Source organism: Micromonospora sp. NPDC048986 (assembly GCF_040649335.1).
GTDB classification, from domain to species: Bacteria; Actinomycetota; Actinomycetes; order Mycobacteriales; family Micromonosporaceae; genus Micromonospora; species Micromonospora alfalfae.
In genome coordinates this window covers 1-56,293 of sequence record NZ_JBEZFJ010000009.1, presented here as the reverse complement: position 1 = coordinate 56,293, position 56,293 = coordinate 1, and the positions used below count along the sequence as shown (strand labels likewise).

The following is a 56,293-nucleotide window of genomic DNA, read 5'->3' as shown; positions in this document are numbered from 1 at the left end:
GAGAGCGCGTGCGGGGCGATGTCCCAGAGCGCACCGTGCTCCCGACGCCACAACGAGCCGCCGTACGGGCTGCCGTCCTGGAAGATCGAGGCGAACGCCGTGGTCCGACCGTGCTGCCAGCCCCCGGCGGCGGCGGTGGCGGCGAGGAACGCTGTCACGTTCGGCTGGAACCGCTGGGTGAAGAAGACGACCGAGGCGACCCCGGACTCGTCGGCGGCGGCCACGACGCTGTCGGCGTCGGCCACGCTGAGCGCCAGCGGCTTGTCCAGCAGCAGGTGCCGGCCGGCGCGGGCGGCCCGGACCGCGATGTCGGCCTGGATGTCCGGCGGCAGGGCGACGGCGATCGCCTCGCACTGCTCGATCAGCGCGTCGACGTCGGCGTAGGCGGGCACCCCGTACCGCTCGGCGAGCGCGGAGGCCCGCTCCGGGTTGCGGCCCCACACCCCGACCAGTTCCGCGTCGGGATGTGCGTGCAGCGCCTTCCCGTGCGTCTCAATCGCCCAGTGACCGGTGCCGAACAAGCCGAACCGCAGCACGTGTACCTCCGCTGTCTCCCCGCACCGCGACAACGCCACGGACGTGATCCACGCTAGTCGCCCGGGCCGCCATGACGGCGGCGGGTTCGACCAATCGAAGCAGCTCACCTTCATTTCCGGGGTCGGTGGTCGAGCTGACCGCCCGGCCGTCGGCGCATCGGTCCGCCCGTGGTCTGCCGGCCCCGCCAGCGCGCCGCTGTCGGCAACGTCAGGTCCGATCTCCGCCAGACCCGGCAGCCGCGGCGAGGCAGTCTCGACGGCATGCAGAGCACCGATCCAGCGATCACCAGCGGTGTCGTGACATTTGAACACTGGTACGACTTCACCCAGGGTGGCCCCGTGCACCGCGCGCTGCTGCCGTTTCCGTCGACGGCGCCCGCCCCGTTCGAGGTCGCTCGCTGGTCGGTGGCCCCGAACACCTCCAACGACCTCGACGTCCACCGGTCCCGCGAGGTGTGGATCATCGTGTCCGGGGCCGGCACCTTGACGTTCGCCAACCAGACGAGGGTCGTGCGGGCCGGAGACGTCGCGGCGTTCGACAGCAGAGTGCCGCACCAGATCACGAACGACGGCCCGGATGCGCTCCTGGCCGTCTCCGTCTACTGGCTGCAAGCAGGCGACTGACGCCCGGCGGGCACCGGGAACTGCGGGCACCTCGACCTGCCCGTCACACGTGCAGAGGCAGCGCGGCCCTTTACTACGACGGTTAGTAGGCTGGGCCGGTGACCGAGGCAACGACCGGGTGGTCCCGGTGACCAGCGTGGGCGCCGATTCGCCGGTGGACGGGATCGTCGCGACAGTGCCGATCGTGCTGTCACTGCTCGTTGCGGCGTGGGCGCTGGTGGCGGCGGTACGCCACCGACCGCCGGACCGGATGCAGTTCGTCGGCCTGGCCGTACTCGAAGTGGCGTTGTTGGTGTTGGGCGTGCTGGCGCTCGTCGCGGTCGGCGGCGGGGATCGGCCCGGCGAGCCCGGCGCCTTCTTCGGCTACCTGGTCACGCTGGTGTGCCTGCCGCCACTGGCCTGGGTGCTGGCCCGGATGGAACCGACCCGCTGGGGCTCGGCGATCGTGTGCGCGGTCTGCCTGGTGACCCCGGTGGTGGTGGTCCGCCTGCAGCAGACCTGGGAGGTGCTCGGTGGTTGAGACAGGACCGGCTCGGCAGCGCACGAACTCCGGCCCGGGTCGGCTGCTGATCGCTGTCTACCTGCTGTTCGCCATCGCGGCGACGAGTCGGGCGGGTTTGCAGATCGCCACCAAGTTCGACGAGGCGCCGGTGGCGTACCTGCTCTCCGGGGTGGCCGCGCTCATCTACATCGTGGCGGCGGTGGGGTTGGCCCGCGCCGGGCACACCGGCCGTCGGGTCGCGCTGGCGTGCTGCTCGGTGGAGCTGGTCGGGGTGGTCGCGGTCGGCATTCTGAGCCTGGTCGACAAGGACCTCTTCCCGGACGAGACGGTCTGGTCGCAGTTCGGCAGCGGGTACGGCTACATCCCACTGGTGCTGCCGGTGCTCGGCCTGATCTGGCTCTGGCGCACCCGTCGCGCACCCGCCTGACCTGCCGCACCCGCTGACCCGCCGCGCGCCGCCCGACCGGGCGCAGACCCGGCGACGAGGGCGCCGGCTCACCTGCCGGAGCGCCCTCGTCGGGAGTACGGGTCAGTCCCGTGGGCCGCCCGCGACGTAGATGACCTGACCGGAGACGAAGCCGGCGCCCTCGCTCGCCAGGAACGAGATGGTGTGCGCGACGTCCTCCGGCCGGCCCGGGCGACGGACCGGGATCTCGGCGGCGGCGTGCTTCTGGAAGTCGTCGAAGTCGACCTTCATCCGGGCGGCGGTGGCCGCTGTCATGTCGGTGACGATGAAGCCGGGTGCGACAGCGTTCACTGTCACTCCGAACGGACCCAGCTCGATGGCGAGCGTCTTGGTGAAGCCCTGCAGACCGGCCTTGGCGGCTGCGTAGTTCGCCTGGCCCCGGTTGCCCAGCGCGGAGGTGCTGGAGAGGTTGACGATCCGCCCCCACTTCCGGTCCACCATGTGCTTCTGGGCGGCCTGGCTGAACAGGAACGCCCCGCGCAGGTGCACCCCCATGACCGTGTCCCAGTCGGCGTTGGTCATCTTGAACAGCAGGTTGTCGCGGAGCACACCGGCGTTGTTGACCAGCACGGTGGGCGCGCCCAACTCGGCGGCGATCCGGGTCACCGCCGCCTCGACCTGGTCCCGGTCGGACACGTCCGCGCCCACTCCGAGCGCCCGGCCACCGGCACCGGCGATGGCGTCCACCGTCTCCTTGGTGGCCGCCTCCTCGATGTCGACCACGGCGACGGCCAGTCCGTCGGCGGCCAGCCGTCGGGCGGTGGCCGCGCCGATGCCGCGTGCGGCTCCGGTGACGATGGCGACGCGGGACTCCTCCGACATGATTACCTCCCGGTAACTTGGGGTCGATCGGAGGAGCTTAACCTCAACAGGCCGACCCTCGGCATAGGCGAATCCACCGGTATCCGTGGCCGGACACCTTGACCGCGCCGAGCTTGCCCAACTCTCCGTAGCCACGATCGGCGAGCACGTCGATCGGCAGGTCGGCCTCCGGCTCAAGGCTGCTGAGATCCACCTCGACGTCGTCGGTGCTGAGGTTGTGCACGAAGACCATCGTCCCGGTCGGCCCGTCGGCCCGGTGCGCGAGCACTCCGGCCGGCATCGCCACGTCGATGTGGGTCGTCGAGCCGGAGCCGATCTCCGGAGCCTCCCGCAGCGTACGGATCATGCGCTCGAACCAGGCGAGCAGCGACTTGGCGTCGCTGCGCTGGGCGGTGACGTTGACGTTCTGGTAGCCGAACTCACCCTTGTCGATCACCGGGCGGACCAGCTTCTCCGGGTCCGCCGTGGAGAAGCCGGCATTCGGCTGGTACGACCACTGCATGGGGGTACGGATCGCCTCCCGACCGGGCAGCGACAGGTCCTCGCCCATCCCGATCTCCTCGCCGTAGCGCAGCACCGGCGTGCCGCGCATCGAGAACTGGAGGGCGTACGCCAGCTCGATGTGCCGCCGGTCGTTGCCGAGCATCGGAGCGAGCCGGCGACGGATGCCCCGGTCGTAGATGCGCATGTTCTCGTCCGGGCCGAACTTCGCGTACACCTGGTTGCGCTGTTCGGTGGTCAGCCGGGACAGGTCGATCTCGTCGTGGTTGCGCAGGAAGGTGGCCCACTGCCCGCCGACCGGCAGCTTCGGGGTGTCGCGGAGCGCCTCGATCAGCGACTCCGGGTCCTCCCTGGCCAGGGCGAGCATGAGTCGACCGTTGAGCATGAAGTCGAAGAGCATGTGGATCCGGTTGCCGGAGCCGCTGGCGTCGCCGAAGAACGTCGGTAGCTGGTCCGGCTCGACGTTCGCCTCGGCCAGCAGGACGGCATCGCCGCGGCGCCACTGGACGTGCTGGCGCATCTCGGTGAGGAACTCGAAGTCCTTCGGGGAGTTCGGGTTGCCCGGTTCGGTCAGCTCGATGATGAACGGCACCGCGTCCATCCGGAAACCGGAGACACCGAGCTGGAGCCAGAACGACATGATCTTCTTGATTTCGTCCCGGACCTGCGGATTGGCGAAGTTGAGGTCCGGCTGGAACTTGTAGAACCGGTGGTAGAACCACGCCTTGGCGGTGCGGTCGTAGCTCCAGGTCTCGTTCTGCTCGCCGGGGAAGACCATGCCCTGGTGCCTGTCGTCCGGCTCGGTGTCGGACCAGACGAACCAGTCCCGGTACGGCGAGTCCGGCGACGAGCGGGCGGACTGGAACCACGGGTGCTCGTCGGAGGTGTGGTTGACCACCAGGTCGATGATCACCCGGATGCCCCGGTTCTGCGCCTGGTGCAGCAGCTCGGCGAAGTCGCCCAGGGTGCCGAAGCGCGGGTCCACGTTGTAGAAGTCGGTGGCGTCGTAGCCGTCGTCACGGTTGGGCGACGGGTGGATCGGGTGCAGCCACAGGCAGGTCACCCCGAGCCGGGCCAGGTAGTCCAGCCTCCCGATCAGCCCACGGATGTCACCGACCCCGTCGCCGTCGGAGTCGGCGTACGTGTCGATGTCGAGGCAGTAGACGACGGCTTCGGAATACCAACGGTCACCCATGCCGAAGGAACATCTCCGTTCGATCACCGCGGCAAACCCCGTCCGGCGGGCGGCGCACGGCGGGCACGGGGCGGCGTTGGTTACCGTGCCGTCATGGAGAACGACCTCGTACCGCCGAGCGAACTGTTGGACTGGTCCCGGGGCAGTTGGCTGCACCCGCCGGTACGCGTCGAGGAGGGCCCGGCCGGCGAGTTGGTCGTCGAGCCGGCGGCGGACAGCGACTTCTGGCGGCGGACCAGTTACGGCTTCGTCCACGACAACGGCCCGGCCCTGCTGGCGCCGCTGCCGGTGGGCACCGCCATGGAGGTGAGCTTCCGGCTCGACTTCTCGGCGCAGTTCGACCAGGCCGGGGTCTTCGTCCGCGTGGACGAACGGACCTGGACCAAGGCCGGTGTCGAGGTGAGCGACGGCGAGGCGCAGCTCGGCGCGGTGGTGACCCGGGAGTTCTCCGACTGGTCGGTGGGGCCGGTGCCGGACTGGACGGGCCGGGAGGTGACCGTCCGGGTCAGCCGGGCCGGTGACGCGCTGACTGTCCGCGCCCGGGTCGACGACGAACCGTGGCGACTGGTCCGGCTCGCCCCGCTGGACCCGACGGCCGAGGCTGTCGCCGGCCCGTTCTGCTGTTCGCCGTCCCGCGCCGGTCTGACAGTGGTGTTCACCGGTTGGCGGCAGGGGCCGGCGGACACGGCCCTGCACCCGGAGCACTGAGCGCAGGTGTAGTTCGCGCCCCGGTGGGTATGACCCTCCGATCCCCGACCGCCGACCGGAAGGACGACCATGGCGTACGCCCAGGCTGGCGACCCGTCCGAGTTCACCGGGTTGACCGGCTGGGTGGCCTCGGTGATCGAGGTGATGGGCCCGGTCGGAGTGGCGCTGCTGGTGGCGCTGGAGAGCATCGTTCCGCCGATCCCCAGTGAGATCGTGCTGGCGCTCGCCGGTTTCCTGGCGCACGAGGGCGAGTTCAACGTCTTCCTCGTGGTGCTGGCCGCGACGGTCGGCTCACTCGTCGGCGCGTTGGTGCTGTACTGGCTGGGCGCGGCGCTGGGCGAGGAACGGCTCAAGCGCTGGTTGGACCACATCCCGTTGGTGGACACCGACGACCTGGAGAAGGCCGACAAGTGGTTCGAGCGGCACGGTCGGTGGGCGGTGCTGATCGGCCGGGTGGTGCCGGTGGTCCGCAGCCTGGTTTCCGTGCCGGCCGGGGCCAACCGGATGCCGTTGGGTGAGTTCATCCTGCTCACCACGATCGGCAGCGGGGTGTGGAACGGTCTCATCGTGGGGGCCGGTTACGCGCTCGGGAGCCGTTGGCAGGATGTCGAGCGCTACAGCGACTGGTTCAACTACGCGATCGTCGCGGTCTTCGTGGTGATGGTGGTCAGCTGGGTGATCCGTAAGGTCCGCAAGCGTCGGGACCGCGACGACCGGCGGTCGGTGACCGCCGGTCGCTGATCCGCGTCACCGCCTACCGCCGGCGTCCTGACCGGACGCCGGCGAGCGCGGTCAGGGCAGGGTGTCCAGGTGCGGGCCCACAGTGTTGGCGAAGCCGTTGCCGTTGCTGACGTCCCAGTTCACCGACCAGGTCATCGCGCCCCGGATGCCGGGGTAGGTGCGCGGCGGGCGGAAGCTGCCGCAGTTGGTGCCCCGGGCCAGGCAGTCCAGGGCGGCGTTGACCACGCTGGGCGCGACGATGCCCCCGCCGGCCGCCCCAGCTCCGGCGGGCAGGCCGAGGCCGACCTGATCGGGGCGGAGCCCGGCCTCCAACTGGATGCAGGCCAACGCGACGATGAAGTTCACAGTGCCCTGGCCGTACGCGGCGTTCTGGTCGCAACCGAGCATCGCGCCGGAGTTGTAGTACTGGGTGTTGACGACGGTGAGGATGTCCTTGATGTCGAGCGCCAGCTTGAAGTAGCCGCCGGCCGGGTTCTGCATGTCGATGGTCTGCGGCGCCATCGCGATGATCAGACCCGACCCGATCTTGGCTCGTAGCGCGCGCAGCGCCTGCGCCATGTACGTCGGGTTGAGCCCGTTCTCCAGGTCGATGTCGATCCCGTCGAAGCCGTACCGGGCGATCAGCGCGGCGGCAGTGTCGGCGAACGCGGCGGCCGAGGCGGCGTTGTTCACTGTGACCCGGCCGGTCTCACCGCCGACGGAGAGGATCACCCGCTTGCCCCGGCTGTGCAGGGTGCGGACGTCGGCGGTGAAGTCCGCGTCGGTGTAGCCGCCGAGCGCAGCGGCCAACCCGCTGTCGATGCCGAAGGTGAGCGCGCCGGGCGTGGTGGTGGCCTCGGCGAAGGCGACGGCCACCAGGTCGTACTCGGCGGGGACGTCGCGCAGCCGCAGCTCGACGGCCGGGTTGTCGAAGTTGTGCCAGTACCCGGTGAGCAGGTGTTTCGGCAGCCCACCGGTGGGCGGGTCGGTCGGCGGCGGGGTGGTCGGCGGGGGCGTCGTCGGTGGCGGCGTGGTGGGTGGCGGCGTGGTGGGTGGGGTGCCGCCGCCGCAGGACGCGCCGTTGAGCTGGCAGCCGCTCGGCGAGCCGGGGCCGCTGGCCAGGAAGCCGAAGGAGACCGACGCGCCCGGTGCGATGGTGCCGTTCCAGGACCGGTTGGTGAAGGTGTGCCGCTGGCCGGATGAGCTGAGCAACGCGTCCCAGTAGCTGCCGAGGGTGGTGCCGGACGACAGGTCGAAGGCGAGGCTCCAGCCGTTGATGGTCGAGCTGCCGCCGTTGGTGACTGTGTACTTCCCCTCCCAACCCGAGCCCCACTCGGCGGTCTTGACGAAGCTGGCGGTGGCGCCTGCGGCGTACGCGGGCAGCGCCACCCAGGCCGCGCCGAGTGTCGCAGCGAGGGCGGCGACGAGGGACAGGACGAGGGATCTGGAGCGTTTCATGCGACCCTCCGGGCCCGGACGGGCATTTATGGACGTCAACGTTGCTGCCAATTATTAAGACAGTTAACTGTTTCTGTCCAGAGGGTGCGACGGAACCGCCTGCGGACGGCGGAGCACCGCCTGCTCAACTGCCGACCACACGCTCGTGGTCACCAGGTAGATCACCGCGGCGAGCGGCAGCACCAGCGCCACCAGCACCGTCGTGAACGGCAGCAGGGGCAGCAGCCGACCGAGCGTGGCCGCCCCCGGCCCCTCGGTCGGCGTGCCCGCCACCGTGCCCACCGCCGCCGCCGCCCGCCGAGCTCGCCGCGACGACCACCAGGCCACCGCCAGCAACACCACAAGCAGCACGCCGAACAGCGGTCCGGCCGCACCGGCCAGCCCGTCGCTGAGATGGTGACCCAGTGGCACGCCGGCCAACCGCTCGTCCAACAACCCGGTGCCGCCCTCACTGGTGCTGAACAACCGGTACAGCACCAGCAGGAACGGCGCCTGGATGAGCAGCGGCAGGCAGCCGGCGATCGGGTTCGCGCCGGCCTCCCGGTACAACGTGAACACCTCGCGCTGAAGCGTCGCCGGGTCGTCCGCGTACCGCTGCTGGAGCTCACGCACCTGTGGGGCGAGCGCCGCGCGGCGCCGCTCGCCGCGGACCTGCGCGACGGTCAGCGGCGAGATCAGCAGGCGGACGGCGATGGTGAAGAGCACGATGGCGGCGGCGGTCGCCCCGCCGCCGGCCAGTGGTTCGAGCAGCTCGGTGAGCCAGGACAGCGCGCTGCCGGCAGCGGCGACAGCGTCGTGCAGTGGTGCGAAGGCAAGCATGGGAAACCCCTCGGTCCGATTCCGGTGAGGCCCTCCCCCGGGCGTTGTCCGCTCAGCAAGGGGGGCCGGTGACGGCGGGATCGGCCGCGCGGCGGCGGGGCGCTACGCGGCCGAGGGGTGCCCCGGAGCACGGGGACGAGGACGACCGGCCGCATCCGGGTCGATCTGGCGAGGCATTCGGCGACTTCGGGAACGGGCCCGCAGGCCGGCCCACCGCGGCCCGGCACCGGGCCCGCCCGCCCGGTCGTGCACCCGGGCCGCCAGCACCACCGCGAGCAGCACCAGGGCGGTCAGCGCGGCGCCCGCCAGCAGGTCGACCGGTCGACCCGCGAGCACTGTGAGCTGGGCGAACGCGGACATCCACGCGACCCCGACATAGCCCAGCAGCACCGGCACGGGCCCAGCATAGGACCCGCTGTCACGTCACCCGGCCGAATCCGGCGGTCCGCCCCGAGTACGAGCGCCGCCGCCACGTTTCCCGGCATCGCCACGTTGGGTAACCAACGATGGACCAACGCGGACGGACCGCGAACGGTAGGAACGGACGGGTGATGTCGATGACCGGTCAGGTGGCAGAGGCGCCCAGCGACATGGCTGCGGCGACCGGGTTGCTCACCGTGGGTGTCGAGGAGGAGTTCCTGCTCGTCGACCCGCACACCGGGGCCGCGGTTCCGGCCGTGGACCTGGTCATGGAGCAGGTGCCGGCCGAACTTCGCGGGCAGGTGGAGCGGGAGTTCCAGACCAGTCAGATCGAGATCGGCAGCCCGCCCGGCCTGGAGCTCTCCTCGATCCGGCACTCCCTCGGCGTCCTGCGTCGGGCACTCTCCGACGCCGCCGAGCGGGCCGGCGTACGCCTGCTCGCCATCGGCACCGGCCCGGTGGACGGCCCGGTGCCGCCGGTGGTGGACAAGCCCCGCTTCGACCGGATGATCGAACGGTTCCGGCTGCTCGTCCCCGGCCCCGGCAACAACGGCATGCACGTACACGTCGGGGTGCCCGACCCGGACACCGGCGTGCAGGTGCTCAACCACGTACGGCCGTGGCTGCCGATGCTGCACGCGGTGACCACCAACTCGCCGTTCTCCCGGGGCGAGGACACCGGCTACGCCAGTTGGCGCTCGGTGGAATGGGAGCGCTGGCCGTCGGTGGCGCCGACGCCGTTCCTGGAGTCGCACGAGCACTACCAGCGGCTGATCCGCCAGTTGATCTCCAGCGGCGTGATGCTCGACGAGGGGATGCTCTACTGGTACGCACGCCTGTCGGCGAAGTACCCGACGGTGGAGCTGCGGATCGGCGACGTCTGCCCGTCGGTGGACGACGCGGTGCTGGTCGCCGCGCTGGTCCGGGCACTCGTGGCCACCGCCATGGCGGAGGTCGAGGCCGGCCGGCCGGCGTTGCAGACCGACCACCACCTGCTGGTCGGCGCGCACTGGCGGGCCGCCCACGACGGGTTGGAAGGCGAAGCCGTCGACGTCACAACCGGTGAGCTGCGCCCGACCTGGGAGCTGTTGGACCGGTTCGTCGAGCGGATGCGGCCGGCGCTGGAGCAGCACGGCGACTGGGCCGAGGTGACCGACCTGCTGGGTGGGTTGCGCCGGCACGGCAGCGGCGCGGCGCGGCAGCGCGCGGTGTTCGAGCGCACCGGACGACTCACCGACGTGGTGCAGGACGTCGCGCGGCAGACCCGCGGCTGATCACGGCGTGACAGGATGAACCCGTGGCCCAACGGCTGATCGTCATCGGCGGGGACGCCGCCGGAATGTCGGCGGCGTCCCAGGCCCGACGCCGCCGTGACAGTGGCGACCTGGAGATCGTGGTCTTCGAACGGGGCAACTTCACCTCCTACTCGGCGTGCGGCATCCCGTACTGGATCAGCGGCCTGGTGCCCGGCCCCGAGGCGTTGATCGCCAGGACCCCGGAGACGTTCCGCACCGAGTACGCGATGGACGTCCGGATGCGCCACGAGGTCACGAGCATCGACCTGGACCGCCGCGAGGTGGTGGCCCGGGACCTGGAGGGCGGCGGCGAGGTCCGCGAACGCTTCGACGACCTGGTGTACGCGACCGGCGCGGTGCCGGTGAAACCGTCGTGGGCGATCACCGACGCGGGCGGCGTGTTCGGCATGCAGACCCTCGACGACGGTGCGGCGTTACGCGACTGGCTGGACGCCGACCCGCAGCCGCGCCGGGCCGTGGTGGTCGGCGGCGGGTACATCGGCGTCGAGATCGCCGAAGCCCTGATCCAACGCGGCCTCTCGGTGACCCTGGTGGAGGCCGGCGAGCAACCCATGGCCACCGTCGACGCCGAGATGGCCGAACTGGTCGCCGACGCCATGCGCGGTCTCGGTGTCACAATCCGCACCAGCCTGCCGGTGACCGGCATTGAGGAGCGGGACGGCCGGGTGTCCGCCGTGGTCACCGCCGAGGGGCCGATCCCGACCGACGTCGTGGTCATGGGTCTCGGCGTACGCCCCAACACCGCTCTCGCGGAGGCGGCCGGGCTGCCCCTCGGGCCGACCGGCGCGATCCGGGTCGACCGTCGGATGCGGGTGCCAGGGCTCCCCCGGGTCTGGGCGGCCGGTGACTGCGTGGAGACCCTGCACCGGGTCAGCGGGCTGCCGGTGCACGTGCCACTCGGCACGCACGCCAACAAGCAGGGCCGGGTCGCCGGGATCAACATCGGCGGCGGGTACGCCACCTTCGCGGGGGTGATCGGCACCGCGGTGACCAAGGTCTGCGACCTGGAGGTGGGTCGGACGGGTCTACGGGAGCGGGAAGCCACGGCTGCCGGCTTCGAGTTCGTCTCGGTGATCGCCGAGTCGACCAACCGGGCCGGTTACTACCCCGGTGCCCGGCCGATGACTGTCAAGCTGATCGCCGAGCGCCCCAGCGGCCGGTTGCTCGGCGCGCAGATCGTCGGCTGGTCCGAGGCGGCCAAACGGATCGACACGCTGGCCGTGGCGCTGTGGAACGGCATGACGGTGGACGATATGACGGCGCTGGACCTGGGCTACGCTCCGCCGTACGCGCCGGTCTGGGATCCGGTGCTCATCGCCGCCCGAAAAGCGGTCGACGCGCTCGCCGCCCTCGACCGCTGACCCGCGCCCGCCGTGGAGGACCACCCCGTGACCCAGACCCCGACCCGGCCGACAGTACGTCGGCGTCCCACGATGGTCGACGTGGCCCGGCGGGCCGACGTCAGCCTGAAGACGGTCTCCCGGGTCGTCAACGACGAGCCGGTGGGGCAGGAGTTGGTCGGCCGGGTGCTGGCCGCGATCGCCGAGCTGGGCTTCCGGCGCAACGACATCGCTCGTAACCTGCGCTCCCGGCAGCTCAACGCCACCGTCGGGCTGCTGATCGAGGAGATCGCCAACCCGTTCTACGCGACAATCGCCAGCGTCGCCGCCGAGATCGCCGCCGCCCACGGCACCATGCTGATCACCGCGTCGTCGGAGGAGGACCCGGAGCGGGAACGCGCCCTGCTCCAGGACTTCACCCAGCGTCGGGTCGACGGCCTGCTGGTGGTGCCGGCGGGCCTCGACCACTCGTTCCTGCGTCGCGAGGTCGAGCTGGGCATGCCAGTGGTGTTCCTGGACCGGCCACCGCAGGGGCTGCAAGCCGACGCCGTGCTGTTGGACAACCGGGGTGGCAGCCACGCCGGGGTGAGCGCACTGCTCGCACAGGGGCACCGACGGGTGGGGCTGCTGCTCGGCGCGCCGAGCGTGCCCACGATGCGGGAGCGGCTGGCCGGGGCACGGGCGGCGCTGGACGCCGCCGGGGTCGAGCCGGACGAGTCGCTGATCCGCGAGCGCCTCATCGCTCCCGAGGAGGCCGGCCGAGCGGTGGCCGCGCTGCTCGACCTGCCGGAGCCGCCCACCGCGTTCTTCTGCGCCAACAACCGGCTCACCGTCGGCGCGCTCCAGGAGCTGCACCGGCGGGGCAGCGACGCCGCGCTGGTCGGGTTCGACGACTTCGAGCTGGCCCACCTGATGCCTCGACCGCTGACAGTCGTCGCGTACGACACGAGGGAGTTGGCAAGGGTCGCCACGGAGCGCCTCTTCCAAAGAGTCGCCGGAGACGACACTCCCCCGTCCACCACGGTCCTCCCCACCAAACTGCTACCCCGAGGCCTGCCCTAACCCACCCCACGCACCCCTCGCGCCCACGCTCCCGCGCACCCCACGCGCCCACGCGCCCACGCGCCCACGCGCCCACGCGCCCGCGCGCCCGCGCGCCCGCGATCTTGCACTTTCGGTTGTCTATTTGCGACAGATAGCCCGATTTGCCGGGACAGAAAGTGCAAGATCGCGGGGCCAGGCCAGGCCAGGCCAGGGCGGGGCGGGCCAGGCCAGGCCAGGCCAGGGCGGGGTGCGGGCGCGGGGCGGGGCGGGGCGCGGGTGGGGTGGGGTGGGGTTAGGTTGCGGGATTTAGGAGGGCTTCGACCTCTGCGCGGGTGGGTGGGTTGGCGCCGCGGCGGGCGCAGGTCAACGCGGCCACGGTGGCGGCCTGTCGGAGCACCGCACCCCACTGCGGACCGGTCACCGCGGCGAGCCGGTCGGCCGGCCGGTCACCGAGCGCGTCGAGGTCGGCCAGCGCGGCCAGCAGGCCACCGGTGAACGAGTCGCCGGCGCCGACGGTGTCGACCACTGTGGTGCGGACCGCCGGCTCCTCGTGCAGTGAGCCGTCGGGCGCGAGCAGCCAGGCGCCGTCCCCGCCCCGGGTCACCACGGCGCAGGACACGCCGGCCGTACGCCATTCGGTCATCACGTCGGCCACCGAACGGTCCGGGTGGAGCCAGGCCAGGTCCTCGTCGCTGGCTTTGACCAGGTGTGCGAGGTGAATCTGGCGGCGTACCCGCTCCTGCTCCGCCGCCCGATCGGTGACGATGCTGGGGCGCAGGTTGAGGTCGATGGAGACGGTGAGCCCGTCGCGTTGGCGTTCCCGGGCGAGCAGGCCCTCCAGCGCGTCGGCACCGGGTGCCAGCGCGAGTGCGAGGGACCCGGTGTGCAGCGCGATCGCCGGTGTCCCGGCCAGCTCGGGCAGCTCCTGCGGCGTCCACTGCCAGTCGGCGGCACCGGCCAGCCGGAACTCGTAACTGGCCTGCCCGGCGGCGTTCAGGGTGGCCACCGCCACCGAGGTGGGCTCCTCGGCGCGTACCGCCCACTCCAGGTCCACCCGGTTGGCGCTCAGATGCTCGACGAGTTGTCGACCGTACGCGTCGCCGCCGAGTCGGGCCAGCAGCCGTACCGGTTGGTCGAGCCGGGCCAGGGTGACAGCGACGTTCGCCGGGGAGCCGCCGGGCACGGCCCGCTGCCCCTCGGCGGTGACGACAAGGTCGATCAGCGCCTCGCCCGCGACGACGATCACGCGGTCACCTCCCCCGGTGCGAGCGGGCCGGGGCCGCCGAGCCCGTCGGCCGCGCGGGACAGCAGTACCGCCTGGTAGGCGTGGTAGACGTCCGGTCGGCCGTGCCAGACCGTGTCGGCGGGCAGGTTCTGCGCGTCCAACTCGTGCCGCCATCCGGTCTGGTCGATGAGACTGCGTCGGGCGTACGCCCAGAAGACCCGGTACCAGTCGAGGTAGACGGTGTCGCCAGTGCGGCGGTGCAGGGTGATCGCCGCACCGATGGCCTCGGCGAGAACCCAGTGCATCCGGGAGCGCACCACCGGCCGATCGTCCCAGTCGATGGTGTAGACGAAGCCGTCAGTGCCGTCGACCGCCCAGCCGCGACGCACAGCCGCAGCGAACAGGGCACTGGCGTCGGCGAGCAGCCAGCGGGGCGGCTGTGGCAGCACCGCCTCCAATTCCAGCAGCAGCCGGGCCCACTCCAGCCAGTGCCCGATGGTGGAGCCGTACGGCCGGAACGGGTCGGCGGGCTGGTCCCGGTTGTAGTCGGGCAGCGGCGTCCAGTCGGTGGTGAAGTGCTCGGGCAGCCGCCAGTCGTGTCGGGCCGCCTCACCGTGCACCAGGTGGGTGGCGATCCGCAGGGCCCGGTCGGCCCAGCTCGCGTCGCCGGTGGCGGCGGCAGCGGCGAGGTACGCCTCGACCATGTGCATGCTGCTGTTGGCGCCCCGGTAGTCCTCGGTGACCGTCCAGTCCCGGTTCCACGATTCGCGGACCGCGCCGGCGTCGTCGTCCCAGAACCGGTCCCGCACGACGGTCAGCGCGTCGGCGAGCAGCCGGTCCGCGCCGGGCCGTCCGGCGCGCGCGGCGCTGGAGGCGGCGAGCAGGACGAACGCGTGGTCGTAGCCGGCCTTGCGGTCGTTGACGGGCACTCCCTGCTGGTCCACCGCGCCGTACCAGCCGCCGTACCGGTCGTCGTGCAGCAGCGTGCTGAGCGCGGCGATCCCGTGGTCCACCAGGGCGGCGGCGTCCGGGTCGCCACCCCGGTGGGCGAGGGCGGCCACGTGGGTCATCCGGCAGGTGATCCAGGTGTGGATCGGTTCGCCGCGGTCCGGGGTGCGGTCGTCGCTGAGCCACCAGAAGCCGCCAGCGGACCGGACCGAGCGGCGGGCGGTGTCGAGCAGCGTCCGGGTCTGGGCGACGAGGAACTCGTCCAGATCGGGCAGGTCTGGTGACCTCGCCGGAGCAGGGGTCGTTGCGGCGTCGGATCGGGGCACGTCGGTCATTTCAGCTGGTCACCGTCGGGTAGGAAAGGGACATACGGCCAGGATCGGCGACGGACCGGGTCCGCGCCGCAAAACCGCCAACGGTACGCCACGAATCGACTGGTCAGGGTCGACCCGCGACGGGAGGCTTTTCCTCCCATTTGCCCGTTGACATCGTTGTCACCGTTCAACCCTGCTCCGGCAGCCGGCCGACTGTCAATTCCGGCTGCGTCACACCGCCCCGGGGAAGCTCGGGTCAGTAGTAGTCGTCGATCGGCCGACGTGCCTCGTCGAACAGCGCCGGCCCCTCGTAGCGGACCGGGGGCAGCGGCGGAGTGGCCGGCTTGACCTCCTCGAACTGCTCGGAGGAGAGCGCGTACACCACCCGCCCGAGGCCGGACCGGTCGATAGCGGTCGCGCACATCGGGCACGGCTGACAACTGGTGAACATGGTGGTGCCGGCGGCCACCTCCGGGGAGAGTTCCCGAGCCGCCCAGCGGGCCAGCTTCAACTCAGGGTGGGCGCTGATGTCCGAGTCGGAGACCACCGTGTTGTGGTCCTCGATCAGGACGACACCGGCCGCGTCGACCAGCAACGAGCCGAACGGCCGTTCGCCGGAAGCCCCCGCCCGCCTGGCGATTTCCACGGCGTGGCGGAGAAACTTCTCGTCGTCGGGGGTCATCGGTCCTCCTGGGTTGCGTGATGTGCGGCCACTGCCGCAAGGGTCCGCCAGGCGCGTTCGGGCTGGCGGATTTCGGTCAGGTCGCCGTTGAACGGGTCCAGTACCACCGTCTCCGCACCGAGCGCACGAAGCTTGTCCAGGTCGGCGACAATCTGATCGATGGTGCCGACACCAACGAGCCGGTCCGGGTCGGAGATCGGTTCTCGGGTCTCCTGAAGCGCGATCCGCGGCACCAACGCGGGCACCGGACGACCCAGCTCGTCGGCGATGTCGGTCAGTCGTCCGACCGCCTCGGTCAGCCGGGCCGGCGTGACCCGCAGCGGGTGCCAGGCGTCGCCGAGCAGCACCGCGCGGCGCATGCCGGCCTCGCTGTTGCCACCGACCCAGATCGGGATCGCCGCCGCGTCGTAGTCGTCGGTGTCCTGCCAGGCCGCCCGCATGGTGTGCAGGTACTCGTCGGTCAGCGCGCCGCGCCGCCGGAACGGCACGCCGAGCGCCTCGAACTCCTGCCGGGCCCAGCCGACACCGACACCGAGGACGAGCCGGCCGCCGCTGAGCCGGTTGAGGTTCGCCGCCATCCGGGCGGTGAGCAGCGGGTGCCGGTACGGGACGATGAGCACAGTGGTGCCCAACCGAACCCGGCTGGTCACCCCGGCCAACCAGGACAACGTGGTGAACGGCTCGTAGAACGGCGCCGGGTACTGCTCGGCCACGTCCGGGGTCACCACGATGTGATCGGAGACCATCAACAGGTCGAAGCCGAGACCCTCCACCGTCTGCGCCCACCGACGCAGCACGTCGGGGTCGGTGCCCGGGGCGAAGTTCGGTACGTTCACGCCAATCTGCACCCGCCCACGCTAGCCACTGTGGACCGGTGTGTGAACGCCGTGGCCCGACTGAATCACCTGGCAGCCGGATCGCGGTACGACTGAGGAGGGCCGGATGGATCTGCCCGAGGGACTCGACTGGGTACGCGGAACACCCGCCGGTCGCGCCTGGTTGGCCGCACTCCCGACGTGGCTGACGGAATGCGCCGAGCGCTGGTCGCTGCGGGTCGGCCCACCCTTCCGGCAGGCGTACGCGTCACTGGCGCTTCCCGCCCGGCTGCCCGACGGCACCGCGGCGGTGCTGAAGCTCCAGTACCCCGACGAGGAGAGCCGGTACGAGGCCGACGCGTTGGCCCACTGGGACGGTGCAGGGGCGATCCGTCTGCTCGCCCACGACCCCGGGCGGCGTGCCCTGCTGCTCGAACACTGCCAGCCCGGCACTCCCCTGCACGACCTGCCGCCGGACCGAGCGCTGGACGTGGTGATCGGACTGCTTCCCCGGCTCTGGCTACCGGCCGGCGCGCCGTTCAGCCCACTGGCGCAGGAGGCCGCCGGTTGGATCGACCGGATGCCCCGGGCCTGGGAGCGGGCCGGCCGGCCGTACGAGCGGCGGCTGCTCGACGCGGCGCTCGACCTGATCTCCGGCCTGGCGTCGAGCCAGGGCGGGCAGGTGCTGGTCAACCAGGACCTGCACGCCGGCAATATCCTCGCCGCCGACGCGCTCGCCGTCGACCGAGGGCCGTGGCTGGCGATCGACCCGAAGCCGCTGACCGGGGAACGGGAATTCTCGGTCGTACCGATGGTGCGCGGCCCCGAGTTGGGCCACTCGCCGGCCGCCGTCCGGCATCGACTGCACCGGCTCAGCACCGAACTGGGGCTCGACCGGGAACGGGTCAGGGGTTGGACGATCGGGCACACGCTGTCCTGGAGCGTCGCCGACGACCTCGTCTTCCCCGAGAAGATCGAGGTGGTCCGCTGGCTGCTCGACGGCGGCTGAGCTCCGGCTCGGCGCTCACGGCCCGACCCGGTCCCGCGATCTTGCACTTTCTGTCCCGACCTACTGCGCATATCCACCCATCTCCACAACAGAAACTGCAAGATCGGCGCGAGGTGGGGGGTGGGGGGTGCGGGGTGCGGGGTGGGGCCGGGGTGGGGCTGGGTTAGGTGGTCTGGCAGGTGCGGCACCAGTACAGGTTGCGGCCGGCCAGTTCGCCGCGACTGACCTCGGTGCCGCAGACGTGGCAGGGTGCTCCCGGGCGACGGTAGACGTACACCTCGCCGCCGTGCCGGTCCACCCGCGCCGGCCGGCCCATCGCCTCCGGCAGGTGCACGTCGCGGACCGTGTCGATCCGGCCGTGCTCGACCGCGAGTTGCATCAAGCCGACCAGGTCGGCCCAGAGCGCATCCCAGCCGGCCCTGGTCAACTGTCTGCCCGGCATCGTCGGCGGCAGTCCCGCCCGGAACAGCGCCTCGGTCACGAAGATCAGACCGGTGCCGGCCACCACCGACTGGTCCAGCAGCAACGCGGCCAGGGCGGTGGGGCTGCGGGCGATCCGGGCGTACGCCCGCTGCGGGTCGGCGTCGGCGCGCAACGGATCCGGCCCAAGGCGGTCCCGCAGCGCGGCCACCTCGGGTGGGGTGAGCAGCTCACAGGCGGTGGGCCCGCGCAGGTCGAGCCAGTGCCGGTCGCTGGCCAGCCGCAGCCGCACCTGACCGATCGGCTCCGGCGGCTCCCCCGGCCCGTCGGTGAACTTGCCGTACAACCCGAGGTGTACGTGCAACGTCAGCTCGTCGGCGTAGTGGTGCAGCAGGTGCTTCCCGTACGCCTCGGTGCCCTCCAGCACGGTCCCGGAGAGCCGGGCGGCACCCTCGGCGAAGCGGCCCTGCGGGCTGGCGGCGTGCAGCTTGTCCCCGGCAAACAGCTCGGCGTGCCGGGCCGCCAGGCGATGGATCGTGTGTCCCTCTGGCACAGGTGCCAAGGATAGCCAGCCCCGCCCTACCGGGCCGCACGCCGACCGCCCCGCGCGCCGACCGGGCCACACGCCGACCGGACCCCACGCCGCCCCACCCGGCCGCACGCCGACCGGGCCGCACGCCGACCGGACCCCACGCCACCCCACCCGGCCGCACGCCGACCGGGCCACACGCCGAACGGGCCGCCCGGCCGCACCGACCGCCCCCTCGGCATGTCGATCGACTCGACGCCACCGCTCTTGATCGACTCGGGTTTCAGGAAACCGGGGTGTTGCGATGAGCAGGACGCCCCGATTTCCAGGAAGGCGAGTCGATCGAGGCGGGCCGGCGCGGGTGCTGGCTTGTCAGCCCTGGCACCGCCGCGTGACGCCGCTGACGAACGCGGCCCAGGTGGCCGGGGCGAAGGTCAGCGCCGGGCCGGTCGGGTCCTTGCTGTCCCGTACGCCCACGACGCCGGGCAGGTTGTCGGCCACCTCGACGCAGTTGCCGCCACTCCCGCCACTGCGGGTGCTCTTGCGCCAGGTGGCACCGGCCAGGTCAGTCATGATGCTCCTCGATGATCGAAGTGATCATTTTCTCTGATTCTGCCTCACCTGACGCGAGCGCTTCCAGGTCTGACCAGACATGTTCGTAGGCGGCCACCTCGGCAGGCTTGTCCAGATACAGCGCTCCGGTGATGTTCTCGACGTAGACGGTGGTCGGCTCGGTCGACGCCCTCCCGAACGCCTGCGGGAAGTCCAGCAGAACGAAGGTGCCGCTCTCGCTGGCCAACGGCGGACCGGCGGCGAGCGGCAACACCCGCAGGCTCACGTTGCGCAGCGCGGCCACGTCGAGCAGGTGTCGTAACTGCTGAGCCATCGCCCGACGATCGGGGATCGTGCGCCGCAGCACTGCCTCACTCAGCACGACCCGCAGGGTGGGCGCGGTGGGCAGCCGGCGAACGAGGATGCCCTGCCGTTGCAGCCGCACCTCGACCAACTTTTGCCGATCCTCAGTGCGCATCGTCGGATTCTTCCGGCGGAACAGCTCGCTGGCGTACTCGCGGGTTTGCAGAAGCCCGGGGATCAGCTCTGCGTCATATTGACGCAGAGCTGATGCGGACGATTCCAGGCCGACGTACAGCGAGAACCACGACGGGACCACATCGCCGTACGAATGCCACCAACCCCTGGCGCGAGTCTCTTTCGCGAGGCTGGCAACGATCTCCCTCATGTCATCGGTGACCCGATAGAGCACGCACATGGCGCGGGCGTCCACCACGCGCACCGGAACCAACCCCTTCTCGATGCGCCACACTTTCTGCCGTGAGCAGTCCAGTGCTTCGGCCGCAGCGTCCAGCGTCACCGAAGCATCCTCGCGGAGCTGCGTGAGCAGCCGTCCGAGCTGCCGCCGAGGGACCGTGGACCCGCTTGTTTCATCCGCCATGCAACATCACCGCTCTCCTCCTGCAACACCGAATGTTTCGCCCCGTACGCATTTCCTCACCATTCCTCGCGCATCAATATGGGCTGAGGTTAGGGCGGGTGTGGGCGTTGCACAAGGTGGCCAGCGTGGAACATGCTGTCACGCGTCAGAGAATCCCATAAATTGCGCCGACAATAGCGCTCTGCCTCATCCCACGAATCCTTAGGCGGGCCGGTGTGGCGCTATTCCTCGGGAAGGGCGTCACGATGCGCGTCTCGTACAACGAATATCTTCTGGTCACCGCGCTGACCCTCGCCCGACGGCACCGCCCGGTCTGGAGCTGGACGCGCTGGCGCACTGTGTGCCGGTGCGGCGCGGACCTGCCCTGCCGGGCCCACCACCGCATCCCGATCAACCGCGGGCACTGGCCGACGTGACCGAACTGAAGCCCGGCGACCTGCTGATGATCGGCGAGGCGTGCTCGGTGCAGTTCGCCGGTGACCGGGCGCTGCGCCTTCGACTGGTGAGTGTGGACCCGCTCCCTACCTACCACGGGTGGGTCTGGCTGACGGGTTACGTACTGAACGACAAGGGCATGGCCGTCGACAAGCGGGAGGTGTTCGTGCAACAGGCCGGCGTGCGGCTGCTCCGCGCCGCGCCCGTACTCAATCCGGCACCTCGCACCCGCGCCTCCCGCCGCAAGCCCGCACCCGCACCCGCACCCGCACCCGCACCCGCACCCGGCAAGTCGCCCACGCCCACCCCCGCCAAGAGCGGGCGGGTCAGCGCGCCCACGCCAGGCACGTCGACCCGATCCGTGCCTGATCGACTCGGGTCCAAGGGAACCGGGGCGTCCAAGTAGGCGGGACACCGCGCATTGCAGGAAACCGAGTCGATCAAGGCCCAGGGCAGGACCGGGCGAGGCGGCCAAGGCCGGTCTCGGCGGCCGTACCCAGGATTGGTGTCAGGAAACGCCCAGGTGGGTATTTGGGGGCCGACACCGCGTGGGTGCCACCCTTTCCGTCGGCCACCACGCATTCAACAGGAGGTGTGTAGTGGTCAGGATTCCTTCGCTGTCCCGCCGGTCCGAGCCGGCACCGACGCGGGACGAGAACCTCGACGGCCGCGTGGACGGCCGCGACACCCCGGTCACCGAGACCGGCCAGTCCGACGACAGCGCCGGCCGGCCGGTGGTCACCGACCGGGACGCCAACCAGACGGCGTACGGCAGCGCCGGCGCGACCGGTGGCCAGACCAGCGAGGCCGAGCGGCGGGCCAACGAGCGTGCGGCGGTGGCCCGAGCCGCCACCGCGCGACCGGTGGAGACCGATTCCCGGGGCAGCGCCCGCCCGGTCGCGCCCGAGCCGGTGAACGGCACCACCCGCCCCGTCGCGCCCGAGCCGGTGAACGGCACGACCAGCCCGGTCGCACCCGAGCCCCGCACCGACCACAAGGTGGGGACCGAGTCCCGGGCCACCGTCGCCCCGACCACGGCGCACACCGCCGAAGTCGACAGCCCCACCCGCCGGCCCGGCAGCACCGACCGGGTCACCACCGACCGCCCGGTTGACCCGACCACCGGCGTCAGCACGCCCGAGCCGCCGGTGACGCGTGCCCCGAAGCCGCGGGCCAGCCTGCTGGCCACCCTCGGCCTGATCGTCTCGGTCGTCGGCGCGATGTTCGTGCTGACCGGAACCCTGGCCGGGTACGGCATCGGGCTCGGCGCGTTTGGTGCGGTGCTCGCGGTGCTCGGCCTGATGGCCACCCGTCGCCGGCACGTCGCCGGCAAGACCGACGCGCTCTTCGGCGTGCTGATCGGGCTGGCCGCGGTCGTGATCGGGGTGCTCGCGATGACCGGTCAGTTCGACTGGCCGACCACCGACGGCGACTGGGTGCAGCGCCTCCGCGAGTGGCTTGACTCACAGTTTGTGGATCGTTTCTAGCGGGCACTGTTCCGCTCGCCGGTGATGCACCGGCGAACAGCCGGCGGTTCGCCGGCAGCCCGATCAGTCCGGTGGTTCACCGGCCGGGCGACACCCTTTCAGGGGCGGCGGTTCGCCGCCCCTGAAGTGTTTCCAGGGCCAGGCCGGAAACACGAACCCCGCCCCAGGTGGGCTCCAACGCAACGATTCACAGTTCGAGAGTGCCCAGACGCAACGAATCTTCGGTCTGCGCAACCCTCAGTGGTGGATCCTGCCGCTGACGCCGCATACCGTTGAGCAACGGCGCCAGCCCGTGGGCCACGGTGGCCGGGCGCGCCCGACCCCTGGGAGCAGGACAATGACGATGGACGCCACCAGCCAGCGCCTGTTGATGTGCCGGCCGACGTACTTCGCCGTCGATTACGCGATCAACCCCTGGATGGACCCGAGCGCGCCGGTCGACGCCGCGCTGGCCATCCGGCAGTGGGAGCAGTTGCGCCAGACGTACCTTGACCTGGGCCACACCGTCGAGGAGATCACTCCGGTGCCCGGCCTGCCCGACATGGTCTTCGCCGCCAACGGCGGCACCGTGATCGACGGCAAGGCGATGGCAGTGCAGTTCCGGGACCCGCAGCGCGCCGACGAGGCGCCGGCGTACCGGGCCTGGTTCGAGGCCGCCGGCTTCGAGATGTACGACCCGAAGCACGTCAACGAGGGCGAGGGCGACGTCCTGCTGGCCGGTGACCACCTGCTGGCCGGCACCGGCTTCCGCACGGCACACGCCGCGCACGCCCAGTTGCAGGAGGTCTTCGGCTACCCGGTGATCACCATGCAACTTGTCGACCCGCGTTTCTACCACCTGGACACCGCACTGACGGTGCTCGACGAGCGGACCGTGGCGTACCTGCCGGAGGCGTTCTCAGCGGGCAGCCAGGCCGTTCTGCGCCGGCTCTTCCCCGACGCTGTGCACGCCACGATGGCCGACGCGGAGGTGCTGGGGCTGAACGCGGTCAGCGACGGGCGGCACGTGGTGCTGCCCGCGCAGGCCACCGACCTGGCCGCCAAGCTGCGCGACCGGGGCTACGAAACCATCGGGGTCGACCTGTCCGAGCTACGTAAGGCCGGCGGCGGACCGAAGTGCTGCACGCTGCGACTCCGTCAGGGAAAGGCAAGCAAGTGATAGTGGATGACAAGCTGCGTACGCCGGGAGCGGTCCGGGACGCCGAGCGCTGGACAGCGCACAACTACCACCCGCTGCCGGTGGTGATCTCGTCCGCCGAGGGCGCCTGGCTCACCGATGTGGACGGCCGCCGCTACCTGGACTGCCTGGCCGGATACTCCGCGCTGAACTTCGGTCACCGGCACCCGCAGTTGATCGCCGCAGCGCACGCCCAACTGGACCGGCTGACGCTGACCAGCCGCGCGTTCATCCACGACCAGTTCGCCGACTTCTGCCGGGAGCTGGCCGAGCTGTGCGGCAAGGACCTCGTGCTGCCGATGAACACCGGCGCCGAGGCGGTGGAGACCGGGATCAAGGTGGCCCGCAAGTGGGGCTACCAGGTCAAGGGCGTGGCCGCCGGGCAGGCCAACATCGTGGTCGCCGAGGGCAACTTCCACGGGCGGACCACCACCATCGTGAGCTTCTCCACCGACGAGGACGCCCGCGCCGACTTCGGGCCGTACACCCCCGGGTTCACCGTCGTGCCGTACGGCGACCTGGCGGCGCTGACCGCCGCGATCGACGAGAACACAGTGGCGGTGCTGCTGGAGCCGATCCAGGGTGAGCAGGGTGTGGTGGTGCCGCCGGAGGGTTACCTGCCGGGCGTACGCCAGGTCTGCACCGAACGCAACGTGCTGTTCATCGCCGACGAGATCCAGTCGGGTCTGGGGCGTACCGGCGCGACCTTCGCCTGTGACCACGAGGGCGTCGTGCCCGACATGTACCTGCTCGGCAAGGCGCTCGGCGGCGGCATCGTGCCGGTCTCCGCGGTGGCCGCGAACGCCGACGTGCTCGGGGTGCTCAAGCCCGGCCAGCACGGCTCCACCTTCGGCGGCAACCCGCTCGCCTGCGCGGTGGCGATCGAGGTGGTCCGGCTGCTGGCCACCGGCGAGTTCCAGCGCCGCTCGGCCGAGCTGGGTGAGCGCCTGCGGGCCGGCCTGGAAGGGCTGGTCGGCAAGGGCCTCGTCGGGGTACGCGTCCGTGGCCTGTGGGCCGGCCTGGACATCGACCCCGCGCTGATGAGCGGTCGGGAGGCGTGCGAGCGCCTGATGGAGCGCGGCGTGCTGGCCAAGGACACCCACGGCTCCACCATCCGGCTCGCCCCGCCCCTGGTGATCACCGAGGAGGAGATCGACCTGGCGGTCACCGCGCTGGCCGAGGTGCTGGCCGGCTGAACCAGGAACGTGGGAAGGCGGGCGTCGGGGTTCCGGCGCCCGCCTTCCGCGTCACTGCCCCTCCCGGCGGTGATCATGAAGTTATTGCCCGGCGCCGCGGCGTGTCGTGCCAATAACCTCATGATCACCGGGGGTGGGGTTAGGGGCGGGGTAGGCGCATGGCCATTGTGGGGGCCTCGGCCATCACCGAGGTGGGGGTGAACGGGGCACCCGTCGGCAGTTCCTCGGCGCGACCGATCTGCACGCCGGGGTACAGCTCGATCATGTCGTTCTCGCCCAGCACCCGGGACTGCTGAGGGGCCAGCGGGATCCGGTCGGACTCGGTCATCGAACCGGCCGGGCGGATGCCGGAGCCGTTGGTGCTGACGTCGGTCACGATGACCTCGCCGACCCGCAGCTCGAAGCGGACATGACCACGGCTGATCCAGCGCCGGGCCTCGTCGTTGAGCCACTGCCCGAGCATGATCCCGCCGTCCTGCTCGGGAGCACGACCGGCCACGATCGGCTGCTCCTCGCTGAGCACGAACCGCCGCCGGACCAGGCCGCCGACGCGCACCGCGAGCACCTCGGTACGCGGACGCGGGCCGCCGTCACCGAGCCGCGCGCCGTGTCGGGGGCAGGTCGGCACGCCGTTGCGCAGCGCGGGCGGCGGCTGCGCCGCGGGGCTGCGGTCGGCACCCCCGGCCAGGTCGGCGAACGCGCCACCCCCACCACCGCCACCGAACAGCGCGCAGCCCGACTCCGGGCAGCGCCACTGGCGGGCCAGCAGCTTGACACCGGTCGGCGAGCGCTTGCCGGCCACCGGCGAGTGCCCACCACCGACGTGCGCGATGAACACCGGCCCGCCGGCGCCCGGCACCGGCGCGACCACCCGACCGGGCTGCTCGACCAGCCACGGGAACCGACCGCGCAACCCGTCGAAGCGGACCCGGCTGAGCACCGGCAGACCGAGCAGGTCGGCGACCTCCAACATCCGGTCACCCGGGTTGTCGAGCACCTCGACGAGGCCGTCGTCGGCCCAGCGGCGGACGACCATCCGCTCGTTCGAGGTGAGGTCGGCGTCGGAGAGCAACGCCCGGTGCACCACCGCGTAGACCTGGACGCTGTCCTCCTCCAGCTCACGGGAGAGCGCGTCGATGACCATGCCGAGGCGGAGCAGGCTGGCCGGCCGACCACCGTCGATGTCCTGGTAGCGGATCACCTCGGCCAGGTCGATGACGGCTCGCGCCAGTGACGGGTCCGTGCAGACGCGACCCTCGATGGCGTCCAACACCTTGCTGATCTCAAATCTCATGCCGCACTCCGGACGATGTCGTCAATTCGCCGGGCCAGCTCGAAGTCCCGGTGGGTGACCCCACCGGCCGAGTGCGTGACACAGCGGAAGGTCAGGGTCCGCCATCGGATGTCGATGTCGGGATGGTGGTCGAGCTCCTCGGCCACCGTCGCCACCCGGTCCACCACCGCGATGGCCGCCGGGAAACTGCCGAGCTGGGCGGTACGACCGATGCCGGTCGGGTCACCCGACCAGTCGGGCAACCGGCTCAGCCCTTCTCGCACCGCGTCCGCGGTGAGCAGGTCTGCCATGGGCCGACCCTACCGGGGACGACGCCCGGCGTGGACCAGCGGTAGCGGGGTGTTGATCGGCCCGATACGCGCAGGCGGGGCGGTGCCGTCTGGCACCGCCCCGCCTTCCCCCTGGTGTGTTCAGCCGCGCAGCGGCCGCCCCACCTCGTGCAGGTGACCGAGCGCCTGCCGGTACGACTCGACCAGCCCGGTCTCCGCGTACGGGATGCCCTGCTCGACGCAGTAGGCGCGAACGATCGGCTGGGCCCGGCGCAGGTTGGCGCGGGGCATGTTCGGAAAGAGGTGGTGCTCGATCTGGTAGTTGAGACCGCCGAGCGTGGTGTCCACCAGTCGGCTGCCGCGCACGTTGCGGGAGGTCAGCACCTGCTTACGCAGGAAGTCCAACTCGTCCTCGGCGGTCGGCATCGGCATGCCCTTGTGGTTCGGGGCGAACGCGCAGCCCATGTAGAGACCCCACAGCGCCTGGTGCACGACGGCGAAGAGCAGCGCCTTGACCGGGGACATGACCGCCAACAGCAGCGCCACGTACGCGGCGGTGTGCGCGACGAGCAACGCCGCCTCGACCGCCCGGTGCCGCATCGGGACGGCGTACCTGCCGTCCTCCCGGCCGACGATCGCCCGGATGCTCGCCACGTGCAGGCTCAGACCCTCAAGCAGCAGCATCGGGAAGAAGAAGTACGCCTGCCGCTGAGCCATCCAACGGCCGAACCCACGGGTCTCCAACGCCTGCTCGGGCGTCCACACCAGGGCCCCCGCGCCGACGTCCGGGTCCTCGTCCTCGTGGTTCGGGTTGGCGTGGTGCCGGTTGTGCTTGTCGACCCACCAGCCGTAGCTGAGCCCGACCGCCGCGTTGCCGGCGAGCAGCCCCACCAACTCGCTGGGACCACGCCGACGGAACATCTGGCGGTGCCCGGCGTCGTGACCGAGGAACGCGACCTGGGTCGTGGCCACGGCCATCAGGGCGGCGAGCGGAAGCTGCCACCAGGAGTCGCCGAGCAGGAACACTGCGACCCAGCCGGCCACGAAGGCACCGAGGGTGAGCACGATGCGGGTGACATACCAGCCGGGGCGCCGCTCCAGCAGGCCCGCCTGGCTGATCCGTCGGGACAACTGTGCGTAGTCACTACCTCGCCGTCGTACCGGCGGTTCCGCCACCGCTCCGAGCGTCATCGCTGCTCCCGTTTCACTTGCGCCCGTACCGGGGTGGTTCGGGCTTAATGTCAAGTCTCCCGATCGCGGTAGCGGTGAGTAACCCCGACAACCCCCGAATGGGGGGTAGGGCAGGCCCTACCCCTACTGGTTCGACTCAGCTCAGTCGGCCGACCGCGGCGCGCAGTCGAGCCAGGTCACGTCGACGCCGCTCGTAGGTGGCGGCGAGCCCGACCAGCGCCAGCCCGCCGATGCCCAGGTAGATCCACCGGGGCAGCAGATCCCATCCCCGGGCCAACTCGTGCAGCGCCAGCAGCGTCAGCACCCCGCCGCCGAGCAGCACCGGCGCCTGCCACCGGCGGGTCGCGCCGGCCAGCACCGCGCCCGTCGCCGCCACGCCGAGGAGCAGTCGCCGCCACGGCTGCGGGTCCGCCCCGGCCAGCACCGACACGAGGCTGGGCAGCAACGCCGCGACCAGCCCCGGACCGAGGGCCGGCCAGCTGGTCAGCCCTGGCCGGGTGCGCAGCGCCAACAGGCCCGCTCCGACAGCGAGCGCCGCCGCCGGCACTGTGTACGCCTCCGGCACTGTCACCCCGCCGGCGGCCAGTAGCACCCAGGCCCCGAGCAGCTCGCTGCCGGCGGCGATCCCGGCAAACGCCCACCGCCGACCGGCCGGTTCACCCCGGCGCAGCAGCCGCAGCGCGACGGCGACGCCCCAGAGCACGCAGATGGTGGCGAGGTGCCGCGCCGCCTCGACGGCGAGCACCGCCGCCACCAGCGCGACGGCCTGCGCGGCGGCGTCCAGCACCCGTCCCAGCCGGATCCGCGCCGGTGTGACAGCCGCGGCGACCAGCACCAACGCGGCCACCGCCAGCAGTGGGTACGCGGCCGCCCGCAAGGGCAGCCCACCGGCGAGCGGGGCGGTCACCGCCAACGCGGACGCCGCACCCACGGCGGCGAGACAGCCGGCGACCCGTACCTCGAACCGGCGCGCCCCGGCGGCGACCGCGACCGCCGCCACCAGCAGCGCCCCCTCGGCGGCAAGCGTCCCGGCCCGGGTGGCCAGCAGACCGAGCACACCGGAGGCCACCAGCACCACGCCCACCGGCACGGCGACCGGTGTGAGCGCCGGGCGGGCGGCGGCCAGCGCGGTGAACAGCAGCGCCGCCAGGCCGGCGAGCAGAACGGCGGCCGGCAGCACCGGCCACGGCGCGCCGATCGCGACGAGCAGCACCGGCAGCGCCGCCGCGACGAACGGCAGCGCTGACGGCACCGGCAGGCCGACCCGCCGACCGGCCAGCGCGCCGGCCAGCGCCAGCAGCACCAGCGCGAACCCGACCGGGAGCACAGTCGGGTCGGCGACGACAGTGGGCACCCCCGACCACAGCCGGTTCCAGCCGCCGTAGGGCGACCCGAGCGCGGTCAGCATGGTCGGCAGGGCCGCCAGGACGGCGACCACCGCAAGCGTTGCGCCGGCCGCCAGCAGCAACGCCGACCGAGCAGACTCGCGCCCGTCGGCCGCCGGCCGGTCCCCGGGGGCCGCCTGGTCGGAGGCGCTCGCCGACGGCAGCCAGCAGGCGACGAACGCGACACCCAGCGCGGCCAGCGCCGCGTACGGCGCGAGCGGCTCGGCACCCGCCCCGATCAGCGGCGCGAGGCCGGGCACTGTCACCGCCGCGACGGCGCCGGTCACCGCGTACCCGACCAGCTCCACCCGGTGGCGGCGGGCCACGAGCGCCACGACCAGCGACAACCCGCCGGCCGCCAGCGCGAGCCGGGCCTGCCACCAGGGCGGCCCGCCCGCGGCGAACGTCGCCACCGCCGCGATCCCGGGCAGCGCGAGCTGCCCGACCAGCAGACCCGCACCGGCCACCTCCCGATACGCGCCGGCCCCCCGCCGGACGGCCAGTACCGACCCGACCACGGCGAGCACGCCGAGCGCCACCAGGACACCGGTCGGGGCGGCCAGGGCGACCAGCAGCCCGTGCCCGAGCAGAACGGCACCGCCGAACGCACGCAAGCGCAGCACGACCGGTGGGGCGCTCGGGCGGGCCAGCACGGCGAGCAGCAGCGCGACCCCACCCACGAGGTCGATGGCCACCACCTGAGGCCAGGACGCCGTCCAGCCGGCCGGCACGGCGAACAGCACCGCCACCGCGCCGGCCGTGGCGAGCACCGCCCGTGTGCTGCGAGGGAGCAGCAGCACAGTGGCGCCGATCGCCATCGCCACCGCGGGCGCCAGCTGCCAACCCCAGCTCAGGTCCGGCCCCGCCCCAGCCCCGCCCCAGGGCGGCAGCGACCGGCCGACGGCGGCGACCGCCAGCCCGATGGTGATCAAGACGGTGACCTGCGCCGTGCCCGCCGCGACGAACAGCGCGCCGGCCCGCGGACCGGTCCGCCAACCGCCGCCACCGTCAGTCGCCGCCACCGTCGGCAGGAGTCGCACCGCGGCGACCATCCCCAGTGCCACCGTCGCCGTCGCGAGTAGCAGCAGCGACGGGCGCAGCTCCGCCACCGGGCGCAGCACTGCGCCGGCGAGCACCGGCACCAGCAGCCCGGCCGCCACCGCCCGCAGTGCCCGCCCCCCGACGAGCCGGGCCGCGCCGAACCCGGTCAGCGCGACCAGCACCAGCGGCACCCCGGCCAGCAGTGGCGAGCCCCCCGCCCGCCCGCCGACCAGCGGCACCATCGCGCACGCCGAGGCGCCCACCAGCGCGGCGACGTGACCGGCGCCGGCCAACACCCGGCCGACGAGCTGCGCGGCCCCTCCCCGGCCACGCAGCGCGGCCAGCACCGCCAGGTTCAGCGACGCCACCCCGAGCAGGACCACCGCCCACCCCGCCGCACCCAGCCCGGCCTCGGCGGCGAACAACGGCAACGCCGGCTGGGCGGCCACCAGGGCGGCGAACCAGGGCCCCGTCAACCCGCTCCACCGGCCGTACGCCACGGCGACCGCCGCGCTGGCCCCCCCGACCAGCGCGGCGTACCGGCTGCCCGGCCAGCCGGTCACACCGGCCAGGTCCACCGACCAGGCCGCGTAACCGTCCAGCACCACCAGCAGCAACCCCACCGCGGCGAACGTCTCCGCCGTACCGCGCAGCCCCCGGCGAACCGCCAGCAGCGGCACGCCCAGCGCGAGCGCGGTGAACGCCACCAGGATCAACGCCCGCCCGGCGACCCCCACCGCCGCCCAGGCGACAGCTGTGAACACCACAGCCGCAGTGCCGAGCAGGAGTCCACCGAGGACGAAGAGCAGACCCTGGACCGTCCGGGTCGAGGTCTCCGCCGCACCCGGCCGCGAACCCGTCGCAATCCCGGGGCCCGGGCCGATGAACGGCGTCGGGCCGACGACCGGCGCCGGGCGCGCCACGACCGAGGCCGCCAACCCCGCGCGGACGACCGCCGCCAGTTCGGCCCGCCGCCCGGACGCTGTCGACAGCCGTCCGGCCAGCTCGGTGTACGCGCGGCGAGCCCGCTCCACCTGCGGCTCAAGCTCGGCGACCTCCCGACTCAGCCGAACCACCTCGGCGGCGATCGGGTCGGGCGCACGCCGGCAGCCGGAGCAACCGGCGCTCAGGTCGGCCGGCGCACCGCAGGCGGGGCAGGGGTAACGGGTGTCGTCCACCCGGTCATCATCGACAACCGGCCGTGGTGCGACCCAGAGTGCGCGTACTCAGGATCGGGTGTGCTCGTACACCCAGGTGGCGTAGTCGGGGTTGCCGCTCTCCACCCTGGACACCAAGATCTCCGGCACCTCGTACGGGTGGCTGACCCGGATCTGGTCCAGCAAGGCGGTGAGCCGATCCGGTGCGGTCTTGAACTGCACCGACCACTCGGTGCTCGTCTCCATCCCGGACCGCCACCAGTAGGTGCTGTCCACCTGACCACCCACCTGGGCGCAGGCGGCGAGCCTGCCGGCGACGGCCGCAGCCGCCAGCACGTCGGCGACCGAACGCGCATCCACCACCGTTGTCACCACGCAGATCTCGTCCACGCCCGCACCCTACGCGGACATTTACCGATTAGCGGCGATCCAGGCATCAATCTGCGCCCACCAATCGAAGAGCCAGTCGATGCGTTCCTGCCGTCCGGTCGGCACGTCCTCCGGCGGCACGGACCAGAACCGCATCACGATCCGTTTGTCCATCGGCAGTTCCCGCCACACGTCGGCGACGGTGAGCATCCGGTCCAGACCGGTGTGGGCGACGAAGATGACACCGGCGTCCGGTGCGGCGTCCAGCGCGGCGAGCATCCCACCGGGCTGCGGGGCGAGCACGTGGCGCATCCGCTCGGCGCGCAGTGCCATCCTCTCCAGGCCCAGGGAGCGCAGCCGGGCAATGGCGCGCAGCCGTCGCCCGGGGGTGAAGTTGCCGCCCTCCGGGAAGATCACGAAGGCGTCGTTGTCGTCCAGGCCGGTGGCGAGGTGCCCGACCTGGCGTAGCGTCTCCTCGCCGCGCTCCGGGGTCGGCGCGATGAACCGGTTGGGCAGCCGATTGAGCAGCACGTCGATCGCCGGATCCCACTGGAGGCTGTCCTTCAGGACGATCCGGGGTTCCCGGTGGAACCAGTTGACCAGCCCGTGGATCAGGATGAACGAGTCACCCGGCCCGGCGTGGCGACAGAGCACCAGCTCGGGTCGGCCGGGCAGCGCAGTGTCCGGGTCGGTGCCGACCACGTCGATGCGCAACCGCAGTGTCCAATGTGCCTGCCAGAACAGCACCCGCAGGAACCAGCCGGCCAGCACGTAGTGCGCGCGCTGGAAGGCCGGCGACCGGGTCCGCCAGCCGAAGCCGGAGACGACCCAGAGCAGGAAGAGCGCGAGCAGCGCGGCGGCGTCCCAGACCAGGTAGAAGCAGCCGATCCAGAGCAGTCGCAGCGGGCGCAACCGGCCCGGGACCAGCGGCGACGCGGCCGCCGCGAGCAGCGCCCAGATCGGCAAGGTGGTGACCACGAGAAAGGCGAGCAGCACGACGGCGGGCGCGAGCAACAGCCGACGCAACCACCGGGGAGGCAGCGGCATCAACGCTCCAGGTGGGTGGCGAGGTAGCGCCGGGAGGCGGTGTACGCGCGGCTGATCCGCCGTCCCACCGCCGCCATGTCCCGGTACGCCCACGGCGTGTCGTCGCGCGGGTTGAGCCCGCCGGTCGGCAGGACGTGCACCTCCACCCCCTCCGGCAGCGCCGCCATCTCGCGGAAGAAGCGGTGCCGGCGGGAGATCTCGAACGCGACCTGCGCGATCTCCCATGGCCGGCGGGGCGGAGTCAGCTCCCGTTCGATCCGACCCACCTGGAGGACGTAGATCCGGCGGGCGCCGACGGCCACCGCCTCGCCGATGGGGATGGAGTTGACGATCCCGCCGTCCACGTAGTGCGCGCCGTCGATCTCCATCGGCGGAAGCAGGCCCGGCACCGAGGCCGACGCCATCACCGCCGGCACCACCGGACCGCTGTCGAACCAGTGCTCGGCGGCCCGCTCGATGTGGGCGGCGCAGCACCGGAACGGCACCCGCAGGTCGGCGAAGGTGGTGTCCACCCCCAGCTCGGTCTCCAACAGGCGGCGCAGCGGCCGGGGCGAGTGCAGGTGGGTGCGGGCGGCGAAGCGGCGCAGCTGCCGGGCGACCGAGTCGCCGTACACCTCGCTCGCCTCCGGTGAGGCCCAGAGCCGGACCAGCCGGTCGGTGACCGCCTCGGACGGGTCGGCGGCGACCAGCGCGCCGTTGACCGCGCCGATCGAGGTGCCGAGCACCATGTCCGGTTGGATGCCGGCCCGGAACAGGGCGCGCAACATGCCGACCTCGACCGCGCCGAGCACTCCCCCGCCGCCGAGCACGAACGCCACCGGTCCCCCCGCCATGTCGTCCATCCTGGCACGGGCCCGCCGCCCACCGGCGGGCCGCCGTCGACCGGCGGTCGGCGCACGGCAGGCACCGTCCGTCGCTGGTCGGCGGCAACGGCGTTGACAGGCAGGACGCATTCGCGCAACCTGATACCGCTCCCACCCCTGAGGCAGGTGCGATCCGTGAAGGCAGCGCTGCATCCGGGCCGATTGCTGGCTCGCAGATACCGACTTCTGGACCAGATCGGCGCCGGTGGCATGTCGGTCATCTGGCGTGCCCGGGACGAGGTACTGGACCGGGTGGTCGCGCTCAAGGTGCTCGCCCCGTCACTCGCCGCGGACGCGCGGTTCCGGGGGATGGTGCGCGAGGAGGCACGGGCTGCCGCCCAGTTGGTGCACCCGCACCTGACCTCCGTGCACGACTACGGCGAGACTGTCGACCCGGACGGCTCGATCACCTCGTTCGTGGTGATGGAGTTGCTCAGCGGCGAGGAGTTGAAGCTTCGGCTCACCGAGGGGCCGCTGCCGTGGACCGAGGCGGTCCAGGTGGGGGCGCAGGTCGCGGACGCGCTGGCCGCCGCGCACCGGCTCGGCATCGTGCACCGGGACATCACCCCGGCCAACGTGATGATGACCGGGACGGGCGTCAAGGTGCTCGACTTCGGCATCGCCACCCGGATCGGCGCGCCCGACGAGGACGAGGACGGCGAGACCTTCGGCACCCCGGCGTACGTCGCCCCGGAGCGTCTCGACGGCGCGCCGGCCCAACCGTCCACCGACGTCTACTCGCTCGGTGTGCTGCTGCACGAGGCGCTCACCGGCCGGGTCCCGTACCCGGCGGACACCTGGGAGCAGCTCAGCGCCGCGCTGGCCAGTGGTCCGCCGCCGACGCTGGCCGACCTACCGGACCTGCCCGCACCAGTGGCCCAGATCTGCCTGCGCAGCCTCGCCCGCAACCCGGCCGATCGGCCGACCGCCCGGCAGGTCGCCACAGCGCTCCGCGACCACGCGCTGCCCGCCGAGCCCCCGACGGCGACCGTCCGGGTGCCCACCCAGCCCCTGCCGGCACAGTCCCCCGCTGTCGCGACGGCCAGCGTCCCGGCGGCGGCACTACCGGATGGAGACACCTCGGACGGCGGGGGTGAGCCGGCGACCGGGTCGGGCTGGTCGCGGCGGCGGCTGGTGTTGCTGCTGGTGCTGGCCGTCGGCGTGACGGTGGCCGGGGTGGCCCTGCTGCCCGAACAGCAGCCGATCCGTCGGGCGCAGCCAACCGCCGGGCCGGTGACGACCCCGTCGAGCGACCCGCCGGCGCCCGAACCGTCCGCGCCGATCACGTCCACCCCGCCGACCCCGGCGCCCTCGACGAAGCCGACCACCGGGGCGCCCACCTCGAACCCGGGCACCCTGACCGAGGTCGCGAACCGGGTCGACGGGTTGATCGGCGCCGGGCTGAGCGTCGGCGAGATCCGCGACGACGTGGCCCTCGACCTGCGCAACGAGCTGCGCAACCTGAGGGTCGCGGTCAGCTCCGGCCGCGAAGAGCTGGCACCGCCGGTGGCCCGGCTGCGCGCCAAGGTCGCCGTCCGACTCGGTGAGGGCGGCATCAGCCCGGCGTACGCCTCTCAGCTCGACGCCGCCATCGCCGAGCTGGGCGCGACCGGGGCCTGACCCGGCGGTGCCGATGGGTCATCGCACCGGCACCCGGGCCGGTTCACGGACGTCGTGCCGGCCGAGGGCGAAGCGCCGATAGACCTCGGCGTAGCCGCTCGCCATCCGCTCGACCGAGAAGTTCCGGGCGACGTGCGCCACGCAGTCCTCCGGGTCGAGTCGCTCCGCCGCGAGCAACGCCGCGGGCAGCTCCTCCGACCGCTCGACGACGAGCCCGGTCAGCCCCGGCCGCACCAGCTCCGGCACCGCACCCCGGTTGAGCGCCACCACCGGCGTGCCGGTGGCCATCGCCTCCAGCATCACCATGCCGAACGGCTCGTCCCACTGGATCGGCATGATCAGGCAGCGGGCCTCGACAAGCATCCGCAGCGTCGTCGCGCGGTCCGCGTTGAGCACTACTGTCACGTCCTCGTCGACCATCGGCGCGACGACCTGCTCGTAGTAGCGGCGCTCGGCCGGCTCGTTGCACTTGCCGGCCAGCAGCAGGGGCAACCCGGCCGCCCGGCACTCCCGGATGGCGGTGTCCGGGCCCTTGTCCGGGCTGAACCGGGCCAACCACAGCACCGGCCCCGCGCCGGGGGTGTGCTTGCGCGGGAAGCCGCGGATGTCGAGCGCGTTGTGCACGGTGCCGGCCCAGGGCAGGTTCGGGTTCAGCCGGCGCTGGGCGTGCGAGATGGCCACCAGCGCGACCCCCGCGTCGATGTCGCTCAGCACGTCGCCGTACTCCCCCACGGGGTTGCCGTGCACTGTCGCCACAGTCGGCACGGCCCGGCGACCGGCGACCAGCGGACCGATGGTGGTGTGGTCGTGGATCACGTCGAAGTCGGCCGGGCTGATCAGCCGATTCACCCGGGCCAGGTGTGCCAGCTCGGGCAGTGACTCGCCGAGCCGCTCATATTGGACCTCGGCCACTGTGGAGACGAAGCCGTCGGCGGCCGTGCCGTGGTCACCCCCGGCACCGAACAGGGTCACCGCGTGCCCCTGTTGGCAGAGCGCGTCCACCAGGGCGGCGACTACCTGTTCAAGGCCGCCGTAGCCGGGCGGCGGTACGGACAACCACGGCGGAACCACCATCGCGATGCGCAGCGACCGCTCCTCTGGGCGGCCCGCAGGCGGGTGGTTCACGGCCACGAGTCCTCCCCGTTGCTCCCCGGTGCGGCGGCACCGCCGGTCGGCGGCGGTTTCCCGGTGGCGTCCCGGGTAAACCGGACATGGCGGACGATCACCCGCCCACCAGGAGTTGGTCGTGGACCACCCGCACCCCGGGCGCGGACCACGCCACCCGCTCGACCTGGTCGCGTTCCCACCAGGAACGGACCACGCCGGCGAGGACCAGCGTGTCGCCGTCCACCTCGACGGTCACCCGCTCGCCGCCGAGCGTGCGCCGCAACGCCCGCTGGACGTCCCGACGCAGTTGCTCGCCGGCCGGTGGCGCCGGAGGTCGTACCTCGATCAGGTTGGTGATCCCCCGTACGCCGTCGAGTCGACGCACCTCGCCCTCCGCGGCCCGCCGCTGCCACCCGAACTCGACCTCGCCGCGCAGCATCAACCAGCCGTTGGCAACTGTCACGTCCAGCCGCTCGTCGGGCACGAAGCTGTCCCACTCCAGGGCACGGGTGGCGGCGATGGCGACCTCGGCGTCGGTACGCCCCGGAGTGCCCGGCAGCCGCACCTCCATCTCGTCGGCCACCGCCCGTACGCCGCGAACCCGCTGGGCGGATCGGGTCGCGGCCCAGCCACGGGCGGCACCGTCCACGAATCCGGTCAGGGTGACCACGCCCTGGTCGACGGTCACCCCGATCTCGTTCGGTTGCAGCTGGGCGTCCCACGCCAGCTCGGCCAGAACGTCGCGTTGGATCCGCTGGTCGTCGCGGACATCCACCACCTCGGTCACGGCACCCCACCCCCGGTTCCGGTCGTCGCCCTGCAAACCTGCCGGGCGGACGGGTGACGGCGGTTCACCCGATCCGGGTGAACCGCCGTCGGGCGGAAAGAAGCGGCGGGTGACGGAGCCGACCCCCTCGGCCCCGCCACCCGCCGCCGGAGGGTGGAAGCAGGTTCAGACAGCTGGTCAGGACGTCTCGGCGAGCGTCACGGTCGCCGACTTCTCGACACCGTTGCGTTTGAACTGCACCTCGACCCGGTCGCCGACCTTGCCGGCCTGCACCGCGCCGACCAGGTCGTCAGAGTCGTTTACCGGCTTGTCGCCGAACCGGGTGACGACGTCGCCGCGCTGGAAGCCGGCCTTCTCCGCCGGGCTGCCCGGGGTGACCGACGCGACGAGCGCGCCGCCGCCCTCGGCCGGGTTGACGCCGACTCCGAGCGACGGGTGGCTGACCTTCTCGCCACGCTGGAGTTTGCCCGCGACGTCCTTGGCCTTGTTGCTGGGGATGGCGAACCCGACACCGATGTTGCCGGTGCTCTGCCCGGAGGTCGCGATGGCGGTGTTGACGCCGATCACCTCACCGCGGGTGTTGACCAGCGCGCCACCGGAGTTACCGGGGTTGATCGGCGCGTCCGTCTGGAGCAGGCCGGAGATCGAGCTGACCGGCTGGCTCTGCTGGGTCGGGTCCTGCTGCTGGCCCTCGCCGGCCCGGATGGTGCGGTCCCGGGCGCTGAGGATGCCCGAGGTCACCGAACCCTGCAGACCGAGCGGGCTGCCCAGGGCGAGCACCTGGTCGCCGACCTGCATGGCGTCGCTGTCGCCGAACTTGGCCGGCTTGAGGTCGCTCACCCCGTTTGCCTTCACCACGGCCAGGTCGGTCTTCGGGTCGGTGCCGATGATCTTCGCGTCGGCGGTCGTGCCGTCGGCGAAGACCACCCGTACGGCGTCGCCGGCGGCTGACGCGACCACGTGGTTGTTGGTCAGCACGTACCCGTCGGCGCTGAGCACCACGCCGGAGCCCTCACCGCTGCCGGTGGTGATCGAGACGACGCTGTCCTGCACCGACGCGGCGATCTTCGGCAGGTCGGCGCCATTGATCACGGGCGCCGCGGAGTAGGTGCGGGTGATACCGCCGCCGTCGCCGTCGAGGGCGAGCGCGAGTGCCCCGCCGGCCACGCCGGAACCGAGCATCAGGGCGAACACCGCGACGCCGGCGCCGGCGAACTTCGCGATCCGACCCGGCCGGGGGCCGCTGCCGGGCGGCGCGACCTGCGGGCCCCACGGTGGGACCGGCTGGCCCGGGTGCTGCGGGTGCTGCGGGTGCTGTCCGGGGTGCTGGGCGTGCTGCCCGGGGTGCTGCTGGTGCTGGGCGTACGGCATGCCCGGCTGGCCCCCGCCGGCCCAGCCGGACTGCTGGCCCTGGTACCAGGGGGCACCTGGGTAGTGGCCGGCGGCCGGCTGCGGGTAGCCGGGCTGGCCGGGCGCCGGGTGACCGGAAACCGGGTACGGCGGAGCTGACGCAGTGGCGGCCGGGCGCTCGTAGCCGGTCGACGGCTCGTACCCGGTCGGCGCGGCGGCGGCCGGCGGCCCGGCGGAACCGGGATACCCGGCCGGGGTGGCGGCGGTCGTCTCCGCGTCACCGGTGGTGGAGGCGACAGTCGGGTCGCCGCCGGTCGAGACGACCGGTACGGGAGTGGTCGGGGAGTCGGACTGCACGCGCTCGTCGCGCGGCAGCTCGGCGGTGGGGTGCGACGGCTCGGCGTCGGTGGGGGCCGGCCGGCGCTGCGGGTCGGACTCGAACTCGGTCATGGCACTACCTTCTCCCTCCGCACTGCAATCAACCTGGAACCGTCCTGGAAGTTGGCTGAAAGTCACTCGCCCGCTCCGTCGATCTGCGCCAGCAGCGGCAGCCGAACCCGGAAGGTGGCCCCGCCGCCGGGCGTCTCGGCCACCTCGACCGAGCCGTGGTGGGCGGCGACCAGCGCCGCCACGATGGCCAGGCCGAGGCCGGTGCCGGTGTTGCCGTCGGCCCGCCGGGTACGGGCCGCGTCGGCCCGGTAGAACCGCTCGAAGACGCGTTCGGCCTGCTCGGCCGAGAGGCCGGGGCCGGTGTCGGCGACCTCCACGACGGCGAAGCCACCGGGTTCGGCGCGCAGCCGCACGAGGACCTCGGCCTCCGCCGGGGTGTGGGTGAGCGCGTTGGTGACCAGGTTGCCGATCACCTGCCGCAGCCGCGCGTCGTCGGCGGAGACGACGAGCGGGCCGGATTCGGGCCTGATCTCCAGCTCGATCCGCCGGTCCGGTGCCATCGCCCGCGCGGCCTGCACCGCGTCGGAGGCGAGCACCGGCAGCTCCACCGGGGTCAGCGAGAGCGGCCGTTCCATGTCCAACCGGGCGAGCAGCAGCAGGTCCTCGACCAGCAGCCCCATCCGGGCCGCCTCGTCCTCGATCCGGCGCAGCAGCCCGGCGGTCTGTTCCGGCGCACGGGCCGCACCCTGCCGGTACAGCTCGGCGAAGCCACGGATCGTGGTGAGCGGAGTCCGTAGTTCGTGCGAGGCGTCGGCGACGAACTGCCGCATCCGCTCCTCGGAGCGAATGGCCCGCGCCTCGGACGCCTGAGCTGCGGCGGCGGCGTCCCGGGCGGCGCTCTCCGCCCATCGGGCCGAGGTCTCCGACGCGGCTCGGGCGGTGAACGCCGCCTCGATCTGGGTGAGCATCGCGTTGAGCGCACGGGAGAGCCGGCCCAGCTCCGAGGTCGGCTCGGCCTGGCCCTCCTCCGGGTCGGGCACCCGGCGGGTCAGGTCACCGCCGGCAATCGCGGCGGCGGTCTGTTCGATCTCGACGAGGGGCTTGAGGCTGGTCCGGACAATCGCCGCGCCGACCGAGGCCAGCATGATCAGCACTGCACCACCGACCAGCAGGTCTATCCAGACGAGCTGCTTCACCGCCCGGTCCACCTCGGTCAGCGGCTGACCCACTGCCAGCACCGAGCCGTCCGGTTGAGCCGCGTAGTAGACCCGCCACCGGGTGAGGCGATCGTGTGAGATGACAGTCCGCGGCTCGCCCTCCGCCGCCTCGAAGTCCTTGCGGCTGGCGGGAAAGGTGGGCAGCTGTTCGGGGTCGAAGTTGCGCTTGTCGTACAGGGGGTCGTACACCCGCCGCTCGTCGGCCACGATCACGACGTAGTCGCTGGGCAGCAACGCGCCGACCTCACCGCTGCGCAGCTTCAGAAGCACCTGGCCGAGGCCCTGGGCGGTCGACCGTACCTGCCCGTCGACCTGGCCCTCCAGGTAGTTGCGAAGGAAGTACGCGGTCAGCGAGCTGATCACCAGAAGCGCGACGGCGACCAGCGCGAGCACCGAGGTGACCAGCTTCACCCTCAGCGGAACGCTGCGCACCCGCCCCTTCGCCTGCTGGACCGCGTTCACGCCGCCGGCTTGCGCAGGACGTACCCGACGCCGCGAAGAGTGTGGATCAGCCGGGGTTGGGTGGTGTCGACCTTGCGCCGCAGGTACGAGATGTAGGACTCGACGATGTTGTCGTCGCCCCGGAAGTCGTAGTTCCAGACGTGGTCGAGGATCTGCGCCTTGGACAGCACCCGGTTGGCGTTGAGCATCAGGTACCGCAGCAACTTGAACTCGGTCGGCGAGAGCTGCACCCGCTGGCCGGCACGGTGCACCTCGTGGGTCTCCTCGTCCAACTCCAGGTCGGCGAAGGTGAGCCGGGAGGGAGCCTGCTCGCCGGTGGTGGTGCGGCGCAGCACGGCGCGGATCCGGGCGGTCAACTCCTCCAGGCTGAACGGCTTCGTGACGTAGTCGTCGCCGCCCAGGGTCAGCCCACGGATCTTGTCGTCGGTGGCGTCCCGGGCGGTCAGGAACACCACAGGAGTACGCGTGCCGCCCTCGCGGAGCATCCGGATGACCTCGAAGCCGTCCAGGTCGGGCAGCATCACGTCGAGTACCACCAGGTCGGGCCGGTGGTCCTTGGCGGCGTTGAGCGCCGCGCTTCCACTTGTCGCGGTGGCCACGTCGAAGCCCGCGAACCGCAGGCTCGCGGAGAGCAGTTCGAGGATGTTGGGGTCGTCCTCGACGACAAGCAGTCGCGCCTCGGTCTGGGTAGCGGGCATGCGCCCATCATCGGTGACGTCACTGCGCCAGCGCTGGACGCTTCCTGCAAAAAGGCTGTGAGTCGCCGACCGTCCGGCGACGCCGGTCAGCGCAGTAGGCGACGCAACCCGTCCAGGGCGCCGTCGAGCAGCCGGATCGCGGTGCGCAGCTGGATGTCGCTGAACTGTCGGGCGCGCATCAGCCGGCCCACCTCGACGGTGAACGCGGCCAGCCGCTTGTCGAGTTCGTCGAGCAGCTCGGCCTGCGGCCCGGCGGTCGATGCCGGCCTGGGCTGTGGTTCGGGTGCGGGCGCCTCCCACCGGGCCCGCCTGGTCTGCCGGGTGGCCTCGCTCAACTCGCGCTTGAGGTCGCGTGCCGAGCCGCGTACCTCGCTGCGGATCTCGCCGGCCAGGCTGGAGAGATCCGCCACGGAGGCCGCGATGTCCGTTTCCAACGCTGTCAACTCACCGGCCCGCTGGCGCAGCTCCGCCCGGCCGGCGTCGGTGATGTCGTACGTCTTGCGGCCGCCGGCTGCGGTGTGGCTGACCAGACCCTCGACCTCCAGCCGTTGCAGGCGGGGGTAGATGGTGCCGGCGCTGGGCGCGTACAGCCCGAGGAAGCGGTCCTCCAGCAGACGGATCAGCTCGTAGCCGTGCTTCGGGCCGTCGTCGAGGAGCTTGAGCAGGTAGAGCCGGAGCCGCCCGTGGCTGAACACGGCGGTCACGGCAGCTCCTCCTCATCGTCGTCGACGGCTCGGGCGAGCAGGGCGATGCTCCCCGAGGTCGCGGAAGCCCAGAGCTTACCGTCGCCGGCGCCGAGCACCCCCTCGCTGCTGGGCAGGGGGAACGTCGAGGTGCGCAGCTGCGGAAAGCCGCTGGTGATCCGGCCGGAGGCGGTGCTCAGCTGGACGGCGAGGTCGCTGTCCGCGCGGACCCGGACGGTGATGCTGCCCGAGATGGTGCTCAACCGGATCTCGCTGCGCCGCGGATTGTCCAAATCACAGGTGATCGGACCTGAGACGGTCTGCGCCCGGACCCGGTCGGCGGCGCTGTCGGCGAGGATCACCTCCCCGGAGACCGTCTCCACAGTGAGGTCGCCGCGGACGCCGAGCGCCTCCACCGGCCCCGAGGTGAGCTTCGCGGAGGTGCTGCCGCGCAATCCCATCAGGGTGATCTGGCCGGCGACGACGTTGGCGATGGTCTGCCGGCGCAGGCCGGAGGCGACCAGGGAGCCCGCGACCAGGCCCAGATCGGCGAGGACGTCGGCGGGCACCGCGATGGAGACGTCCACCCGGGGATAGCGGTGGATCATCCGGAACCAGCGCAAAACGTCCGACCAGCCCCGACCGCGCTCCTGGCGGATGCTGAGCCGACCGTCGGTGTGGTCGATCAGGACCGGCCGACGGCCGACCTGGGTCACGTCGATCCGGGTCGGCCCGTCGGTGGCGACCACGTTGAGCCGCCCACTGATCAGTCGAACGTCCAGCCGGACGACCGGAGCGTCCAGTGTGAGCCGTTGCGGGCTCTCGACCGTCCAGCCGGCCATGGCGTCCCCCTCTCGACGACGCGCGGGAGGCGCGCCGAACAGGAGGCGAATGTAACGCGATACATCGCGACACCACAAGACAGGTCGAGAGGTGGTCGCCCGTTCGCCGTTCGACGTGCTCCCTCAGGCCGCCAGGTCCAGCTCCCGATCGACGAGCGGAGCCGGCACGGGAACGGCCGGGGTCACCGTCGGCACCGGCCGCAGCCGGGCCCGCACGGCACCCGCTGGCACCAGGTGTACGGCCGACTCGGCGGCCCGGGCCAGCAACCGCCGGTCGGCGTCACGGGCCGGGTGCAGCGCGGCGGCGATCGTCACCGACACCACCAGCTCCCGCGCCGCGACCACCCGTGCCACCGAGCGCAGCAGGGTGTCCGCGCCGAGGAAGGCGGCTGCCGTGGTGGTCGACCCGGTGGCCGCACACCGGTAGGTGAGCCGCAGCGGAACCACCGGGCTGCCCGTGTCGATCGCCGCCTGGAACGTCGCGGGCCGGAACCCACCGCCGGGACGGCAGTCGGTGGCACCGTTGCGGGCACACCACGTCGTACCCTCCGGAAAGACCGCCACCGACCGCCCGGCACGCAGCGCGTCGGCGACCCGGGCGACGGTCCTCGGCAGCGCCCGGGGCCGGGCGCGGTCCACGAAGACAGTGCCCGCCGCCGCGGCCAGCAGACCGACCACCGGCCAGGCGCGGACCTCCCGTTTCGCCACCATCCGGGTGGGCGCGACCGCCAGCACCGCGAGGATGTCCAGCCAGGAGACATGGTTGGCGACCAGCAGCGCGCGCCGCCGGGGCAACCGACCCCGGACCACGAGGCGGACGCCGAACGCGCGCGCGGTGGCCCGCGCCCAGCCACTGACCAGCACCCGCCGTTCCCGAGTGGGGAGCACCGGCAGCAGCACCACCACCGGGATCCCGGCCAGCAGCATGCCGAGCGCGGCGACCAGCCGGAGCACCCGGCGGGCCACCGGCACCGTGGGCACCTCGCCGGCCGCCGGCAGGCAGTCGTCGTCGCAGCCCGAGGAGGGCCGCCACAGGTCGCGCGGCACGGCGGTCACCGCTGCTCACCGCCGAGGAAGTGCCGCAGGTAGCGCGGGTTCATCCGGTCCAGGGAGAAGAGGACGTAGAAGTCCGCGCACCCGAAGTCGCTGTCGTAGGCCGGCTCGCCGCAGATCCACGCGCCGAGCCGGAAGTAGCCACGCAGCAGCGGCGGCACCGCCACCCGCCCGGTCGGGGCAGCGGCGAGCGGGCCGGCGGCGGCCGCCTCGGCGAACCACTGCCGCAACGGGCGGACCCGCAGCGGCGGCGGCGCCAGGTGCCGGGTCCGGGCCTGGGTCCACACCTCGGCCACCGTCCGCCCGCCGTCAGCCACCGGCACCGACGCGCACCCGCCGAGCCAGCGGGAGCCGCGCGGGTGCAGGTACCTGATGATGCCGGCCCACATCAGGTTGATCACCGCGCCGGAGCGGTGGTCCGGGTGCACGCAGGACCGGCCCGCCTCGACCAGGTCGTCGCGGAGCGGGTCGAGCGGCCTCAGATCGAATTCGTCCTCGGCGTAGCGCCGGCTGGTACGCCCCGGCGGCAGCAGCCGGTACGTGCCGACCACCTCGCCGGAGCTGTCCTCGCGGACGATCAGGTGGTCGCAGTACGCGTCGAAGGGGTCCACGTCCAAACCGGCCTCGCCGGGAAGGAGGGTGGCGCCGAGCTCGGTGGCGAACACCTCGTGGCGCAGGCGTTGCGCGGCCGCGACCTGGGTGGGGTCGTCGGCGATCAGCAGGGTGTATCCGCTGGTCTTCAGGGGTGCGCCAGCGGCATGCAGAACGGCCATGGGATCTGTGTAAGGGCCCGGGTTGCCGTTCACGGGGACCACTGGTGTCGGCAGGATGAACGCCGGCCGGCAGATGGCTCCCACCTCGGCCGTGCGAGGCTGCGGAAGGTCCGGCGACGACGCCGACACGCACCACCGGAGGTCGACGATGCGCATCGAAACCCGCTACAACGGGCCCGCCGGTTCCGGCAACGGCGGCTGGAGCGCGGGGATCTTCGCCGCCGAGGCGGACGGCAGCGGGCCGGTCGAGGTGACACTGCGCCGGCCACCGCCGCTGGAGACCGAGCTGACAGTGGTCGACGGCGAGGTCCGGGACCCGGCCGGCGAGCTGGTGGCCGAGGTGCGCCCGGCCGGGGTGATCGATGCCGTGGTGCCCCCGGTCGACCTGGAGACGGCGGTGGCCGCCGCGGCCCGCTACCCCGGTCTGGTCGAGCATCCGTTCCCCAGCTGTTACGTCTGCGGCCCGCAGCGGGCCGACGGGCTGCGGATCTTCCCCGGCCGGCTGCCCGATGGCCGGACCGCCGCGCCGTTCCGCGCGCCCGCACAGGTCAGCGCGGCCACGGTCTGGGCTGCGCTGGACTGCCCCGGAGGTTGGGCGGTGCTTGCGCCGGGCCGCCCGTACCTGCTGGGTCGGATCGCCGCCGTGGTCGAGGCGCTGCCCGGGGCGGGCGACGAGTGCGTGGTGACCGGGGCGTTGCTGCGCGTCGATGGGCGCAAGGCGCTCGTGCACACGAGCCTGTACGGCCCGGACGGGTCCTTGCTCGGCGCGGCGCGGGCAACCTGGATCGCCTGTTGAATCCGGGCCGTAGTCCGCAGGGATGACCCGCCTCCGCCCCGCGACGGAGGCAGACGTACTGACCGCGCCTGATTGACCTTGTTGCCCCGGGCCGTCACGCTGTGCCACGGCGTACCTCTACGCCACACACGGGAGGAGAACGATGACTGACGGGCAGCGAAGCCCCACCAACGACGGTCAGATCGTGGTGTCCGGTCTGACGAAGCAGTACAAGAACGTCCGGGCGGTGAACAACCTGTCCTTCACCGTGGCGCCGGGACGGGTGACCGGCTTCCTCGGCCCGAACGGCGCAGGCAAGACCACCACGCTGCGCATGCTGCTGAATCTGGTCACACCGACCGCCGGCACGGCCACCATCAGCGGCCAGCGGTACGCCGACCTCGCGACCCCGCTGCGGCAGGTCGGCGCGGTGCTGGAGGCGTCCAGCGCACACAAGGGCCGCACCGGCATCAACCACCTCCGGGTCATCTGCGCGGCGGCCGGGCTGCCCAAGCAGCGGGCCGACGAGGCGTTGGCCCTGGTCGGGCTGACCCCGGCGGCGAAGCGCAAGTTCAAGGGTTACTCGCTGGGCATGAAGCAGCGGCTCGGTATCGCCGCCGCGATGCTCGGTGACCCCCGGGTGCTGATCCTCGACGAGCCGGCGAACGGGCTGGACCCGGAGGGCATCCGGTGGATGCGTGGGTTCCTCAAGAACCTCGCCCACGAGGGCCGTACGGTGCTGGTCTCCAGCCACCTGCTGTCGGAGATGCAGTTGCTCGCCGACGACGTGGTGATCATCGCGGCCGGGCAGTTGGTCCGGCAGGGTCCGGTCGACCAGGTGCTCGGCTCGATGGCCCAGGGCGCCCGGGTCCGGGTCCGCACCCCGCAGGCCGAGGTGCTGGCCGCCGCCCTCAAGGCGCAGTCGGCGACCATCGAGACCGACGAGCAGGGTGTACTGCTCGTCGGCGGGGTGGACGCCCCGACGATCGGCCGGTCCGCCCTCGCGGCAGGGGTCGAGCTGCACGAACTGACCACCGAACGGCCCGATCTGGAACGGGTCTTCCTGGAGCTGACGGCCGGAAAGGCGGGCATCCGATGAACCTGGTCCGATCCGAGCTACTCAAGATTCGTACCACCAGCACCTGGTGGTGGCTGGCCCTCGGCGCGCTCCTCTCGATCGCCCTGGCGTTCGCGATCAACGCGTGGTTGGCCGTCACGACGCTCGGTGGCGACGCCGAGGAGATCGGCGTCAGCGCCGAGCAGGCCACCGCCCCGGCGCAGGCGGCGAACCTCTACACCTCGGGCCAGTACCTCGGGCTGATGTTCGTGATGCTCATCGGCATCCTGATGGTCACCAACGAGTTCTTCCACCAGACCGCGACCACGACGTTCCTGACGACTCCCCGGCGAACGTCGGTCATCGTCAGCAAGCTCGTCGCCGCCAGCCTGCTCGGCTTCATGTTCTGGCTGGCGACCACGCTCATCGACCTGGCCGCCGGCGCGATCTTCCTGTCCGCGAACGATTACGGCACCCAGCTCGGTGAGTGGCCGGTGCAACGGGCGCTGCTGTTCAACCTGCTGGCCTACGCCATCTGGACGATCCTCGGGGTGGGCATCGGCACGCTGATCACCAACCAGCTCGGAGCGGTGATCACGGCGGCGGTGCTCTACCTGATCGGCACCCAGGTGGTGGGTCTGCTGTTCCTGCTCCTGTCGAACGTGCTCGACAGCCAGGCGGTGCTCAAGTGGCAGGTGGTCTGGCCCGCCGTGGCATCCCAGGTCATGATCACGGAGGGCACCTCGGAGTTCACACCGTCCTGGTGGGTAGGGGCCCTGGTGCTGATCGGCTACGCGCTGGTCAGCGGAATCGCCGGAGTCCTGCTCACCCGGCGGCGCGACATCGCCTGACGGCGTCCGCGACCCCGGAGCGGCTGGCCGCTCCGGGGTCGGGCGTCACGCTCGACGCCCGGCCGCACGAGGGCCGGGTGTTACCAGTTCGGCACGGTGCGCGCAGGCGTTGGTGAACTTCTGGCATCTTCTGTGAAACCGGCCACGGGACCGAGGCGGAAATGCCTGCGGGATCGGTACGGCGTAGCCTGGGAGCCGTCTAGTCCGTGCTCCTAATCGGGCGCGACGGACCCACCGCGTGCCACACAAACCCGCGTGAAAGAGGCGATTACCGGCCGTGTCGACCCAGCAGACTTCGCAGGAGAACCCACTGGCGGGTTTCGGCCCGAATGAGTGGATCGTCGAGGAGATGTACCAGCGTTACCTCGCCGACCCATCGAGCGTCGATTCGGCCTGGCACGACTTCTTCGCCGACTACCGACCGGCACCGGGAGCGGGCACCCCGCGCGGCGCCGAATCATCGGACAAGCCGGCCGCCGCCCCGGAGCCGGACGGTCAGCCAGAGGCAGCCGCCACCGTCACCCAGCCGAAGGCCCCGGCCAAGCCGGCGACCGCGAGCAAGCCGGCCGCCCAGCCGGCGTCGGCCAAGCCCGCCGCCCCGGCCACGCCGAAGGCCGCGCCGGAGAAGGCCGCTGCGACCAAGCCGGCCGCCAAGGCCGCCGCGCCGAGTGCCGACGGCCCGCAGACCACGCCGTTGCGGGGCGTCGCGGCGAAGATCGTCCAGAACATGGACGCCTCGCTGAGCGTGCCCACCGCGACCAGCGTGCGCGCGGTCCCGGCCAAGCTGCTCGTGGACAACCGCATCGTGATCAACAACCACCTCGCCCGTGGGCGGGGTGGCAAGGTCAGCTTCACCCACCTGGTCGGCTACGCGATGGTGCGCGCGCTGGTCCAGCACCCCGAGATGAACAACTCCTTCGCCGAGGCCAACGGCAAGCCGGCGGTGCTCCGCCCGGCACACGTCAACCTCGGCATCGCGATCGACCTCGCCAAGCCCGACGGCAGCCGCAACCTGGTGGTCCCCTCCATCAAGGGCTGCGAGCAGATGGACTTCCGGCAGTTCTGGCAGGCGTACGAGGACGTGGTCCGACGGGCGCGGCGCAACGAGCTGACCATGGAGGACTACTCCGGCACCACGATCTCGCTGACCAACCCGGGCGGCATCGGCACCGTGCACTCGATGCCGCGGCTCATGCAGGGGCAGAGCGCCATCATCGGCGTCGGCGCGATGGAGTACCCGGCCCCCTACCAGGGGATGTCCGAGGCCACCCTCGCCGAGTTGGCGGTCAGCAAGATCATCACGCTGACCAGCACGTACGACCACCGGATCATCCAGGGTGCGCAGTCCGGCGAGTTCCTCAAGGTGATGCACGAGCTGATCCTCGGCGAGCACGGCTTCTACGACCAGATCTTCACCGCGCTGCGCATCCCGTACGAGCCGGTGCGCTGGATGCGCGATGTCGCTGTCAACTCCGAGGGGCAGATCAACAAGACCGCCCGGGTGCACGAGCTGATCCACGCGTACCGGGTGCGCGGTCACCTGATGGCCGACACCGACCCGCTGGAATTCAAGATCCGCAAGCACCCCGACCTGGACGTCCTCCAGCACGGGCTCACCCTGTGGGACCTGGACCGCGAGTTCCCGGTCAACGGCTTCGCCGGCCGGCAGCGGATGAAGCTGCGCGAGATCCTCGGCGTGCTGCGCGACTCGTACTGCCGCCGGGTCGGCATCGAGTACATGCACATCCAGGACCCGGAGGAGCGGCGCTGGGTCCAGGAACGGATCGAGCGCAAGTACGAGAAGCCGTCCGCCGACGAGCAGAAGCACGTGCTCAACCGGCTCAACGCCGCCGAGGCGTTCGAGACCTTCCTCCAGACCAAGTACGTCGGCCAGAAGCGCTTCTCGCTGGAGGGCGGCGAGTCGCTGATCCCGCTGCTCGGTGAGGTGCTGGAGTCGTCCGCCGAGAACGGGCTGGACGAGGTCGTCATCGGCATGGCCCACCGGGGTCGGCTCAACGTGCTGGCGAACATCGTCGGCAAGCCGTACGAGAAGATCTTCTCGGAGTTCGAGGGCCACCTGGACCCGCGCTCGACGCAGGGTTCCGGCGACGTGAAGTACCACCTGGGCCAGAACGGCAAGTTCACCACCCCCGACGGCGAGCACGCGGTCAAGGTGTCGGTGGTGGCCAACCCGTCGCACCTGGAGGCCGTCGACCCGGTGCTGGAGGGCATCGTCCGGGCCAAGCAGGACCGGATCGACCTCAAGCTGGAGGGCTACACGGTGCTGCCGCTGGCGGTGCACGGTGACGCCGCCTTCGCCGGACAGGGCGTGGTCGCCGAGACGCTCAACCTGTCGCAGCTGCGCGGCTACCGCACCGGCGGCACCGTGCACGTGGTGGTGAACAACCAGGTCGGCTTCACCACCGCCCCGGAGTACAGCCGGTCCAGCCTCTACAGCACCGACGTGGCCCGGATGATCCAGGCCCCGATCTTCCACGTCAACGGCGACGACCCGGAGGCAGTGGTCCGGGTGGCCCGGCTGGCGTTCGAGTACCGGCAGACGTTCAACAAGGACGTCGTGATCGACATGGTCTGCTACCGGCGGCGCGGGCACAACGAGGGCGACGACCCGTCGATGTCCAACCCCCAGATGTACAAGATCATTGACTCGAAGCGCTCGGTCCGCAAGCTCTACACCGAGGAGCTGATCGGTCGCGGCGACATCACCGTGGAGGACGCGGAGGAGCTGCTGCGCGACTACCAGGCGCAGCTGGAGAAGGTCTTCAAGGCCACCCGGGACGCCGCCTCGGCACCGCGCCAGCTCAACCGGCCGCGCCGCGAGGAGGAGCCGGAGCCGCAGGTCGACACGGCCACCGACGCGTCAGTGGTCAAGGCCATCGGCGAGGCGCACATCAACCTGCCGGAGGGCTTCACCCCGCACAAGCGGATCCAGCAACTACTGGACCGGCGGGCCAAGATGTCCGTCGAGGGCAACATCGACTGGGGCTTCGGCGAGATCATCGCGCTCGGGGCGCTGCTGCACGACGGGGTCACCGTCCGGCTCGCCGGGCAGGACTCTCGCCGCGGCACGTTCGTCCAGCGGCACGCCTCCGTCGTCGACTCCCGCACCGGCGACGACTACCTGCCGCTGAAGTCGCTGACCAGCGACGGCGACCGCTCCCGGTTCTTCGTGCACGACTCGCTGCTCAGCGAGTACGCGGCGATGGGCTTCGAGTACGGCTACTCGGTGGAGAACATCAACGCCCTCGTCGCCTGGGAGGCCCAGTTCGGCGACTTCGTCAACGGCGCCCAGTCGGTGATCGACGAGTTCATCTCGTCCGGTGAGGTGAAGTGGGGCCAGCGCTCCGCCATCACCCTGCTGCTGCCGCACGGCCACGAGGGTCAGGGCCCGGACCACACCTCCGGCCGGCCGGAGCGGTTCCTGCAGATGTGCGCCGAGGACAACATGCGGGTGTCCATCCCGACGACCCCGGCGAACTACTTCCATCTGCTGCGCCGCCAGGCCCTGTCGCCCAAGCGCAAGCCACTGGTGGTGTTCACGCCGAAGTCGCTGCTGCGGCACAAGCTCTGCGTCTCGTCGGTGGAGGACTTCACCACCGGCACCTTCCAGCCGGTGCTGCGCGACACTGCCGCCCCGGCGCCGGAGGCGGTGAAGCGGGTGCTGCTCTGCTCCGGCAAGGTCTATTACGACCTGTTCCAGGCCCGGCAGGAGCGTGGCGTCACCGACACCGCGATCCTCCGGCTGGAGCAGCTGTACCCGCTGCCGGTGGAGGAGATCCGGGCCGCCCTCGCGCAGTTCCCGAACGCCGAGGACTTCGCCTGGGTGCAGGAGGAGCCGGCCAACCAGGGCGGCTGGTCGTTCGTCGCGCTCAACCTGCTGGAGCACCTCACTGACGTTCGGCTGCGGCGGATCTCCCGCCCGGCCGCGGCCGCCCCGGCGGTCGGCTCGGCCAAGACCCACGAGGTCGAGCAGAACGCGCTGATCGAGGCGGCTCTCCCCCGCCCGTGACCTGACCTGAGCGCGGAAGCCGGGGTAGGGCCGTTCACCACGGTCCTGCCCCGGCTCTCGTAGGTCCCGCCGGCCGTTTGACCATCCACCCAGCACCCGCCCGGCCCGAGCCGGGCCGAGCACAAGGACGTACCCATGTACTTCACCGACCGTGGCATCGAGGAGCTGGTCGAGCGCCGGGGCGAGGAGCAGGTGACCCTTGAGTGGCTCGGCGAGCGCCTGCGCGACTTCGTCGACCTCAACCCGGACTTCGAAACCCCCATCGAGCGCCTGGCAACCTACCTGGCCCGCCTGGACGACCCCGACGACGAAGACGCCTAACCCCGTTCCGCGCACGGTGATCATGAAGTTGTCCGCGCGTGTCGTCGGCGTGTCGGGCAACAACTTCATGATCACTGGGGTGAAGGGTGGGGCCGGCAGGGCCGGAGGGCCCAGGTGGTGGGCCTTGCGATCTTCTAGGGTGGGGCTGTGGCCCGAAGTGTGTATCTGACGAGCGTGGGGTCCGGCGGGGGCAAGTCGACGATCGCCCTCGGGTTGGCGGAGTTGCTGTCCCGCCAGGTCGGGCGGATCGGCGTGTTCCGGCCGTTGGTGGCCGACAGCGGCCAGGACCCGATCCTCGCCCTGCTGAGCGAGCGCTACCGGGTCGAGGTGCCGTTGTCCGAACTGGCCGGGGCGAGCTACGCCGAGGCTTCGGCGCTGGTCGCCGACGGCCGACGGGAGCAGCTCATCTCCGCCATCGTCGAGCGCTACCGGGCGGTGGAACGGCAGTGCCCGGCCGTGGTGGTGGTGGGCAGCGACTTCGACGAGCCGGGCGACCCGGCCCACCCCCGGGAACTGGCCTTCAACGCCCGGCTGGCCACCGAGTTCGGCAGCGTGGTGGTGCCGGTGGTGGACGGCTTCGGGCAGGAGCCGGCCGCTGTCGCGTCGGCGATGCGGGGGGCGTACCACGATCTGGCCGACCTCGGCGCGACGGTGCTCGCGGTGATCGCCAACCGGGTCACCGAGCCGATGACACTGCCCGAGCTGCCGGTCCCCGCGTACGCCATCCCGGAGGTGCCGAGCGTGTCAGCGCCGACGGTGGCCGAGGTGGCGGCGGCGCTCGGCGCCACCCTGCTGGCCGGGGACGACACCGCCCTCGGTCGCGACGTGCTGGACTTCGTGGTCGGCGCGGCGCACGTGCCGACACTGCTGGGCCACCTCACCGAGGGCGCCCTGGTGATCACGCCCGGGGACCGGGCCGACCTGCTCGTCGCCGCGAGCGCCGCGCACGTGGCCGGGCAGGTGTCGGTGTCCGGGCTGGTACTCACCCTCGGCGAGCAGCCCGACCCCAGGGTCATGCGGCTGGTGGAGGGGCTCAACACCGGGCTGGCGGTGCTCTCCGTACGTCTCGACAGCTACGACACGGTGGCCGCGTCCAGTCGCATCGAGGGCCGGCCCAGCGCGACCAGTCCCCGCAAGGTGGAGGCCGCGCTCGGCGCGTTCGAGCGCTGCGTGGACACCGACGACCTGGCCCGTCGGCTGCGGGTCAGCCGGTCGGCGCGGGTCACGCCACTGATGTTCGAGAACGAGCTGATCGATCGTGCCCGCTCGAAGCCCCGGCACCTGGTGTTGCCGGAGGGCACCGACGAGCGGATCCTGCGCGCGGCGGAGATCCTGCTACGCCGTGGAGTGGCCGAGCTGACCGTGCTCGGTCGGCCGGACGACATCGCCCGGCGCACCCGGGAGTTGGGCATCGACCTCGGCGACGTGCAGGTGGTCGACCCGGGCACCAGCGAGTGGCGCGACGACTTCGCCGCCGAGTACGCCCGGCTGCGCGCCCACCGGGGCGTCACCGCCGAATTGGCGCACGACCTCGTCGCGCAGCCCAACTACTTCGGCACGCTGATGGTGGCCACCGGCCGAGCCGACGGCATGGTCTCCGGCGCCACGCACACCACCGCCGCGACCATCCGACCGGCGTTCGAGATCATCCGTACGCTGCCGGACGTCTCGGTGGCCTCCAGCGTCTTCTTCATGCTGCTCGCCGACCGGGTGCTGGTCTACGGCGACTGCGCTGTCAACCGCGACCCGGACGCGGCCCAGCTCGCCGACATCGCGATCTCCTCGGCCGACACCGCCGCCCGGTTCGGCATCGAACCCCGCGTGGCGATGCTGTCGTACTCGACCGGCAGCTCCGGCGCGGGCGCGGACGTGGAGAAGGTCGCCGCGGCCACCGCGCTGGTCCGGCAGCGCCGGCCCGACCTGCTAGTCGAGGGGCCCATCCAGTACGACGCGGCGATCGACCCGGCGGTGGCGGCCACGAAGCTGCCCGACAGCCCCGTCGCAGGGCACGCCACTGTCTTCATCTTCCCGGACCTGAACACCGGCAACAACACGTACAAGGCGGTGCAGCGCTCGGCCGGGGCGGTCGCCGTCGGCCCGGTCATGCAGGGCCTGCGGCGGCCGGTCAACGACCTGTCGCGGGGCGCCACGGTGCCGGACATCGTCAACACTGTGGCGATCACCGCCATCCAGGCGGCCACCGAGGAGGCGTCGTGAGTCGGGTGCTGGTGCTCAACTGCGGGTCGTCGTCGGTGAAGTGGCGCCACTACGACGGGGACCGGGTGCTCGACCAGGGCACTGTGGAGCGGGTCGGTGAGCCCGGTGGCGGCCCGGCGGACCACACCGAGGCGGTCCGGCAGATCCTGGACGGGCTGGACCTGACCGGGCTGGCGGCGGTCGGACACCGGGTGGTGCACGGTGGCCGGACCTTCAGCGCACCGGTGCTTGTCGACGACGCGGTGCTGGCCGCGATCAAGGATCTGGTGCCGCTCGCCCCGCTGCACAACCCGGCCAACCTGGCCGGCATCGAAGTGGCCCGCGCGGCGCTGCCGGACGTCCCGCAGGTCGCCGTCTTCGACACCGCGTTCCACCACACCCTGCCGGAGGCCGCCGCGACGTACGCGATCGACCGGGACGCCGCCGAGCGGTACGACATCCGTCGGTACGGCTTCCACGGCACCTCACACGCGTACGTGTCCCGGCGCACCGCCGAGTTGCTGGGCCGTCCGTACGAGCAGGTCAACACGATCACCCTGCACCTGGGCAACGGGGCCAGCGCCTGCGCGGTGGCGAACGGTCGCAGCGTCGCCACCTCGATGGGCATGTCCCCGTTGCAGGGGCTGGTGATGGGGACCCGCAGCGGCGACGTGGACCCCACAGTGATCTTCCACCTGCGCCGGGAGGGTGGCCTGTCGGTGGACGACATCGACGACCTGCTCAACCACCGCAGCGGCCTGCTCGGGCTGACCGGTGTCAACGACATGCGCGAGGTGCTCGAACGCCGGGCGGCCGGTGACCGGGCGGCGGCGTTGGCCTTCGACGTGTACTGCCGGCGCATCACCGAGTACGTCGGGGGGTACTACGCGCTGCTCGGTCGGGTCGACGCGATCGCCTTCACCGCCGGGGTCGGCGAGCACGCCGCGCCGGTGCGGGCCGCCGCGCTGGCCGGCCTGGGCCGGCTCGGCATCGCAGTGGACGACGCCCGCAACGACGGCGAGGGCGACCGGTTGATCTCGCCCGACGGCGCCGAGGTGAGCGTCTGCGTGATCCGCACCGACGAGGAGCGGGAGATCGCCCGGCAGACCCGGGACGTGGTCGGGGCGGCCTGACGCCACTGAGGCGCGCACCCCCGGGAGGCCCGAGGGTGCGCGCGTGTCGGTAGAGCCCGTCCAGTGCCGGCGCAGCGCCAGCCAGGCGACTCGGTCAGCCGGTCGCCAGCCAGGCGACGAGTGCCACCAGCACCACGACGACCACGGCCGCACCGATGATCAGCGGCAGGCGGGACGGGGCCTCCGTCGGCGCCGCGGTCTCCGGCGTCTGGTTGAAGGCGCGGAACGCCTCGGTGTTGCCGCTGGGGTCCGTGTAGTTCTCAGGCATGTCGGTGACAGTAGCGAAGCTGGCCACGCGCCACCGTCCCCGGCCCGCTGCGTCCCAGGGGTGGACCCGGCCGGCGGAGGTGACCCGACCGGGTGGCGGGCGTACCCGGGCCGGACGGCGGGGCCGCCACGCCCGCCCGGGCACCTACCGTTGAACGATGGGGGCGGGCCGCGCGCCCCTGCCGGCCCGACCGGCACCGGTACGGTCCTCCCGTGGACGAGCTTGCGCGCCGGCAGTTGGCGAGCATCGCCGAGGTCATCGCGGTGACCGGGGCGGACGGCATCCCGGTCTGGCTGCGCGGCGGCTGGGCGATGGACTTCCAGCTCGGCGCGGTGACCCGCCCGCACGTCGACGTCGACTGGTACTGCTGGCGCGACGACGCCGATCGGCTGGCCAACCTGCTGCTGGCCCGGGGTTGGTTTCCCGACCCGCGGGTGCCGGTGCAGTCGCAGCTCGACCTGTTCGCCGCCGACGTGGAGGTCAGCTTCGCGTACCTGGGTCGCGATGCCTGCGGCCGACCGACGGTGGGTGCCGGGCCCTGGGCCGGCACCCCGCTGCCAGCCGGGATGCTGGACGCCCCACCCGGCCGGATCGGCCCGCTCACCGTGCCGACCATCTCGGTGGCGGCCCAGATCGAGTTCAAGCAGATGTACCCGGTCTGGATGCCGGAACGCCCCCGCCGCCCGAAGGACGTCGACGACCTGGCCCGACTGCGCGCACTCGGCCCGGCCGGCACTACCGGTTGAACTGTGGGTGAGCGGATGGGCACGCCACGCCGAACCCGGCCGGGCACGTCTGCGGGGCAGGGCACAATCGGATTCATGTCGCGTCGCATCGCTCCCGCACTGATGGCCAGCGCCGTCCTCATGGCCGGTCTGGTCGGCTGCTCGGCGGACGCCAGGAAGACCGAGGGCCAGCAGGCACCCGTCGAACCACCGCCCGCCGCCACGCCGACACCGCAGGTGCCCGCCGGCAAGGCCCCGCAGCGCGCCTTCGCGGTCGGCGTACGCCAACTCAAGCTGAACCGGGACGGCCGCGCGCTGCCGACGACGCTCTGGTACCCGGCGGCCGGGCAGTCCGGCGGCAAGGCCGAGCGGTCGGCGACGGCGGCGGAGGGCCGGTTCCCGGTGGTGATGTTCAGTCACGGCCTGGGTGGGCGACCGGACGACTACGCCACGCTGCTGACCCGCTGGGCGGCGGCGGGTTTCGTGGTGGCCGCGCCGACGTTCCCGCACACCTCGCGGGGCGCTGACAACAACGTCCTCGACGTGCTCAACCAACCCGCCGACGTGTCGTACGCGTTGGACCAGGTGCTGGCGTTGGACGGCAGGGCCGGCGACGCGTTGCGTGGCCGGTTGGACGGCGAGCGGGTGGCCGCGGCCGGGCACTCGGCGGGCGGGGTGACCACCATCGGCCTGTTCACCGCGAGCCGGGACGAGCGGCTGGACGCGGGTGTGGTGTTCGCCGGCACGGCGCTCGGCGTGGGCACCGCGTTCGCCGGTGCGGCAGCACCGCAGTTGTTCGTGCACGGCGAGTTGGACGAGGTGGTCGAGTACGCGGCGGGCAAGGCCGCGTACGACAAGGTGCCCTGGCCGAAGGCGATGCTGAGCCTGCCCAAGGGCGACCACGGGCGGGCGCTGCTCAGTGACGGCGCGACGCTGCGGGTCGTCTCGGACACGTCTGTCGAGTTCCTGCGCTGGTCGCTCTACGGCGACGCGGACGCCAGGAAGCGCATCCCCACCGACGCGACGCGCGGCGACATCGCCACCTTCGACGACCACCTCTGACGTCCCGCCCACGCCGCCCGCCCGCGCCGCCCTTGGGCAGGCTCAGCATCGCCTTCGGCCAGGGCACCTTGTCGTACGCGGCCTTGCCCGCCGCGTACTCGACCACCACGTCCAAC

General features: G+C 72.0%; 54 protein-coding genes (1 of these 54 cut by a window edge). 24 read left to right on the top strand and 30 right to left on the bottom strand.

What is annotated here, in order from left to right; genetic code table 11:
* A protein-coding gene (locus AB0B94_RS19410) for a Gfo/Idh/MocA family oxidoreductase (RefSeq protein ID WP_357281706.1) crosses the window boundary here: on the bottom strand, positions 1 to 536 show its 5' portion. 367 nt of this gene lie to the left of the window's left edge; the window shows 536 of its 903 coding nt (coding positions 1–536); it begins with the start codon at positions 534 to 536; the stop codon falls past the left edge of the window.
* 261 nt (positions 537 to 797) lie between these two features.
* Here AB0B94_RS19410 and AB0B94_RS19405 point away from each other — a divergent pair, with 261 nt between their 5' ends.
* The 3 genes from AB0B94_RS19405 to AB0B94_RS19395 all read left to right on the top strand — a co-directional run bounded on the left by AB0B94_RS19405 (position 798) and on the right by AB0B94_RS19395 (position 2,089).
* Positions 798 to 1,160: a cupin domain-containing protein gene (locus AB0B94_RS19405; RefSeq protein ID WP_357281704.1), complete on the top strand. Its 363-nt coding sequence runs from the start codon at positions 798 to 800 to the stop codon at positions 1,158 to 1,160.
* A 127-nt stretch (positions 1,161 to 1,287) separates the two neighbouring features.
* Positions 1,288 to 1,680: a hypothetical protein gene (locus tag AB0B94_RS19400; protein WP_357281702.1), complete on the top strand. Its 393-nt coding sequence runs from the start codon at positions 1,288 to 1,290 to the stop codon at positions 1,678 to 1,680.
* Entirely contained in the window at positions 1,673 to 2,089 is a 417-nt protein-coding gene (locus AB0B94_RS19395; RefSeq protein WP_238670568.1) for a hypothetical protein, read from the top strand. Before AB0B94_RS19400 ends, AB0B94_RS19395 begins: the two co-directional genes overlap by 8 nt.
* A 102-nt stretch (positions 2,090 to 2,191) precedes the next feature.
* Here the strand turns inward: AB0B94_RS19395 and fabG are convergent, their stop codons facing one another.
* On the bottom strand, positions 2,192 to 2,950 hold the full coding sequence (gene fabG, locus AB0B94_RS19390; RefSeq protein WP_357281700.1) for a 3-oxoacyl-ACP reductase FabG: 759 nt from the start codon (positions 2,948 to 2,950) through the stop codon (positions 2,192 to 2,194).
* Positions 2,951 to 2,993: 43 nt separating this feature from the next.
* Complete coding sequence (locus tag AB0B94_RS19385) at positions 2,994 to 4,646, bottom strand: alpha-amylase family protein (protein ID WP_357282148.1); 1,653 nt, start codon at positions 4,644 to 4,646, stop codon at positions 2,994 to 2,996.
* A gap of 93 nt (positions 4,647 to 4,739) precedes the next feature.
* On the opposite strand from AB0B94_RS19385, the gene AB0B94_RS19380 reads away from it, so the two are divergent.
* Both AB0B94_RS19380 and AB0B94_RS19375 read left to right on the top strand, forming a co-directional pair.
* Positions 4,740 to 5,354 (top strand): DUF1349 domain-containing protein, encoded by a 615-nt coding sequence (locus AB0B94_RS19380; RefSeq protein WP_357281697.1) that lies wholly within the window; start codon positions 4,740 to 4,742, stop codon positions 5,352 to 5,354.
* A gap of 69 nt (positions 5,355 to 5,423) precedes the next feature.
* Positions 5,424 to 6,095 (top strand): DedA family protein, encoded by a 672-nt coding sequence (locus AB0B94_RS19375; protein WP_357281694.1) that lies wholly within the window; start codon positions 5,424 to 5,426, stop codon positions 6,093 to 6,095.
* A gap of 51 nt (positions 6,096 to 6,146) precedes the next feature.
* Here AB0B94_RS19375 and AB0B94_RS19370 read toward each other — a convergent pair whose 3' ends face one another.
* The 3 genes from AB0B94_RS19370 to AB0B94_RS19360 form a co-directional block, all read right to left on the bottom strand.
* Positions 6,147 to 7,532, bottom strand: a complete 1,386-nt coding sequence (locus tag AB0B94_RS19370; RefSeq protein ID WP_357281692.1) for a cellulose binding domain-containing protein — start codon at positions 7,530 to 7,532, stop codon at positions 6,147 to 6,149.
* 63 nt (positions 7,533 to 7,595) lie between these two features.
* Positions 7,596 to 8,351 carry a membrane protein insertase YidC gene (locus AB0B94_RS19365; RefSeq protein ID WP_357281690.1) on the bottom strand — a complete coding sequence of 252 codons (756 nt, stop codon included), beginning with the start codon at positions 8,349 to 8,351 and terminating at the stop codon, positions 7,596 to 7,598.
* A gap of 102 nt (positions 8,352 to 8,453) precedes the next feature.
* The gene (locus AB0B94_RS19360) at positions 8,454 to 8,747 is read right to left on the bottom strand and encodes a DUF6412 domain-containing protein (RefSeq protein WP_357281688.1); all 294 of its coding nucleotides are present in this window, start codon (positions 8,745 to 8,747) and stop codon (positions 8,454 to 8,456) included.
* Positions 8,748 to 8,908: 161 nt separating this feature from the next.
* On the opposite strand from AB0B94_RS19360, the gene AB0B94_RS19355 reads away from it, so the two are divergent.
* The 3 genes from AB0B94_RS19355 to AB0B94_RS19345 all read left to right on the top strand — a co-directional run bounded on the left by AB0B94_RS19355 (position 8,909) and on the right by AB0B94_RS19345 (position 12,489).
* Positions 8,909 to 10,045 (top strand): glutamate--cysteine ligase, encoded by a 1,137-nt coding sequence (locus AB0B94_RS19355; protein WP_357281685.1) that lies wholly within the window; start codon positions 8,909 to 8,911, stop codon positions 10,043 to 10,045.
* 23 nt (positions 10,046 to 10,068) lie between these two features.
* Positions 10,069 to 11,448, top strand: a complete 1,380-nt coding sequence (locus tag AB0B94_RS19350) for an FAD-dependent oxidoreductase (protein WP_357281683.1) — start codon at positions 10,069 to 10,071, stop codon at positions 11,446 to 11,448.
* A 72-nt stretch (positions 11,449 to 11,520) separates the two neighbouring features.
* Positions 11,521 to 12,489 carry a LacI family DNA-binding transcriptional regulator gene (locus tag AB0B94_RS19345; protein ID WP_357282146.1) on the top strand — a complete coding sequence of 323 codons (969 nt, stop codon included), beginning with the start codon at positions 11,521 to 11,523 and terminating at the stop codon, positions 12,487 to 12,489.
* Positions 12,490 to 12,763: 274 nt separating this feature from the next.
* On the opposite strand, the gene AB0B94_RS19340 is transcribed toward AB0B94_RS19345, so the two are convergent.
* The 4 genes from AB0B94_RS19340 to AB0B94_RS19325 form a co-directional block, all read right to left on the bottom strand.
* Positions 12,764 to 13,717 (bottom strand): carbohydrate kinase, encoded by a 954-nt coding sequence (locus tag AB0B94_RS19340; RefSeq protein WP_357281681.1) that lies wholly within the window; start codon positions 13,715 to 13,717, stop codon positions 12,764 to 12,766.
* Positions 13,714 to 14,979, bottom strand: coding sequence for an AGE family epimerase/isomerase (locus tag AB0B94_RS19335; RefSeq protein WP_357281679.1), 1,266 nt, complete (start codon positions 14,977 to 14,979; stop codon positions 13,714 to 13,716). The genes AB0B94_RS19340 and AB0B94_RS19335 overlap by 4 nt, the downstream gene beginning before the upstream one ends.
* 235 nt (positions 14,980 to 15,214) lie before the next feature.
* Complete coding sequence (locus tag AB0B94_RS19330) at positions 15,215 to 15,640, bottom strand: nucleoside deaminase (protein WP_357281676.1); 426 nt, start codon at positions 15,638 to 15,640, stop codon at positions 15,215 to 15,217.
* Positions 15,637 to 16,488: a TIGR03619 family F420-dependent LLM class oxidoreductase gene (locus AB0B94_RS19325; protein ID WP_357281672.1), complete on the bottom strand. Its 852-nt coding sequence runs from the start codon at positions 16,486 to 16,488 to the stop codon at positions 15,637 to 15,639. The genes AB0B94_RS19330 and AB0B94_RS19325 overlap by 4 nt, the downstream gene beginning before the upstream one ends.
* Positions 16,489 to 16,582: 94 nt before the next feature.
* Here AB0B94_RS19325 and AB0B94_RS19320 point away from each other — a divergent pair, with 94 nt between their 5' ends.
* Complete coding sequence (locus AB0B94_RS19320; protein WP_357281669.1) at positions 16,583 to 17,464, top strand: aminoglycoside phosphotransferase family protein; 882 nt, start codon at positions 16,583 to 16,585, stop codon at positions 17,462 to 17,464.
* Positions 17,465 to 17,627: 163 nt separating this feature from the next.
* On the opposite strand, the gene AB0B94_RS19315 is transcribed toward AB0B94_RS19320, so the two are convergent.
* The 3 genes from AB0B94_RS19315 to AB0B94_RS19305 all read right to left on the bottom strand — a co-directional run bounded on the left by AB0B94_RS19315 (position 17,628) and on the right by AB0B94_RS19305 (position 19,866).
* Positions 17,628 to 18,437, bottom strand: a complete 810-nt coding sequence (locus AB0B94_RS19315; protein ID WP_357281665.1) for a DNA-formamidopyrimidine glycosylase family protein — start codon at positions 18,435 to 18,437, stop codon at positions 17,628 to 17,630.
* A gap of 348 nt (positions 18,438 to 18,785) precedes the next feature.
* Positions 18,786 to 18,986, bottom strand: coding sequence for a DUF397 domain-containing protein (locus tag AB0B94_RS19310; protein ID WP_357281662.1), 201 nt, complete (start codon positions 18,984 to 18,986; stop codon positions 18,786 to 18,788).
* Positions 18,979 to 19,866 (bottom strand): helix-turn-helix transcriptional regulator, encoded by an 888-nt coding sequence (locus tag AB0B94_RS19305; RefSeq protein WP_357281661.1) that lies wholly within the window; start codon positions 19,864 to 19,866, stop codon positions 18,979 to 18,981. Before AB0B94_RS19305 ends, AB0B94_RS19310 begins: the two co-directional genes overlap by 8 nt.
* A gap of 215 nt (positions 19,867 to 20,081) precedes the next feature.
* Here AB0B94_RS19305 and AB0B94_RS19300 point away from each other — a divergent pair, with 215 nt between their 5' ends.
* From AB0B94_RS19300 to rocD, 5 genes are all read left to right on the top strand, one after another.
* Positions 20,082 to 20,282, top strand: a complete 201-nt coding sequence (locus tag AB0B94_RS19300) for a hypothetical protein (protein WP_357281659.1) — start codon at positions 20,082 to 20,084, stop codon at positions 20,280 to 20,282.
* A complete protein-coding gene (locus AB0B94_RS19295) occupies positions 20,279 to 20,707 on the top strand; it encodes a hypothetical protein (protein WP_357281657.1) in 429 nt (142 codons plus the stop codon). The genes AB0B94_RS19300 and AB0B94_RS19295 overlap by 4 nt, the downstream gene beginning before the upstream one ends.
* A gap of 193 nt (positions 20,708 to 20,900) precedes the next feature.
* Positions 20,901 to 21,788: a DMT family transporter gene (locus AB0B94_RS19290; protein ID WP_357281654.1), complete on the top strand. Its 888-nt coding sequence runs from the start codon at positions 20,901 to 20,903 to the stop codon at positions 21,786 to 21,788.
* A 343-nt stretch (positions 21,789 to 22,131) separates the two neighbouring features.
* Complete coding sequence (ddaH, locus tag AB0B94_RS19285) at positions 22,132 to 22,947, top strand: dimethylargininase (protein WP_238668343.1); 816 nt, start codon at positions 22,132 to 22,134, stop codon at positions 22,945 to 22,947.
* The gene (gene rocD / locus AB0B94_RS19280) at positions 22,947 to 24,161 is read left to right on the top strand and encodes an ornithine--oxo-acid transaminase (protein WP_357282142.1); all 1,215 of its coding nucleotides are present in this window, start codon (positions 22,947 to 22,949) and stop codon (positions 24,159 to 24,161) included. Before ddaH ends, rocD begins: the two co-directional genes overlap by 1 nt.
* 139 nt (positions 24,162 to 24,300) lie before the next feature.
* Here the strand turns inward: rocD and AB0B94_RS19275 are convergent, their stop codons facing one another.
* The 7 genes from AB0B94_RS19275 to AB0B94_RS19245 all read right to left on the bottom strand — a co-directional run bounded on the left by AB0B94_RS19275 (position 24,301) and on the right by AB0B94_RS19245 (position 32,747).
* Positions 24,301 to 25,455, bottom strand: a complete 1,155-nt coding sequence (locus tag AB0B94_RS19275; RefSeq protein WP_238668159.1) for an FHA domain-containing protein — start codon at positions 25,453 to 25,455, stop codon at positions 24,301 to 24,303.
* Positions 25,452 to 25,745 carry a 4a-hydroxytetrahydrobiopterin dehydratase gene (locus tag AB0B94_RS19270; protein ID WP_357281650.1) on the bottom strand — a complete coding sequence of 98 codons (294 nt, stop codon included), beginning with the start codon at positions 25,743 to 25,745 and terminating at the stop codon, positions 25,452 to 25,454. Before AB0B94_RS19270 ends, AB0B94_RS19275 begins: the two co-directional genes overlap by 4 nt.
* 120 nt (positions 25,746 to 25,865) lie before the next feature.
* Positions 25,866 to 26,915, bottom strand: a complete 1,050-nt coding sequence (locus tag AB0B94_RS19265) for an acyl-CoA desaturase (protein ID WP_357281648.1) — start codon at positions 26,913 to 26,915, stop codon at positions 25,866 to 25,868.
* Positions 26,916 to 27,051: 136 nt separating this feature from the next.
* A complete protein-coding gene (locus tag AB0B94_RS19260) occupies positions 27,052 to 30,519 on the bottom strand; it encodes a hypothetical protein (protein WP_357281645.1) in 3,468 nt (1,155 codons plus the stop codon).
* A 48-nt stretch (positions 30,520 to 30,567) separates the two neighbouring features.
* Positions 30,568 to 30,888 (bottom strand): divalent-cation tolerance protein CutA, encoded by a 321-nt coding sequence (gene cutA / locus AB0B94_RS19255; RefSeq protein ID WP_091406014.1) that lies wholly within the window; start codon positions 30,886 to 30,888, stop codon positions 30,568 to 30,570.
* Between the two features lie 21 nt (positions 30,889 to 30,909).
* Positions 30,910 to 31,914, bottom strand: a complete 1,005-nt coding sequence (locus AB0B94_RS19250; protein ID WP_357281642.1) for a 1-acyl-sn-glycerol-3-phosphate acyltransferase — start codon at positions 31,912 to 31,914, stop codon at positions 30,910 to 30,912.
* Positions 31,914 to 32,747, bottom strand: a complete 834-nt coding sequence (locus AB0B94_RS19245) for a patatin-like phospholipase family protein (protein ID WP_238680595.1) — start codon at positions 32,745 to 32,747, stop codon at positions 31,914 to 31,916. Before AB0B94_RS19245 ends, AB0B94_RS19250 begins: the two co-directional genes overlap by 1 nt.
* A gap of 165 nt (positions 32,748 to 32,912) precedes the next feature.
* On the opposite strand from AB0B94_RS19245, the gene AB0B94_RS19240 reads away from it, so the two are divergent.
* Positions 32,913 to 34,397, top strand: a complete 1,485-nt coding sequence (locus tag AB0B94_RS19240) for a protein kinase (RefSeq protein WP_357281638.1) — start codon at positions 32,913 to 32,915, stop codon at positions 34,395 to 34,397.
* Positions 34,398 to 34,415: 18 nt separating this feature from the next.
* On the opposite strand, the gene AB0B94_RS19235 is transcribed toward AB0B94_RS19240, so the two are convergent.
* The 9 genes from AB0B94_RS19235 to AB0B94_RS19195 form a co-directional block, all read right to left on the bottom strand.
* Positions 34,416 to 35,471 carry a glycosyltransferase family 4 protein gene (locus AB0B94_RS19235; protein WP_357282140.1) on the bottom strand — a complete coding sequence of 352 codons (1,056 nt, stop codon included), beginning with the start codon at positions 35,469 to 35,471 and terminating at the stop codon, positions 34,416 to 34,418.
* Positions 35,472 to 35,619: 148 nt separating this feature from the next.
* Positions 35,620 to 36,291 (bottom strand): BON domain-containing protein, encoded by a 672-nt coding sequence (locus AB0B94_RS19230; protein WP_357281634.1) that lies wholly within the window; start codon positions 36,289 to 36,291, stop codon positions 35,620 to 35,622.
* Between the two features lie 177 nt (positions 36,292 to 36,468).
* Positions 36,469 to 38,091, bottom strand: coding sequence for a trypsin-like peptidase domain-containing protein (locus AB0B94_RS19225; protein WP_357281632.1), 1,623 nt, complete (start codon positions 38,089 to 38,091; stop codon positions 36,469 to 36,471).
* A gap of 62 nt (positions 38,092 to 38,153) precedes the next feature.
* On the bottom strand, positions 38,154 to 39,710 hold the full coding sequence (locus AB0B94_RS19220) for a HAMP domain-containing sensor histidine kinase (RefSeq protein WP_357281629.1): 1,557 nt from the start codon (positions 39,708 to 39,710) through the stop codon (positions 38,154 to 38,156).
* Positions 39,707 to 40,408 carry a response regulator transcription factor gene (locus AB0B94_RS19215; RefSeq protein ID WP_030336721.1) on the bottom strand — a complete coding sequence of 234 codons (702 nt, stop codon included), beginning with the start codon at positions 40,406 to 40,408 and terminating at the stop codon, positions 39,707 to 39,709. The genes AB0B94_RS19220 and AB0B94_RS19215 overlap by 4 nt, the downstream gene beginning before the upstream one ends.
* 86 nt (positions 40,409 to 40,494) lie before the next feature.
* A complete protein-coding gene (locus tag AB0B94_RS19210) occupies positions 40,495 to 41,112 on the bottom strand; it encodes a PadR family transcriptional regulator (protein ID WP_357281626.1) in 618 nt (205 codons plus the stop codon).
* Positions 41,109 to 41,933 (bottom strand): DUF4097 family beta strand repeat-containing protein, encoded by an 825-nt coding sequence (locus AB0B94_RS19205; RefSeq protein ID WP_238668169.1) that lies wholly within the window; start codon positions 41,931 to 41,933, stop codon positions 41,109 to 41,111. The genes AB0B94_RS19210 and AB0B94_RS19205 overlap by 4 nt, the downstream gene beginning before the upstream one ends.
* Before the next feature lie 123 nt (positions 41,934 to 42,056).
* Complete coding sequence (locus AB0B94_RS19200) at positions 42,057 to 42,989, bottom strand: lysophospholipid acyltransferase family protein (protein WP_357281622.1); 933 nt, start codon at positions 42,987 to 42,989, stop codon at positions 42,057 to 42,059.
* On the bottom strand, positions 42,986 to 43,759 hold the full coding sequence (locus AB0B94_RS19195; protein ID WP_357281620.1) for a GNAT family N-acyltransferase: 774 nt from the start codon (positions 43,757 to 43,759) through the stop codon (positions 42,986 to 42,988). The genes AB0B94_RS19200 and AB0B94_RS19195 overlap by 4 nt, the downstream gene beginning before the upstream one ends.
* Before the next feature lie 148 nt (positions 43,760 to 43,907).
* On the opposite strand from AB0B94_RS19195, the gene AB0B94_RS19190 reads away from it, so the two are divergent.
* From AB0B94_RS19190 to AB0B94_RS19160, 7 genes are all read left to right on the top strand, one after another.
* Positions 43,908 to 44,555 carry a hypothetical protein gene (locus AB0B94_RS19190; RefSeq protein ID WP_357281618.1) on the top strand — a complete coding sequence of 216 codons (648 nt, stop codon included), beginning with the start codon at positions 43,908 to 43,910 and terminating at the stop codon, positions 44,553 to 44,555.
* Between the two features lie 142 nt (positions 44,556 to 44,697).
* On the top strand, positions 44,698 to 45,633 hold the full coding sequence (locus tag AB0B94_RS19185) for an ATP-binding cassette domain-containing protein (RefSeq protein WP_238668173.1): 936 nt from the start codon (positions 44,698 to 44,700) through the stop codon (positions 45,631 to 45,633).
* Positions 45,630 to 46,442 (top strand): ABC transporter permease, encoded by an 813-nt coding sequence (locus AB0B94_RS19180; protein WP_357281615.1) that lies wholly within the window; start codon positions 45,630 to 45,632, stop codon positions 46,440 to 46,442. The genes AB0B94_RS19185 and AB0B94_RS19180 overlap by 4 nt, the downstream gene beginning before the upstream one ends.
* Positions 46,443 to 46,719: 277 nt before the next feature.
* The gene (locus AB0B94_RS19175; RefSeq protein ID WP_357281613.1) at positions 46,720 to 50,472 is read left to right on the top strand and encodes a multifunctional oxoglutarate decarboxylase/oxoglutarate dehydrogenase thiamine pyrophosphate-binding subunit/dihydrolipoyllysine-residue succinyltransferase subunit; all 3,753 of its coding nucleotides are present in this window, start codon (positions 46,720 to 46,722) and stop codon (positions 50,470 to 50,472) included.
* A 135-nt stretch (positions 50,473 to 50,607) separates the two neighbouring features.
* The gene (locus AB0B94_RS19170) at positions 50,608 to 50,793 is read left to right on the top strand and encodes a DUF6104 family protein (protein WP_030490374.1); all 186 of its coding nucleotides are present in this window, start codon (positions 50,608 to 50,610) and stop codon (positions 50,791 to 50,793) included.
* 147 nt (positions 50,794 to 50,940) lie between these two features.
* Positions 50,941 to 53,010 (top strand): phosphate acetyltransferase, encoded by a 2,070-nt coding sequence (pta, locus tag AB0B94_RS19165; protein ID WP_357281610.1) that lies wholly within the window; start codon positions 50,941 to 50,943, stop codon positions 53,008 to 53,010.
* On the top strand, positions 53,007 to 54,122 hold the full coding sequence (locus AB0B94_RS19160) for an acetate kinase (protein ID WP_357281607.1): 1,116 nt from the start codon (positions 53,007 to 53,009) through the stop codon (positions 54,120 to 54,122). The genes pta and AB0B94_RS19160 overlap by 4 nt, the downstream gene beginning before the upstream one ends.
* A gap of 94 nt (positions 54,123 to 54,216) precedes the next feature.
* Here AB0B94_RS19160 and AB0B94_RS19155 read toward each other — a convergent pair whose 3' ends face one another.
* Positions 54,217 to 54,390 carry a hypothetical protein gene (locus AB0B94_RS19155; protein ID WP_167362491.1) on the bottom strand — a complete coding sequence of 58 codons (174 nt, stop codon included), beginning with the start codon at positions 54,388 to 54,390 and terminating at the stop codon, positions 54,217 to 54,219.
* Positions 54,391 to 54,602: 212 nt separating this feature from the next.
* Here AB0B94_RS19155 and AB0B94_RS19150 point away from each other — a divergent pair, with 212 nt between their 5' ends.
* Entirely contained in the window at positions 54,603 to 55,136 is a 534-nt protein-coding gene (locus AB0B94_RS19150; protein ID WP_357281603.1) for an aminoglycoside adenylyltransferase, read from the top strand.
* A 75-nt stretch (positions 55,137 to 55,211) separates the two neighbouring features.
* Positions 55,212 to 56,177: a chlorophyllase gene (locus tag AB0B94_RS19145; RefSeq protein ID WP_357281600.1), complete on the top strand. Its 966-nt coding sequence runs from the start codon at positions 55,212 to 55,214 to the stop codon at positions 56,175 to 56,177.
* Positions 56,178 to 56,293: the final 116 nt, after the last annotated feature.

Excerpts from the sequence above, each read along its gene's own strand:
- AB0B94_RS19245 (WP_238680595.1), bottom strand. The coding sequence starts at position 32,747 with ATGGCGGGGGGACCGGTGGCGTTCGTGCTCGGCGGCGGGGGAGTGCTC.
- AB0B94_RS19170 (WP_030490374.1), top strand. The coding sequence starts at position 50,608 with ATGTACTTCACCGACCGTGGCATCGAGGAGCTGGTCGAGCGCCGGGGC.
- ddaH (WP_238668343.1), top strand. The coding sequence starts at position 22,132 with ATGGACGCCACCAGCCAGCGCCTGTTGATGTGCCGGCCGACGTACTTC.
- AB0B94_RS19335 (WP_357281679.1), bottom strand. The coding sequence starts at position 14,979 with ATGACCGACGTGCCCCGATCCGACGCCGCAACGACCCCTGCTCCGGCG.
- AB0B94_RS19375 (WP_357281694.1), top strand. The coding sequence starts at position 5,424 with ATGGCGTACGCCCAGGCTGGCGACCCGTCCGAGTTCACCGGGTTGACC.
- AB0B94_RS19305 (WP_357281661.1), bottom strand. The coding sequence starts at position 19,866 with ATGGCGGATGAAACAAGCGGGTCCACGGTCCCTCGGCGGCAGCTCGGA.
- AB0B94_RS19270 (WP_357281650.1), bottom strand. The coding sequence starts at position 25,745 with ATGGCAGACCTGCTCACCGCGGACGCGGTGCGAGAAGGGCTGAGCCGG.
- AB0B94_RS19250 (WP_357281642.1), bottom strand. The coding sequence starts at position 31,914 with ATGCCGCTGCCTCCCCGGTGGTTGCGTCGGCTGTTGCTCGCGCCCGCC.
- AB0B94_RS19185 (WP_238668173.1), top strand. The coding sequence starts at position 44,698 with ATGACTGACGGGCAGCGAAGCCCCACCAACGACGGTCAGATCGTGGTG.
- AB0B94_RS19330 (WP_357281676.1), bottom strand. The coding sequence starts at position 15,640 with ATGACCCCCGACGACGAGAAGTTTCTCCGCCACGCCGTGGAAATCGCC.
- AB0B94_RS19195 (WP_357281620.1), bottom strand. The coding sequence starts at position 43,759 with ATGGCCGTTCTGCATGCCGCTGGCGCACCCCTGAAGACCAGCGGATAC.
- AB0B94_RS19385 (WP_357282148.1), bottom strand. The coding sequence starts at position 4,646 with ATGGGTGACCGTTGGTATTCCGAAGCCGTCGTCTACTGCCTCGACATC.
- fabG (WP_357281700.1), bottom strand. The coding sequence starts at position 2,950 with ATGTCGGAGGAGTCCCGCGTCGCCATCGTCACCGGAGCCGCACGCGGC.
- AB0B94_RS19155 (WP_167362491.1), bottom strand. The coding sequence starts at position 54,390 with ATGCCTGAGAACTACACGGACCCCAGCGGCAACACCGAGGCGTTCCGC.
- AB0B94_RS19265 (WP_357281648.1), bottom strand. The coding sequence starts at position 26,915 with ATGACGCTCGGAGCGGTGGCGGAACCGCCGGTACGACGGCGAGGTAGT.
- AB0B94_RS19320 (WP_357281669.1), top strand. The coding sequence starts at position 16,583 with ATGGATCTGCCCGAGGGACTCGACTGGGTACGCGGAACACCCGCCGGT.
- AB0B94_RS19380 (WP_357281697.1), top strand. The coding sequence starts at position 4,740 with ATGGAGAACGACCTCGTACCGCCGAGCGAACTGTTGGACTGGTCCCGG.
- AB0B94_RS19215 (WP_030336721.1), bottom strand. The coding sequence starts at position 40,408 with ATGCCCGCTACCCAGACCGAGGCGCGACTGCTTGTCGTCGAGGACGAC.
- AB0B94_RS19205 (WP_238668169.1), bottom strand. The coding sequence starts at position 41,933 with ATGGCCGGCTGGACGGTCGAGAGCCCGCAACGGCTCACACTGGACGCT.
- AB0B94_RS19225 (WP_357281632.1), bottom strand. The coding sequence starts at position 38,091 with ATGACCGAGTTCGAGTCCGACCCGCAGCGCCGGCCGGCCCCCACCGAC.
- AB0B94_RS19310 (WP_357281662.1), bottom strand. The coding sequence starts at position 18,986 with ATGACTGACCTGGCCGGTGCCACCTGGCGCAAGAGCACCCGCAGTGGC.
- AB0B94_RS19235 (WP_357282140.1), bottom strand. The coding sequence starts at position 35,471 with ATGGTGGTTCCGCCGTGGTTGTCCGTACCGCCGCCCGGCTACGGCGGC.
- AB0B94_RS19405 (WP_357281704.1), top strand. The coding sequence starts at position 798 with ATGCAGAGCACCGATCCAGCGATCACCAGCGGTGTCGTGACATTTGAA.
- AB0B94_RS19145 (WP_357281600.1), top strand. The coding sequence starts at position 55,212 with ATGTCGCGTCGCATCGCTCCCGCACTGATGGCCAGCGCCGTCCTCATG.
- AB0B94_RS19345 (WP_357282146.1), top strand. The coding sequence starts at position 11,521 with ATGGTCGACGTGGCCCGGCGGGCCGACGTCAGCCTGAAGACGGTCTCC.
- AB0B94_RS19365 (WP_357281690.1), bottom strand. The coding sequence starts at position 8,351 with ATGCTTGCCTTCGCACCACTGCACGACGCTGTCGCCGCTGCCGGCAGC.
- AB0B94_RS19370 (WP_357281692.1), bottom strand. The coding sequence starts at position 7,532 with ATGAAACGCTCCAGATCCCTCGTCCTGTCCCTCGTCGCCGCCCTCGCT.
- AB0B94_RS19355 (WP_357281685.1), top strand. The coding sequence starts at position 8,909 with ATGACCGGTCAGGTGGCAGAGGCGCCCAGCGACATGGCTGCGGCGACC.
- AB0B94_RS19275 (WP_238668159.1), bottom strand. The coding sequence starts at position 25,455 with ATGAGATTTGAGATCAGCAAGGTGTTGGACGCCATCGAGGGTCGCGTC.
- AB0B94_RS19190 (WP_357281618.1), top strand. The coding sequence starts at position 43,908 with ATGCGCATCGAAACCCGCTACAACGGGCCCGCCGGTTCCGGCAACGGC.
- AB0B94_RS19180 (WP_357281615.1), top strand. The coding sequence starts at position 45,630 with ATGAACCTGGTCCGATCCGAGCTACTCAAGATTCGTACCACCAGCACC.